The sequence below is a fragment of the Paenibacillus allorhizosphaerae genome (assembly GCF_042659105.1).
Lineage (GTDB): Bacteria > Bacillota > Bacilli > Paenibacillales > NBRC-103111 > Paenibacillus_G > Paenibacillus_G allorhizosphaerae.
This window is the reverse complement of sequence record NZ_JBHSRV010000023.1, coordinates 1-57,293: the sequence shown is the minus strand read 5'-3', so window position 1 is coordinate 57,293 and position 57,293 is coordinate 1. Positions and strand designations below refer to the sequence as shown.

The 57,293-nt window shown below is 51.2% G+C and carries 51 protein-coding genes, 12 tRNA genes, 1 rRNA gene, 1 pseudogene and 1 riboswitch; of the genes and pseudogenes, 9 read left to right on the top strand and 56 right to left on the bottom strand.

The window, feature by feature from the left end:
* Positions 1-256 precede the first annotated feature (256 nt).
* Together ACFQI7_RS34800 and ACFQI7_RS34795 are read left to right on the top strand one after the other, a co-directional pair.
* On the top strand, positions 257-1,438 hold the full coding sequence (locus ACFQI7_RS34800; protein ID WP_218102774.1) for a sensor histidine kinase: 1,182 nt from the start codon (positions 257-259) through the stop codon (positions 1,436-1,438).
* Positions 1,439-1,440: 2 nt separating this feature from the next.
* Positions 1,441-2,115: pseudogene (locus ACFQI7_RS34795) on the top strand (response regulator).
* Between the two features lie 131 nt (positions 2,116-2,246).
* On the opposite strand, the gene dgoD reads toward ACFQI7_RS34795, so the two are convergent.
* The 12 genes from dgoD to ACFQI7_RS34735 all read right to left on the bottom strand — a co-directional run bounded on the left by dgoD (position 2,247) and on the right by ACFQI7_RS34735 (position 15,900).
* Positions 2,247-3,395 (bottom strand): galactonate dehydratase, encoded by a 1,149-nt coding sequence (gene dgoD, locus ACFQI7_RS34790; protein WP_218102775.1) that lies wholly within the window; start codon positions 3,393-3,395, stop codon positions 2,247-2,249.
* On the bottom strand, positions 3,395-6,169 hold the full coding sequence (locus tag ACFQI7_RS34785) for a glycoside hydrolase family 2 protein (RefSeq protein WP_218102776.1): 2,775 nt from the start codon (positions 6,167-6,169) through the stop codon (positions 3,395-3,397). The genes dgoD and ACFQI7_RS34785 overlap by 1 nt, the downstream gene beginning before the upstream one ends.
* A gap of 18 nt (positions 6,170-6,187) precedes the next feature.
* Positions 6,188-7,021: a carbohydrate ABC transporter permease gene (locus tag ACFQI7_RS34780; protein WP_230415634.1), complete on the bottom strand. Its 834-nt coding sequence runs from the start codon at positions 7,019-7,021 to the stop codon at positions 6,188-6,190.
* 26 nt (positions 7,022-7,047) lie between these two features.
* Positions 7,048-7,926 carry a carbohydrate ABC transporter permease gene (locus ACFQI7_RS34775; RefSeq protein ID WP_230415636.1) on the bottom strand — a complete coding sequence of 293 codons (879 nt, stop codon included), beginning with the start codon at positions 7,924-7,926 and terminating at the stop codon, positions 7,048-7,050.
* Between the two features lie 66 nt (positions 7,927-7,992).
* The gene (locus ACFQI7_RS34770; RefSeq protein ID WP_218102778.1) at positions 7,993-9,276 is read right to left on the bottom strand and encodes an ABC transporter substrate-binding protein; all 1,284 of its coding nucleotides are present in this window, start codon (positions 9,274-9,276) and stop codon (positions 7,993-7,995) included.
* 133 nt (positions 9,277-9,409) lie between these two features.
* Entirely contained in the window at positions 9,410-10,333 is a 924-nt protein-coding gene (locus tag ACFQI7_RS34765; protein WP_218102779.1) for an ArsR/SmtB family transcription factor, read from the bottom strand.
* 257 nt (positions 10,334-10,590) lie between these two features.
* The gene (locus ACFQI7_RS34760) at positions 10,591-11,214 is read right to left on the bottom strand and encodes a TVP38/TMEM64 family protein (RefSeq protein WP_218102780.1); all 624 of its coding nucleotides are present in this window, start codon (positions 11,212-11,214) and stop codon (positions 10,591-10,593) included.
* Between the two features lie 19 nt (positions 11,215-11,233).
* Positions 11,234-12,088 carry a hypothetical protein gene (locus tag ACFQI7_RS34755; protein ID WP_230415638.1) on the bottom strand — a complete coding sequence of 285 codons (855 nt, stop codon included), beginning with the start codon at positions 12,086-12,088 and terminating at the stop codon, positions 11,234-11,236.
* Positions 12,089-12,146: 58 nt separating this feature from the next.
* On the bottom strand, positions 12,147-12,767 hold the full coding sequence (locus tag ACFQI7_RS34750) for an NAD(P)/FAD-dependent oxidoreductase (protein WP_218102781.1): 621 nt from the start codon (positions 12,765-12,767) through the stop codon (positions 12,147-12,149).
* 34 nt (positions 12,768-12,801) lie between these two features.
* Entirely contained in the window at positions 12,802-15,234 is a 2,433-nt protein-coding gene (locus ACFQI7_RS34745; protein WP_218102782.1) for a heavy metal translocating P-type ATPase, read from the bottom strand.
* A 111-nt stretch (positions 15,235-15,345) separates the two neighbouring features.
* On the bottom strand, positions 15,346-15,546 hold the full coding sequence (locus ACFQI7_RS34740; RefSeq protein ID WP_218102819.1) for a copper ion binding protein: 201 nt from the start codon (positions 15,544-15,546) through the stop codon (positions 15,346-15,348).
* A gap of 24 nt (positions 15,547-15,570) precedes the next feature.
* Positions 15,571-15,900 carry a metal-sensitive transcriptional regulator gene (locus tag ACFQI7_RS34735; protein ID WP_329958295.1) on the bottom strand — a complete coding sequence of 110 codons (330 nt, stop codon included), beginning with the start codon at positions 15,898-15,900 and terminating at the stop codon, positions 15,571-15,573.
* Between the two features lie 343 nt (positions 15,901-16,243).
* Between ACFQI7_RS34735 and ACFQI7_RS34730 the strand changes: the two genes are divergently transcribed.
* The 3 genes from ACFQI7_RS34730 to ACFQI7_RS34720 all read left to right on the top strand — a co-directional run bounded on the left by ACFQI7_RS34730 (position 16,244) and on the right by ACFQI7_RS34720 (position 18,861).
* Positions 16,244-16,924 carry a response regulator transcription factor gene (locus tag ACFQI7_RS34730; protein ID WP_218102783.1) on the top strand — a complete coding sequence of 227 codons (681 nt, stop codon included), beginning with the start codon at positions 16,244-16,246 and terminating at the stop codon, positions 16,922-16,924.
* On the top strand, positions 16,921-18,294 hold the full coding sequence (locus tag ACFQI7_RS34725; RefSeq protein ID WP_218102784.1) for a sensor histidine kinase: 1,374 nt from the start codon (positions 16,921-16,923) through the stop codon (positions 18,292-18,294). The genes ACFQI7_RS34730 and ACFQI7_RS34725 overlap by 4 nt, the downstream gene beginning before the upstream one ends.
* A 126-nt stretch (positions 18,295-18,420) precedes the next feature.
* Positions 18,421-18,861 (top strand): hypothetical protein, encoded by a 441-nt coding sequence (locus ACFQI7_RS34720; RefSeq protein WP_218102785.1) that lies wholly within the window; start codon positions 18,421-18,423, stop codon positions 18,859-18,861.
* Positions 18,862-19,018: 157 nt separating this feature from the next.
* On the opposite strand, the gene ACFQI7_RS34715 is transcribed toward ACFQI7_RS34720, so the two are convergent.
* The 9 genes from ACFQI7_RS34715 to ACFQI7_RS34675 all read right to left on the bottom strand — a co-directional run bounded on the left by ACFQI7_RS34715 (position 19,019) and on the right by ACFQI7_RS34675 (position 27,321).
* Positions 19,019-19,675, bottom strand: coding sequence for an ABC transporter permease (locus ACFQI7_RS34715; RefSeq protein WP_218102786.1), 657 nt, complete (start codon positions 19,673-19,675; stop codon positions 19,019-19,021).
* An 18-nt stretch (positions 19,676-19,693) separates the two neighbouring features.
* Positions 19,694-20,590: a glycine betaine ABC transporter substrate-binding protein gene (locus tag ACFQI7_RS34710; protein WP_218102787.1), complete on the bottom strand. Its 897-nt coding sequence runs from the start codon at positions 20,588-20,590 to the stop codon at positions 19,694-19,696.
* A gap of 77 nt (positions 20,591-20,667) precedes the next feature.
* Complete coding sequence (locus ACFQI7_RS34705; RefSeq protein WP_218102788.1) at positions 20,668-21,366, bottom strand: ABC transporter permease; 699 nt, start codon at positions 21,364-21,366, stop codon at positions 20,668-20,670.
* Positions 21,356-22,513, bottom strand: a complete 1,158-nt coding sequence (locus ACFQI7_RS34700; RefSeq protein WP_218102789.1) for a betaine/proline/choline family ABC transporter ATP-binding protein — start codon at positions 22,511-22,513, stop codon at positions 21,356-21,358. The genes ACFQI7_RS34705 and ACFQI7_RS34700 overlap by 11 nt, the downstream gene beginning before the upstream one ends.
* Positions 22,514-22,603: 90 nt before the next feature.
* Positions 22,604-23,467, bottom strand: coding sequence for a tyrosine-type recombinase/integrase (locus ACFQI7_RS34695; RefSeq protein WP_218102790.1), 864 nt, complete (start codon positions 23,465-23,467; stop codon positions 22,604-22,606).
* Between the two features lie 249 nt (positions 23,468-23,716).
* Positions 23,717-24,232 (bottom strand): DUF2179 domain-containing protein, encoded by a 516-nt coding sequence (locus ACFQI7_RS34690; RefSeq protein WP_218102791.1) that lies wholly within the window; start codon positions 24,230-24,232, stop codon positions 23,717-23,719.
* 156 nt (positions 24,233-24,388) lie between these two features.
* Complete coding sequence (locus tag ACFQI7_RS34685) at positions 24,389-25,282, bottom strand: glycine betaine ABC transporter substrate-binding protein (RefSeq protein WP_329958296.1); 894 nt, start codon at positions 25,280-25,282, stop codon at positions 24,389-24,391.
* A gap of 4 nt (positions 25,283-25,286) precedes the next feature.
* The gene (locus ACFQI7_RS34680; protein ID WP_218102792.1) at positions 25,287-26,126 is read right to left on the bottom strand and encodes an ABC transporter permease; all 840 of its coding nucleotides are present in this window, start codon (positions 26,124-26,126) and stop codon (positions 25,287-25,289) included.
* Positions 26,101-27,321 carry a quaternary amine ABC transporter ATP-binding protein gene (locus ACFQI7_RS34675; protein WP_218102793.1) on the bottom strand — a complete coding sequence of 407 codons (1,221 nt, stop codon included), beginning with the start codon at positions 27,319-27,321 and terminating at the stop codon, positions 26,101-26,103. Before ACFQI7_RS34675 ends, ACFQI7_RS34680 begins: the two co-directional genes overlap by 26 nt.
* A 273-nt stretch (positions 27,322-27,594) precedes the next feature.
* Here ACFQI7_RS34675 and ACFQI7_RS34670 point away from each other — a divergent pair, with 273 nt between their 5' ends.
* Positions 27,595-28,167, top strand: coding sequence for a GbsR/MarR family transcriptional regulator (locus tag ACFQI7_RS34670; RefSeq protein WP_377518392.1), 573 nt, complete (start codon positions 27,595-27,597; stop codon positions 28,165-28,167).
* A gap of 254 nt (positions 28,168-28,421) precedes the next feature.
* A complete protein-coding gene (locus ACFQI7_RS34665; protein WP_218102794.1) occupies positions 28,422-29,462 on the top strand; it encodes a YkvI family membrane protein in 1,041 nt (346 codons plus the stop codon).
* 93 nt (positions 29,463-29,555) lie between these two features.
* Here ACFQI7_RS34665 and ACFQI7_RS34660 read toward each other — a convergent pair whose 3' ends face one another.
* The 5 genes from ACFQI7_RS34660 to ACFQI7_RS34640 form a co-directional block, all read right to left on the bottom strand.
* Complete coding sequence (locus ACFQI7_RS34660; protein WP_218102795.1) at positions 29,556-30,416, bottom strand: DUF421 domain-containing protein; 861 nt, start codon at positions 30,414-30,416, stop codon at positions 29,556-29,558.
* Between the two features lie 94 nt (positions 30,417-30,510).
* Complete coding sequence (locus tag ACFQI7_RS34655) at positions 30,511-31,680, bottom strand: cation:proton antiporter (protein ID WP_218102796.1); 1,170 nt, start codon at positions 31,678-31,680, stop codon at positions 30,511-30,513.
* A 189-nt stretch (positions 31,681-31,869) separates the two neighbouring features.
* Entirely contained in the window at positions 31,870-33,399 is a 1,530-nt protein-coding gene (locus ACFQI7_RS34650) for a glycine betaine uptake BCCT transporter (RefSeq protein WP_218102797.1), read from the bottom strand.
* Positions 33,400-33,462: 63 nt separating this feature from the next.
* On the bottom strand, positions 33,463-33,789 hold the full coding sequence (locus tag ACFQI7_RS34645) for a hypothetical protein (RefSeq protein ID WP_218102798.1): 327 nt from the start codon (positions 33,787-33,789) through the stop codon (positions 33,463-33,465).
* 20 nt (positions 33,790-33,809) lie between these two features.
* On the bottom strand, positions 33,810-33,974 hold the full coding sequence (locus ACFQI7_RS34640) for a hypothetical protein (RefSeq protein ID WP_218102799.1): 165 nt from the start codon (positions 33,972-33,974) through the stop codon (positions 33,810-33,812).
* Positions 33,975-34,199: 225 nt separating this feature from the next.
* Positions 34,200-34,336, bottom strand: a riboswitch (cyclic di-AMP (ydaO/yuaA leader).
* Between the two features lie 189 nt (positions 34,337-34,525).
* Between ACFQI7_RS34640 and ACFQI7_RS34635 the strand changes: the two genes are divergently transcribed.
* Both ACFQI7_RS34635 and ACFQI7_RS34630 read left to right on the top strand, forming a co-directional pair.
* Entirely contained in the window at positions 34,526-34,987 is a 462-nt protein-coding gene (locus ACFQI7_RS34635) for a VOC family protein (RefSeq protein WP_218102800.1), read from the top strand.
* A 193-nt stretch (positions 34,988-35,180) separates the two neighbouring features.
* Complete coding sequence (locus tag ACFQI7_RS34630; RefSeq protein WP_218102801.1) at positions 35,181-35,765, top strand: TetR/AcrR family transcriptional regulator; 585 nt, start codon at positions 35,181-35,183, stop codon at positions 35,763-35,765.
* A gap of 150 nt (positions 35,766-35,915) precedes the next feature.
* Here ACFQI7_RS34630 and ACFQI7_RS34625 read toward each other — a convergent pair whose 3' ends face one another.
* From ACFQI7_RS34625 to rrf, 30 genes are all read right to left on the bottom strand, one after another.
* On the bottom strand, positions 35,916-36,161 hold the full coding sequence (locus ACFQI7_RS34625; protein WP_218102802.1) for a GyrI-like domain-containing protein: 246 nt from the start codon (positions 36,159-36,161) through the stop codon (positions 35,916-35,918).
* A 22-nt stretch (positions 36,162-36,183) separates the two neighbouring features.
* The gene (locus tag ACFQI7_RS34620) at positions 36,184-36,921 is read right to left on the bottom strand and encodes a class I SAM-dependent methyltransferase (RefSeq protein ID WP_218102803.1); all 738 of its coding nucleotides are present in this window, start codon (positions 36,919-36,921) and stop codon (positions 36,184-36,186) included.
* 15 nt (positions 36,922-36,936) lie between these two features.
* Positions 36,937-37,605, bottom strand: a complete 669-nt coding sequence (locus ACFQI7_RS34615) for an HAD family hydrolase (protein ID WP_218102804.1) — start codon at positions 37,603-37,605, stop codon at positions 36,937-36,939.
* Between the two features lie 202 nt (positions 37,606-37,807).
* The gene (locus ACFQI7_RS34610) at positions 37,808-38,980 is read right to left on the bottom strand and encodes an MFS transporter (protein WP_218102805.1); all 1,173 of its coding nucleotides are present in this window, start codon (positions 38,978-38,980) and stop codon (positions 37,808-37,810) included.
* Between the two features lie 150 nt (positions 38,981-39,130).
* On the bottom strand, positions 39,131-39,433 hold the full coding sequence (locus ACFQI7_RS34605) for an ArsR/SmtB family transcription factor (RefSeq protein ID WP_218102823.1): 303 nt from the start codon (positions 39,431-39,433) through the stop codon (positions 39,131-39,133).
* A 31-nt stretch (positions 39,434-39,464) separates the two neighbouring features.
* Entirely contained in the window at positions 39,465-40,262 is a 798-nt protein-coding gene (locus ACFQI7_RS34600) for a helix-turn-helix transcriptional regulator (RefSeq protein WP_230415640.1), read from the bottom strand.
* Positions 40,263-40,462: 200 nt separating this feature from the next.
* Positions 40,463-40,987, bottom strand: a complete 525-nt coding sequence (locus tag ACFQI7_RS34595) for an MmyB family transcriptional regulator (protein WP_218102807.1) — start codon at positions 40,985-40,987, stop codon at positions 40,463-40,465.
* Positions 40,987-41,979 (bottom strand): quinone oxidoreductase family protein, encoded by a 993-nt coding sequence (locus tag ACFQI7_RS34590; protein ID WP_218102808.1) that lies wholly within the window; start codon positions 41,977-41,979, stop codon positions 40,987-40,989. Before ACFQI7_RS34590 ends, ACFQI7_RS34595 begins: the two co-directional genes overlap by 1 nt.
* A gap of 234 nt (positions 41,980-42,213) precedes the next feature.
* Positions 42,214-42,636, bottom strand: coding sequence for a MarR family winged helix-turn-helix transcriptional regulator (locus ACFQI7_RS34585; RefSeq protein ID WP_377518386.1), 423 nt, complete (start codon positions 42,634-42,636; stop codon positions 42,214-42,216).
* Between the two features lie 157 nt (positions 42,637-42,793).
* Entirely contained in the window at positions 42,794-43,816 is a 1,023-nt protein-coding gene (locus ACFQI7_RS34580; protein WP_218102810.1) for a hypothetical protein, read from the bottom strand.
* A gap of 337 nt (positions 43,817-44,153) precedes the next feature.
* Entirely contained in the window at positions 44,154-45,983 is a 1,830-nt protein-coding gene (glmS, locus tag ACFQI7_RS34575) for a glutamine--fructose-6-phosphate transaminase (isomerizing) (protein ID WP_218102811.1), read from the bottom strand.
* A 485-nt stretch (positions 45,984-46,468) separates the two neighbouring features.
* A complete protein-coding gene (gene glmM / locus ACFQI7_RS34570) occupies positions 46,469-47,809 on the bottom strand; it encodes a phosphoglucosamine mutase (protein WP_218102812.1) in 1,341 nt (446 codons plus the stop codon).
* A 78-nt stretch (positions 47,810-47,887) separates the two neighbouring features.
* On the bottom strand, positions 47,888-49,336 hold the full coding sequence (locus ACFQI7_RS34565; RefSeq protein ID WP_218102813.1) for a CdaR family protein: 1,449 nt from the start codon (positions 49,334-49,336) through the stop codon (positions 47,888-47,890).
* A 3-nt stretch (positions 49,337-49,339) separates the two neighbouring features.
* Positions 49,340-50,146 (bottom strand): diadenylate cyclase CdaA, encoded by an 807-nt coding sequence (cdaA, locus tag ACFQI7_RS34560; RefSeq protein WP_218102814.1) that lies wholly within the window; start codon positions 50,144-50,146, stop codon positions 49,340-49,342.
* A gap of 137 nt (positions 50,147-50,283) precedes the next feature.
* Positions 50,284-50,895, bottom strand: a complete 612-nt coding sequence (locus tag ACFQI7_RS34555; RefSeq protein ID WP_218102815.1) for a zf-HC2 domain-containing protein — start codon at positions 50,893-50,895, stop codon at positions 50,284-50,286.
* Positions 50,896-50,975: 80 nt separating this feature from the next.
* Positions 50,976-51,542: an RNA polymerase sigma factor SigW gene (gene sigW, locus ACFQI7_RS34550; RefSeq protein WP_230415643.1), complete on the bottom strand. Its 567-nt coding sequence runs from the start codon at positions 51,540-51,542 to the stop codon at positions 50,976-50,978.
* Between the two features lie 477 nt (positions 51,543-52,019).
* Complete coding sequence (ppc, locus tag ACFQI7_RS34545; RefSeq protein ID WP_218102816.1) at positions 52,020-54,809, bottom strand: phosphoenolpyruvate carboxylase; 2,790 nt, start codon at positions 54,807-54,809, stop codon at positions 52,020-52,022.
* Between the two features lie 601 nt (positions 54,810-55,410).
* Positions 55,411-55,484 (bottom strand) — tRNA-Gly (locus tag ACFQI7_RS34540).
* A 9-nt stretch (positions 55,485-55,493) separates the two neighbouring features.
* Positions 55,494-55,570 (bottom strand) — tRNA-Pro (locus ACFQI7_RS34535).
* A 38-nt stretch (positions 55,571-55,608) separates the two neighbouring features.
* Positions 55,609-55,685: transfer RNA gene (locus ACFQI7_RS34530), tRNA-Arg, on the bottom strand.
* 6 nt (positions 55,686-55,691) lie between these two features.
* Positions 55,692-55,766, bottom strand: a tRNA-Gly gene (locus tag ACFQI7_RS34525).
* Positions 55,767-56,360: 594 nt separating this feature from the next.
* A tRNA-Leu gene (locus tag ACFQI7_RS34520) sits at positions 56,361-56,440 on the bottom strand.
* A 6-nt stretch (positions 56,441-56,446) separates the two neighbouring features.
* Positions 56,447-56,519, bottom strand: a tRNA-Lys gene (locus ACFQI7_RS34515).
* A gap of 7 nt (positions 56,520-56,526) precedes the next feature.
* Positions 56,527-56,601: transfer RNA gene (locus ACFQI7_RS34510), tRNA-Gln, on the bottom strand.
* A gap of 14 nt (positions 56,602-56,615) precedes the next feature.
* A tRNA-Thr gene (locus tag ACFQI7_RS34505) sits at positions 56,616-56,691 on the bottom strand.
* A 1-nt stretch (position 56,692) separates the two neighbouring features.
* Positions 56,693-56,768: transfer RNA gene (locus ACFQI7_RS34500), tRNA-Val, on the bottom strand.
* Between the two features lie 10 nt (positions 56,769-56,778).
* Positions 56,779-56,850: transfer RNA gene (locus tag ACFQI7_RS34495), tRNA-Glu, on the bottom strand.
* Between the two features lie 7 nt (positions 56,851-56,857).
* Positions 56,858-56,933: transfer RNA gene (locus tag ACFQI7_RS34490), tRNA-Thr, on the bottom strand.
* A 4-nt stretch (positions 56,934-56,937) separates the two neighbouring features.
* Positions 56,938-57,013: transfer RNA gene (locus ACFQI7_RS34485), tRNA-Asn, on the bottom strand.
* 5 nt (positions 57,014-57,018) lie between these two features.
* Positions 57,019-57,135, bottom strand: a 5S ribosomal RNA gene (rrf, locus tag ACFQI7_RS34480).
* Positions 57,136-57,293 lie beyond the last annotated feature (158 nt).

Below are 57,293 nucleotides of genomic sequence, written 5' to 3'. Positions count from 1 at the left end.
GTTTCAAGCTCCTGTATGATGGCGAGTTTCTCTACTGCACGATATTGATTTTTTTTAGCCATGAAAAAACCCCCTTAAGGTAGCAGGTTTTATTATTTAACCTGTCTACCTTAAGGGGAGCATATCACGATGCGAGGGCCTCTTTTTGATTTCGGCGAACGGCAAGGCTACAATGAATTCAACTGCGTTGGGACGAGATTATAAAAAAGCCGCGCCAGTACGAAGCGCGCAATGGCTTAGCGGAAGGGGGATCGAGGTGTCGTTTAGAGATTACCGGATATACGGGAAACCGCTCGCCAGAGCTGCGGCCATCTTTATTCTCATGAATATCAACCGTTTGTTTAGCGGTCCCGTGTACCAGGTCGGGCTGAACCTTGTGATTTGGGCTACTTTTTCCGTCATATTGTCTTTCCCGAGATCGTGGTGGACAAAAACACGGCTATTTGCGGCAGGCTGCATCATTATTATTGAAGCCGCGCTCGGTCTGTTCTGGTTCCATGAGATGAAGCCGCTTTATTTCATCGCCGTTTTCATTTTTGCCGCCTCGATTCACTTGTTCATGTCCACATCACCGATCCCGGCGATGGCGGTCATGTTTGTCACGGCACTGCTGTATATCAAATTCGGGCGTGAGGACCTATTCAACTTCATCTCATTCGGTCTGTTCGCGTTTGTTCTTTATTTTACGATACGAAGCCGCAAGCAAAGAAATGAAATGTACGAGTTGAACAAGCGCCATTTGGCGGAATTGCAGGAGGCATACGATCAGCTGCAAGAGGCGTCCGTTACTTCCATGCAGTATGCGGTTTTGGAGGAAAGGGCGCGTATCGCCAGAGATATTCACGATGCGGTTGGCCACAGTCTGACCTCGCTAATCGTTCAAATGCAAGCGATGCGCTATATGATCAAAAAAGATCCCGTCCAGGCGGAACAGTCTCTGGAGGAAATGCTGTCCGTAGCCCGCCAAGGACTTCAGGATATTCGCACCTCCGTCCATTCTCTGGCAGGCGATCGCTCGATTCCCGGCGTCATCCCCTTAAAGGCGCTGCTTTCCCGGATGGAAACTTTCGCCTCCGTACGCTATACGTTTCATGCCGATTTCAATGAGGAAGAGGTCGACGCCGGTGTGTACGGAATTTTGTTCAGGGTGCTGCAGGAAGCGATCACAAATATTATTCGACACTCCCGTGCCGCACATGTGGAAGTCATCCTGAGAAGAGAGTCGGGAAACTTGACCATGCGCATCCGGGATGACGGCATGTTGCAATCCGGTCAAATCATCAGCGAAGGATTCGGCCTGAAAGTGATGAAAGCCAGGCTTGAGGAAAGCGGCGGCCGCCTGCATTATTCGATTCAAGAACCGCACGGGTTGCAGCTTATTGCCGAAATTCCGGCGTTCGATCCGAACCTGCGGCATGCTAATGAAAAGGAGGACTAACCATGCCGACCGACCAGAAAATCAAAGTGCTGCTCGCCGACGATCAAACGATGATCCGGCAAGGGTTTGGATATGTCATCGGATTACAATCCGATATGATGCTCGCGGGCGAAGCTTCCGACGGGAAAGAAGCGGTAGAACTGGCCGTCCAACACACTCCCGACGTCATCCTAATGGATATTCAGATGCCGCGTTTGTCCGGAATCGAAGCAGCGCAGGAGATCCTGCTGCAGCTGCCGGATACAAAGATTGTCATATTGACCACCTTCGACGATCAGGAGTATATATATCAAGGCATTCGAGCGGGAGCGGTCGGGTATTTGCTGAAGGATGCAGAGGTGGAGGACATGCTGGAAGCGATTCGTTCGGCGTATCGCGGCGAAGCCGTATATAAAACGGGATAGGCGGCGAGCGCCATTTCAAGAGCGGTCGCCACAGGCTCCCTTATTCCCGGCCCGATTCGCGGCCAAACACCTCTGCTTGAGCCGTTGACGGAACGGGAGCAGGACATATTGCAGGAGATGGCTTACGGACTGCGCAACGATCAGATCGCTCAAAAGCTGTTCATTACCGAGGGAACCGTAAAATCGCATGTTCACCGTATCTTGCAAAAGTTCGGGTGCGAGGATCGGACGCAGGTTGTCGTAGCGGCACTCCGCAATGGAATGGTGAAATAACTTAATTGAGAGCAAACAGCGGACTCGTGCCTCAAAGCAAGATGAGCAACCGCGATTCAAAAAGGCCAGTATCGATAATTTATCGATACTGGCCGTATGACCACTAAATATTGCTTATATATATCATGATCCTACCACTCGGCTACCGTGCCGTCCGCGTTGCGCCATACCGGGTTTTTCCAATCATGGCCGACCCGCGCCATCTCGCGAACCTTTTCCTCGTTCACTTCAACGCCGAGCCCCGGTCCTTGCGGAATATCGACAAATCCGTCCTTGTAGCGGAACACCTTCGGATCGACCAAATAGTCGAGCAAGTCGCTGCCTTGGTTGTAATGGATGCCGAGGCTTTGCTCCTGGATGAAGGCGTTCGGCGAGCAGGCGTCGACCTGCAGGCATGCGGCCAAAGCAATCGGCCCAAGCGGACAATGCGGTGCGAGCGCCACGTCGTAGGCTTCCGCCATCGCTGCGATTTTACGCGTCTCCATCACACCGCCCGCATGAGATACGTCGGGCTGGATAATATCGACGATACCTTGCTGCAGCAGTTCCTTAAAGCCCCAGCGCGTATACATCCGCTCCCCTGTGGCGATCGGCGCCGAAGTGTACTTCGCGATCTCTTTGAGCGCTTCGTTGTTCTCCGGAAGCACCGGCTCTTCAATGAACATCGGGCGGAACGGCTCCAGTTCTTTGGCTAATATTTTGGCCATCGCCTTGTGCACCCGCCCGTGGAAATCGATCCCGATCCCGAACTGCTTGCCGCCCACTTCGCGGACAGCCGCAATCCGGTTGAGCACTTCTTCGATCTTATCGAACGAATCGATATAGTGAAGCTCTTCCGTGCCGTTCATCTTGACGGCCGTGAAGCCGGCTTCGATCTGCTTCTTCGCCGCTTCCTTTACATCGCTCGGACGATCCCCGCCGATCCAGTTGTACACGCGGATGCGGTCGCGGCACGCACCGCCCATCAGCTCATACACCGGCGCGTTGTAGAACTTGCCCTTAATGTCCCACAGCGCCTGCTCGATGCCGGACATGGCGCTCGTTAACACCGGACCGCCGCGGTAAAATCCGCCGCGGTACATCACTTGCCACAAATCCTCGATCCGAAGCGGATTTTGCCCAATCAAATACGAGCTCAGCTCTTCAACCGCCGCTCTTACCGTATCCGCACGGCCTTCGACGACAGGCTCGCCCCAGCCGACCAGACCGTCGTCGGTCGTCATTTTCAGAAACAACCAGCGCGGCGGCACTTTGAACAATTCGATCGATTTAATTTTCATTAGTCATTCTCCTTCATGGCAATATCGATTAACCGATGCAGCAAGAGCGACGCGATCGGATCAACCCCGTACAGGTCGAGCAGCTTCCAAGTTACGACGGTGACGGCTCCTTTGCCGAGCGGATGACGGACGATGGATCCACCGTTTTGCCCGAGCCACCCCTGGAAATATCCCGCGATGACTTCTCCGGCTTCGGCGATCCCGGGATTGCCGAACATGTTGACCGTCCGCTTCACGCCGACCTTCTTGTAATCGGCAAACGGCAGCACATAGTCCGGATACAGTCCGCCCGCTTCCCATCCCATTTCGCGGTGCAGCGGAATACCCCGGAAAAAGTCGGGATCGACGTAATTGAGCGAGGACGCGCGCGGCCAGCTTTCCCCCGGAGGCAACTCGCGGAACGTGAACGGTCCCGATGCGGACAGCTTGTCGCCCTTCTCCGCTAGAAACAGCACCCGTCCGCCTTGGCGGGCGAACGTCTCGATCTCCTTGTCCAGGCAATCGGTGACGGCAACCTTGTCCAAGCTTAAGCCGGAAGCGATCTGCCAGCCATGCCGCTGCAGCTTGTCGGCAAACGCCGGACTCATCCGGTGGACCGTGATCGAAGTCGTGTCCTCTGCCTGCAGCAGGCATTGCGCTTTCGGCGTGATCGTCAGTTCATATTCGTTGCGCGCAATGAGCTTTCCTTCAGAATGCCACTCCAGTTCCAGCCGTTCGAATGCCGCCGTCGCAGTCTCGGGAACGGCAAACGCAAGAGCTTGCGGCAGACGGTTCCACGATCCGCTGCATTCCGCCGCGATTTCGCCTGCCAGGCCGGATTCGGCCAAACGCCAGCGCACCACGCCGCTGTGAGGCTCAAGATCGTCGTTCGTCAGAACAAGATCCCAGGCTACCGTTTCGCCGGACCATACATTTGCCGCAGCAATTTCGGCAAAGACGCAAGCGGCTCCGTTGAAATCGGCCAAACGGTCGAAGCCTTCCTTCGGCTGACGCAAAAAGTCGAGCCATCCGTTCGTTTCCCACTCGATGTCGGTGAACTCCGTTACGACGTATCCGCCGATCGCCGGCCTTTTGCGCATTTCTTCGACGAGCGATTTAACCGCGCGGAACATGCGGCGCTGCGAGTGCACCGCGAGCCGCTCAAAACCGCCGAACGTCCGATCCAAACCGAATTTGTTCATATTCTCCATTGCTGTCGTCGGCTTTTTGTAATCGTCTTGGTGTGTTTCTTCGCCTTGATTGACGAACCACCATGGCTCGTTGCCGTCATAGAACGTCTTGAGCCGTTCTACATCGGGAAGTCCCCATACCCCGAATTCGGATACGATGATCGGTTCCCCTTGGGAACGATACGGCTTCACGAAGTTGGCGTCGGGATCGCCGATGACGAATTCGTCCAAATCTTTGCGCCACTCGTCCAGCTGGTCGGGACAAGCAAAGTAACGGTGATGATCGTTGATGTCGGTCTTGATATGGGTCCAACCGCTGTTGTCGCAAATAAGTCGGGTCGGGTCCCATGCCCGTACCGTGTCTACCAGCTCGGCTACATGGCGCTGCTTCTCGGGGTCGAACTCCAAATCCCATTCAAGACCCCATTCTTCATTATATATCGACCAAATAATAATGGAAGGATGATTATAATCCCGCTTCAGCATCGCCCGGAGCTCCGCCACAAATCGTTCCCGCGCCGACGCGGTCCATTTGACGTAGTTCGGCGGTTCCGCCCAAATCAGCATGCCGAGCCGATCGGCCCAATATAAGTATTCGGGCGTTTCCACTTTAATATGCTTCCGCAGTAAATTAAAACCCATCTGTTTGGCCAAGGCGATCTCGCGTCGAATATATGCCTCGTCCGCCGCCGTATATATCGTATCAGGGTAAAATGCTTGATCGAGCGCGCCGCGAATATAAACCGGCTGATCATTTACATAAATACGCCCGTCCTTTTGCTCCACTTTACGCATCCCGAATGTCGTAACATATTGATCCGTTTCCGTCAGATGATCGACGAGGATAAGTTCGATTTCATATAAATGCGGCTGCGCCGGAGACCATAGTTTCATATCCGTCGCACTCACCTGCAGGTCGACTTCCCGCCGTTCCCCCGGCTGAACCGTCGGCACTTCCAAGATTCCTTCATAAGAAGAAGCTTCGAACGTATCGGCGTCCCCGCAAGCATGAGGCCGAATCGTATATTGCAGCTTCAAGTCACCGGGAGCGTCACTTGTCAGCTCGACTCGAACGTCCAGCTTCATGGAATCCGTATCCGGCGTAATCATGGCGCTCCGGATATGAGCGGCGGATCGCTCCTCGATCCGCACCGACTGCCAAATCCCGCTGACCCGCGTATACCAGCTGCCCTGCTTTCCGATCGGAATTTCCGCATTGTCCTTCGGATCGAATACACTGACCGTTACTGTGTTGCAATCCCGGATCAGCCCGGGCGGGATGCGCAGCTCGAACGGGGTAAAGCCGCCCTCGTGCTCGCCGATCCATTCACCGTTCCACCATACGGTACAGCGATAATCGACGGCGCCGAAGCATACGTAATGCTGCCGCTGCCCCGACCAACCCGTTAACTCGACTTCTCTTCGATACCACGCAACGCCGTTATATCCAACCAGGTCGCCGCCCTCGCGCTGCCAGATGTGCGGAACCTTAACCTTCATGGCATCTTGATTCCATTGTTTCTCGTGCCAGGCTTCTCTCTCTCCAATCTGCAGCGGGTCTTTGACAAAAAGCCATTCCCCGTCCAGACTCCATATTTGTCTCATGCTGTCTCTCTCCCTCGGTTACTTGATTCCGGTCATCGTTATGCCTTTAATAATATGTTTCTGGAACAAAATAAACGCGAGAATGGCCGGCAAACTGGCCAGTACATTGGCCGCCATCGGGATGATCAACTCCGCGGTATAAGCGCTTTGAAACGTCGGAATCCCGACAGGCAGTGTCATCATCTTCTCCTCAGTCACGGCCAGGAACGGCCACAAGTAGTTGTTCCAGGAGGTGACGAAGGTGAATATGCCGAGCGCCGCCATGGACGACCGGGACAACGGCAGGAACAAGCTCCAATAAACGCGCAGCCAACCGGCTCCGTCGATTTTGGCGGCCTCCACCAAATCTTTCGGAATGCCGTCATAAAACTGCTTCAAAATAAATACGCCGAGCGGAGCGGCCAAGCTTGGCAAAATTAAAGCAGGATACGAATTGATCAGTTCCATATCGACCATAATTTGAAAAAGCGGAATGATTTTCGCTTCGATCGGCACCATCAGCCCCATAATGACAAGCCAGAAAATAACCGTCTTTCCGACGAATTGGAGCCGGGACAGCGCAAAAGCCGCCAGCGAGTTCAGAACGATCGTAACTACGGTCGTCACGACGGCGACGAACGTACTGTTCCATGTCCAATTCCAAATGGACGCGTTGCCGAGCACATATTTGTAATTGTCGAGCGTAAACGGAGGCTTGAACAGCTCCCCGATCACCGTAACCGCGCTGCCGCCGGGCTTAACTGCCGTGACAATCATCCAAACGAGCGGAATGAGCCAGACGACGGCCAGTCCAAAGCTGGCCAAATAAAGCAGTAGACGGCCCAAGGACATTTTTCGCAAGCTGTGTGTCATGTGGTTTCACCTTCCCGTACTAGCCGTCAGTCTTTATTCGACAGCAGCTTGAATTGGATGATCGCGAACGCGATCGTGACGACGAACAGCACATAAGACATCGCCGATGCGAATCCCATGTCGCGTTCGATAAACCCTTTTTCATAAATATATTGAACGAGCGTCCGAGTGGACGTCCCCGGTCCGCCCTTCGTCATCAAATACGTTTGTCCGAACAGCTTAAAGGACGAAATGGTCTGCAAAACCACCGTGAGCAGCATGACGCTCTTGATCGAAGGCAGTGTGATGGCCGTAAACTGGCGCCAAGCGTCTGCACCGTCAATTCTCGCCGCTTCGTAGATGTCCTCCGGAATTTCCTGAAGCCCGGCCAAGAACAGCACCATATTAAATCCGACGGTCCACCATACGGTAGCGATCAACACCGAAATCCAGGCCAATTGCGGCTGATCGAGCCAGAACAGCTCCTGCACGACGCCCAGCTTATGCAAAAACGTATTCAACAACCCCGTATACGGCTGCAAAATGAATACCCAAATGCTCGAAATGACCGAGATGGACAAAACAAACGGCAGGAAAAACACCGAGCGAAGCAGCGTCGTTCCTTTCAATTTCGCGTTGACGATGAGCGCCAATCCCAGACCTACGACAATTAAGGTAGGCGTTGAAATCAGCACGAAGTAAAACGTATTCCACAGCGCTTCCCAAAAATAACGGTCGCGGAACATCTCTGCGTAGTTGGCAAGCCCTACGAACGTGTAGTCCATCGAAATGGACACTTTGTTCAAGCTTGTCACGAAGCCCCGAATAATGGGGTAGAGCATAAACATCGAGTAAATGATCAGGAAAGGAAGCAAGAATAAGTAAGCCGCGATATTCTCGCTCTTTCGTCTCCACAGCTGTCTCACGGCGCAATCCTCCTTATCAGAAGCAGAGTGCCTGAGAACCGGCCCCAGACACTCTCGTTCCATCCATTATTTAGCCAGCAGTTCGTTAATCTCTTTCTCCGCCCGCTCCAGCGTTTGCTCCGGCGTTGCCTGACCGTTCATCATTACGTTGAGGTGCTTCTTGAATATATCCTGCACGGCCGTAATCTTCGGCGAATTCGGCATATAGCTGACGTAATCCGCGATTTCCACGTAGTCACTGCGGTATTTCAGCGCCTTGAATTCATTGGATTGCAGAACGGACGGCTTACTTGGCACATGGCCCGCTTTGGCCCAGGAAGCTGCGTTGGAAGCGATCCAGTCCGCGAACTTGAGCGCCGCCGTTTGCTTCGCTTCGTCGGTATTTTTTTGCACCGGCAGCACGAACGTGTGGGAATCGCCCCAAGTCGCTTTGCGCTCAAACAGCTGCGGAATCGGCGTAGCGATAAATTTCAAATTCTGGTTTTGCTCCAGCGAGCCGGTCATCCACGCACCGTTGAACATCAATGCGCCTTTCGCCGCCGTAAAGATTTCGCCGCCGTTCTTCGTATTTTTCGGCCACAAGTCTTCCGTTACCATTTGATTCATCAACGCAAGCGCCTGCTTGCCCTTGTCGTTGTTGAAAGCGGCTTTCTTGCCGTCATCGCTGAGCAGCTTGCCGTTCATTTGGGAGTACAAGGTCCACCAGATGCGCAGCGGTGAATCGCCATTGGAGGTGGCGGCCACCGGGAAGACGCCGGCCGGCGCTTTCGACTTGATCGTTTGCAGCGTCTTCATAAATCCGTCTTTGCCGGCTTCCAGCTTTACCTTGCCGTTCGCGTCAACGAGTCCGGCATCCTTCATGATACTTTCGTTCGCGAACAGGATAAGTGCATGCGTATCCAGCGGCACCGCGTAATTTTTCCCGTCGACAATCGTCGAATTCAGAATGTTCTTGCTGTACGTATTCCAATCGATACCGGCTTTCTGCGCCGTACCGCTGAGTTCCTGAATCATTTTCGCCGAGGTCAGCTCCGCCAGCTTGGATGCATGCGCGATCGCAATATCCGGAGCTTGGTTCGACGCGATGGAGGTTTGCAGCTTGGTGTAATATTCCTCGGCCTTCAGGTTCAATATTTCCACTTGAATGTCGGGATGACTGCTGTTGAACTTCGTAACAAGCTCTTTCATGAAATCACCATCCCCGCCGCTGAACGGAGCCCAATATTTCAATTGAACCGCAGCCGGTTTGGAACCGCCTTCATTCGAGCCCGCAGCAGGTTCTTTCCCGCAGCCTGTGATGACCCCCGTCAACAGGACAGTGCTCAGTACCAAAGCGCTTAACTTTTTCATCGTAATCCCCTCTCTGTTGTGTTGTCGACGCTTTTATTATTACATATTTAGTTGTTATATTTCAAGTATATTGATAATAAAAATTATGCCAAAGCCAGGAACCGTTTTTTACCTCAAACGGCCCCTTCTTTTCTCATCGGTGTCCCTTCGGCACATATTTGATTTTCATAAGCAGATCCTGCTCGTAGTTGCCGAATTTCTTGCCGAAAAGATTCATGCCTCCTACGTTTTGCGCATTCTGCTTAATCCCGAGGCGCAGCGAGATGAACGGCTTGTCCAGCAGACCCAGATCGCCGATCTTGATGCCGGAGATGCTTAACCCGTCAACGTAGCTTCCTTCGCTATTAATTTTCCAATTTTTCAGCAAACCATACTGCGTATTGTTCGTTCCCCACCAGGAAGGCGTCAGAAAGCCTCTTTCCCCGCCGAAATCTCCCGGCGACGTCCAGGTGCCGATCTCTTGGCCATTCACCCAACACGTAATATCCGACGGCCAGTCCGGCTTATGGTAAGGGGCCTCCGAGCATAATTCAAGCGAAAACTCCAGTTCCTCGACCTGCGTGCCGTAAGGGATCCGGTTCGGAAAGTGGTATTCCACGTACCCGGAACGGAACCAAAGCAGCTGCGCCTTTTTCCGGTCAGGCTCATAGAACGAACGCGGGTCGTCCTGCACGAGCAGAATGCCTTCCTCGCTGAGCAGCCCGCAGGTCGGCTGAACCTCGCAGTTCACGAACTCGCCGATCGGCAGTTCAATTTCCACCACATGCTCCTGCTCCTTCTCCCGTTCCGTCAAATTGATGATAATGCGGTCGTATTTCTTCGAATTGACCTTTTGCGTTCCGCGTCCCGGCACAATTTCCGTCGAGATGATGCCCGCATCCTCCAGCTTCTTGATGTTGACCGCCGCGGTAGAGAACGGCAGCTTCATTCGCTCTGCGATCTCATTGACATTCTGCGGGCCTTCCGTCAAAATGCGGACCATTTCCATCCGGTGCTCGTTGGCTAACGTCTTGCATATTTCAAGCGCTTCGTGCAGCGTCAATTCTAACGTTCTCATCGATTGTTCCCCTTTTATAATAATAAATGTTGTAATAAAAACACTTACTTGTACTGTACAAAATTACGATTTAAAAAGCAATTGCAAAACCAGACATAAGAAAAACTCCGTAACGGAGTCCTTAAAAGTAGCCAGACTGTTTTTAGCGGAAGTTTTTCTTGGTATAGAATTTCGCAGTTCACTTTCATGCTTTAGTGAACTTAAAAATTCTATAATGTTAAGAAAAGCCCTTCGGGACGTATCCGAAAGGGCGGCATTCACGAAGAAAGCGAGCGCTTCCTCCAAAGTAGATATGTAATGTAGACGATCAATAAAAATACGACATATACGCTTATCGCTATAATGGCGCTTCGCATATTGGAAAAAACATGCTCCCCAACAAATGCGAAAATAAGCATCACCGGCACTTTGCCGATAACCGTAGCCGTCATGAATGCCATCCACGACATGCGGGTGATCGCCGAATAAATGTTGACCGCAGGCGATGGGATGATCGGGATGAGCCGCGCAAACAGCACGCCGATGAACGGATTGCGCTCATATACGGCGGTGAACCGGTCAAGCTGCTTGAACCGGCTCAAAAAATCGCGTGCGGAGCGCTGTAATACAAAGCGCGCCAGCACAAACATGATCCCCGCGGCGGCGCTTGAGGCCAGCAGGTTGATGAAGCTTCCGGCTATAAGGCCGAACTTGGCTCCCATCAGACCGGCCACGATCCCGTACGGAATGACGGGCACGAGTGCCAGGAACAGCGCCATCAGCGTCATCGGCACAAGCTGGGAACGATCGCTGTTCCGAACCCAGTCCAATATTTCGTCTTTAAAATAGAAAGACGCGGCTACGGCAGCGGCATAAGCCGCTGCCCATATCCATCTACTCAAATGTTTGCTTCCACCCATATTACGGAACTTTCACGACAAAAGGAACGGTGAACACTTTGCCTTCATGCTGAAATTGTCCCCATATTTTGTAGATGCCGCTTGCCGGAAAGGTCGTCATAAATTTCGCATCCGGTCCCGCCGCCTTTTCGTCCGTCGGGTGAACATGGAGGTACTGAGACGCGTCTGCACTAAGAACGACAACGTGTCCGACCGCACCAAGATAAGGCTGCAAGTTAGTGATCGGCTTTTTCGAAGCGGCGTCTTTGATGTTAAACGTCATGTTGACCGCTTTGCCTGCCTGCAATTTATCGAAAGTGAGCGTCACTTCCTTGCCATCGACCGTCTTCGTGAGATTGGCTTCCGGCTCGAGCGCCACCGCCTTTGCTGCATCTCCTTGAACGGTAATCCATTGGCTCTTCGTCATCGAGCCCATCCCCGTCGGAACGAAGTCGGCGAACAGCTTATATTCACCGCCGGCCGGAAATTGCGTCGATATTTGGAACGCACCTTTGCCTTTGTCTTCCGGATGAATGTGATTGAAGTACGACAAATCTTTGCTGACGACGATCAAATGCAATTTTTTCTCGTGACTGACATCCAGACTTTCGATCGGTTTGTTATCTTTACCCGCGATCTGTATCGATACGCCCGTGTCTTGCTTCGCCCGCGGCTTCTCGCTGGATAGCTTGAATACCGCCTGTACGTCCTTCTCCTGATTGGCCCCGGCTCCAACCTGCTGCTCCCCCGCTTCATGGGCGCCATGGCCTCCATGCTCCGCACCACTATTGGTCTTTGTGTCCGACTTGCCGCAGGCGCTTAATAATGCGGCCGACAGCAGCAGCGGAATCGCAATTTTCATCATTTTCGAGTTCATTGTAATGATCCTCCCGAGCTATGGAATCGTTTTGGTAAGCAAAGTTCTGGTTTTGGGGCTACTCGACCACTGCAGCGCGCAGTGCATCTGCCGTAACCCGTTCGATAAACTTGGAAAATTTCTCTTTCTTCTTGCCGTGGTCCTGGAAATATTGGATCAGACCGCGCACGACCGGGATCAGTTGGTCTTCGGAAACGCGCTCCATAAAGAGAAACCCGGGCGCCGCTTTCAACGACTTCGCTTCGCCGCCGATATAAATGTCATAAGCGTCTCTCATCTTCACGACGCCGATATCTTTGAGCAGCGGCTCTCCCGTCGCCAGCGCACAACCGGAATACCCGATCTTGAGCGGGCTTGGCGCCGCTAGTCCGGCAACCGCTTCGTCCAGCGCCCTGGCTGTACTCAAACCGGCTTCCTCCGCTCCTTTGCAAAAGTTGCAGGTAATTAAGCTTTTCGTATAAAATCCGGCCGGATACACTTCAAGCCCGATTTGCTGCAGCTTGAATTTCGCTTCCTCTGCCCGCTCCTCTTGCATTTCTACGTACAACTGCTTAAAAGTTGTCATTTCAATGCGGGCATCTGCTCCCACAGCGGCTCCCAGCACAGCAAGCTGCTCCGGCTTAAACACCGTTCCCCCGACTTCAAACCCGGGCGTTACAGCGAATATTAACGTTGCCATCGTTCACGCTCTCCCCTCATCCCATAACGTCAACTTATACTTTCGCTCTTTGTAAACGCAGTGCGTTGAGCACGACCGATACGGAGCTTAATGCCATCGCCGCCCCGGCAACCCATGGGGCGAGCAGGCCGATCGCCGCGATCGGAATGCCGATCGTATTGTAAGCAAGCGCCCAGAACAAGTTTTGGCGAATGTTCGCCATCGTCTTCCGACTCATCTGAATCGCATCCGGAATGCTGCTTAAGTCGCCCCGCATCAGCGTAACATCGGCGGCTTCCATCGCCACGTCGGTTCCCGTGCCGATGGCCATGCCAATGTCGGCCATAGCCAGGGCTGGCGCGTCGTTGATGCCGTCGCCGACCATCGCCACTTTTTTCCCTTGGGCCTGCAGCTTCTTCACTTCTTCGGCTTTGCCTTCCGGCAGCACTTCCGCCAGCACGCGATCGATCCCTGCTTGCGCCGCAATCGCCCGAGCCGTGCGTTCATTATCGCCGGTAATCATGATGACTTCGATACCCATGTCTTTCAGCCGCGCCACTGCAGCCTGCGACGTTTCTTTGATCGTATCGGCGACCGCGACAATACCGGCAAACTTGCGGTCCACTGCGATCAACATCGCTGTTTTGCCCGACCGCTCCAACTCCGCCATCGTCTCAAAGGCGGCGCTCGCATCGACGTTGTACTCGGCCATCAGTTTTCTGGTACCGGCGAGCAATTCTTTTTCTTCCACGACAGCCCGAATGCCGAAGCCGGGAATCGCTTCGAACGATTCCGCCGCAGGCAGCGCGATGCCTTTGGCTGTAATGCCTGCCACGATCGCCTCCGCAAGGGGATGCTCCGAGCTTTTCTCGGCCGCCCCTACCCATCTCAAGAAAGATTGCTCATCCATACCAGCCGGAAGAACATCCGTAAGCTCCGGTTTTCCTTTCGTTACCGTTCCGGTTTTATCGAGAACAATCGTATCGATCCGGTGCGTTGCCTCCAGATGTTCGCCGCCTTTAAACAATACGCCCAGCTCCGCGGCGCGGCCCGACCCGGCCATAATGGACGTCGGCGTAGCGAGCCCCAGCGCGCACGGACAAGCGATAACAAGAATCGCGATTGCTTTTTCCAGCGCTTCGGCAAAGTCGCCCGGTGTTACGAAGAAGTACCATACTAGGAAAGCGGCAATGGCGATCCCTACGACGATCGGTACGAAAATGCCGGAGATGACGTCGGCTACGCGCTGGATCGGAGCTTTGGAGCCCTGCGCTTCCTCAACCACCTTAATGATTTGGGCAAGCGCCGTTTCTTTGCCGACTTTCGTCGCCTTAATCTTGAGCAGCCCATTCTTGTTGATCGTCGCGCCGATGACGCTGTCGCCTGCTTTTTTCCCGACGGGGATGCTTTCCCCCGTCAACATCGACTCGTCTACGGAAGACGTCCCTTCCACGACTTCGCCGTCTACCGGCACTTTCTCTCCCGGCTTGACGATGACGATATCATGCACGATCACTTCTTCGACGGGAATGCTAACTTCCTGACCGTCCCGAACGACAAGCGCCGTTTTGGCCTGAAGACCCATTAAGGTTTTGATCGCTTCCGAAGTGCGGCCTTTAGCCAGCCCCTCGAACAACTTGCCCAGCAGAACGAGCGTAATTAACACGGCGCTTGTTTCATAATACATTTCCGGTCCGTGATGCACATTCGCTCCTTGGCGGGCCCATTCAACGGTCAGGTATAAGCTGTAGAAATAAGCGGCCGACGTTCCCAAGGAGACGAGCACATCCATGTTCGCGCTTTTATTGCGGAGCGCCTTATACGCGCCGACGTAAAAGTGGCGGCCGATGTAAAACTGAACCGGTGTGGCCAGTGCGAGCTGGAACCATGGATTCATGAACAAATCCGGCATCCATATCCAGGACGTGAACGAGAAGTGCGTCACCATCGCCCACAAAAGCGGCAAGGATAAGATGGCCGAGGCGATAAATTTCCTTTTTTGTCGGGCAATTTCTTGTTCCCGGTGTCCGGCCGCATCCTCCATTTCTTCCTTGACGAGTGCTTTGTACCCGAGCTGCTCCACTTTCTTCTGCATATCGGTTATCGTTACTTGTGCCGAGTTATATTCGACATGTGCCGTCTCCAATGCAAAGTTGACGGAAGCTTTGGACACGCCCGGCAGTTTGTTCAAGCCTTTCTCGATTCTCGCTGCGCAAGCCGCGCAAGTCATGCCTGTCAATTGAAGTTCAACGGCTTCCTTAAGCGTGCCGTATCCCAGCTTCTCAATGCTTTGCTCCATCTGCGCGATATCAACTTGCAGCGGATCGTACGTGACGGAAGCTCGCTCGAGCGCAAAGTTTACGTTCGCCTCCGATACGCCGGATATTTTCTTCAATCCTTTTTCAATCCGGTTGGCGCAGGCGGCGCAGGTCATGCCGGTAATTTGCAAAGTTGCTTGCTCGCTTTCTCTGGACTGTGCTGTGCTCATTTGTATCACCCTTTATATATGATACCCCTGTAGGGTATAATTATTTGCGAAATAATGGAGCCACCTGAATGGCTCCGGTTCATCTTTTTATAATTACGTGAAATGAATGGATCAAACCACATCGTACCCTTGGTCTTCAATCGCTTCTTTGATCGCATCAAGCGTCACTTTCGATTCGTCGAACTGTACCGTTACCGACTTGCCGGCCAAATCGACTTTGGCGGATGCGCCGATCTGCTTCACGGCACCTTCAATGGAGTTCACGCAATGTCCGCAGGACATTCCTTCTACTTGCAGCTTCGCATTTTGCATCATGATAACCTCCTAGGAATGATATTATTTCATCAATTTATTTACAGTGATCAACAGCTCGTCAATGACCTCGCGGTCGCCGGATTGAATCCGGTCGATGACGCAGCTCTTCATATGGCCTTCGAGAAGCAGCTTCCCGACGCCGTTCAATGCGGATTGGATCGCCGCGATTTGATTCAGAACGTCGTCGCAATACGTATCTTTCTCAATCATTCCCTTAACTCCCCTGATCTGTCCTTCGATCCGGTTCAGCCGGGAAATCAAGTTGGACTTCATCTTATCCGAGTGGTGGCTCTTGCGCTCCTCCTCTTCGGTATGGCAGCATTCCTTCTCCACATTATCTGTAATGTCCATCGCATGATCACCTCTTGTTTATAATATACAATACCCCCGGTGGGTATGTCAACAACAAAAATAAATCATTTTGATACGATTATTATTATCGCGTTGTCCTAGCATTTATTCTTGCATACCCATCGTTATTTGACGAACGCAACCGCAGGCCATACTATAAGAAAAGCTTCTAATCGATGATCATTCGAGAAGACACGTTCGTGGTTAGCGGATGCTTTTCTTGCGAGCAGAAAGTTTACAATTCAGGCCGACCCTCTCCATTCGGCTAAATTTTCGTTGTTCTAAAAGAAAAGCTTCTGATCGATGCCCCTAACATATCCCTACGGAAGAAGGTGCCTACCCCTTGCGAATACACGTATTGGTAGCGGATGACGATCCCCATATTCGAGAACTGCTCCGATTCGTTCTCAAGAAGGAGGGCTATGTCGTCCTGGAAGCGGTAGACGGCGCGGAAGCTTGGGATGTCATCGAGCGCAAGCAGGTTCATTTGGCTGTCGTCGATGTGATGATGCCGGCAAAAGACGGGCTGGAGCTCTGCGAAGAAATCCGCAAGTATTACGATATTCCCGTTATTCTGCTAACGGCCAAAGGCGAGCTGGAGGATAAAGAGAAAGGCTTCTTGTCGGGTACGGACGACTACATCGTCAAGCCGTTCGAGCCGAAGGAACTGCTGTTTCGAATGAAAGCGCTGCTGCGGCGGTATCAAATGGTCTCCTCGGAAATCATTAAACTGAACGATACGGTGATCGACCGGAAAAGCTATGAAATAGCCGTTCGCGGCGAAGTACATACGATCCCGTTAAAAGAATTCGAGCTGTTATCACAGCTCGCGAGCCATCCTGGACGCATTTTCACCCGCGAGCAGCTGCTGCACCTCGTTTGGGGAGCCGACTACGAAGGCGGCAGCCGGACGATTGACGTACATATCAAACGATTGCGCGAGCGGTTTCAGGACCAAAAGGGCGATTTTACAATCACCACCATCCGCGGCTTGGGCTACAAACTCGAGGTGCAGAGCCGATGAAAACATTATATTTCCGCATTGTCCTTACATTCATATTGATTGCCATGATCAGCGGCCTTCTCGCTCTAGCGCTTTCCAATCTGTACTTAGGCAAAATAACGGGAAATAACGAACAAAAAGTATTGCGTATCGGCAACGAAATCCGCGCTTTGTACGAACGAACGCCGAATCTAGCACTGGGCGATTACTTGACGCACATCGCAGGCATGGGATTTCAAATTTACGCCGTCAACGGCCGAATGGAAGGGGCATCGTACGGCGCGCCTTTCAAGCATTGGCAAATGGACGAGCAGCAAATTCGCCGCGTGCTTCAAGGCGAGACTTATTACGGCATGGAAAAGAAGCGCTTTTCGCTGACGGGTGCCGGATTTTTCGAGAACAGCATCCGTAACAGCATCGGCATTCCCATGAAGGTGGAGGGAAACGACTACGCTTTGTTCGTACGCCCGAATCTGGAACAGCAAATCGGGGACGTGCACATCCTGCTGGCGTTGCTGCTGGGGCTTACCTTTTGCATCAGCATAGTCTTGATCGCCGTCATGTCTCGGTATATTGTAAAGCCGGTGAAAAAGCTGACGGAAGCAACCGACAAAATTATCCGGGGCGACTACGAGATCGCCATGGACGTATCGCGGCAGGATGAACTCGGCAATTTGGCGCGGCATTTTACACAGATGGCGCATTCGCTCCAACAGTTGGACGAGATGAGACAAGAGTTTGTAGCGAATGTTTCCCACGAAATTCAGTCGCCGTTAACTTCGATTCAAGGCTTTGCTCAAGCGATTCTTGAGCGGGAAGCGTCGCCTGAAGAAGCGCAGCGCTACCTGCGGATTATTGAGGAGGAAAGCAGGCGGCTGTCGTCATTGAGCAAGCAATTGCTTACTTTGGCCGCGCTAGACAAAGAAACGGCGGTCATAAAGACGGCCTCGTTTCGATTGGACGAGCAGATTCGTCAGGTCTTGATCGTGACTGAATACCAGTGGGCGGAGAAGCAGCTCACAGTGCTACCGGATTTGCCCGATGTCGTCATTACGGCGGATCCGCAACTGCTGCACCATGTATGGCTCAATTTGATTACGAACAGCATCAAGTTTTCACAACGGGGAGGTACGATTCGAATCCGTATTGTCACGGGGCGGGACGTCGCCGTCGAAATTAGAGATACCGGCAAAGGCATTCCCGAGTCGGAGCTGCCTCATATTTTCGACCGATTTTACAAAGCGGACAAGGCCAGAAACCGCACCCGATCTGGAACCGGACTTGGGCTGTCGATCGTCAAAAAAATCGTTGAGCTGCACCGGGGAAGCATCGACGTACAGAGCGAATTAGGCCAAGGAACGACCGTTACTGTCCGTTTTCCCAGCTTGTAACCTTCCATTCATCGTCCATTCATATTCGTACCCTACAATTGAAGCAGATCGCGATGCCGCAGCATTGACGCACGCTTGTGTAATCGCAAATCAGGATCAAAAAAGAAAAGTTGGAGGGATACGCCTATGTTTGGCTTTATGTTGTTTTTACACCTTACGGGGTTATTTGTGTGGCTCGGCTCCCTGCTCGCCACCATCGTTGTATTGGCCGTGATGAAACAGCAAATCGGCTCGCAGCCGTCGAATGCGCTCGCCGCGCGGATCATCAAAGTATTCAGCCGCTTTGCCCATCCCGGCGCCTTTATTGTCCTCGTCAGCGGCGTCGTCATGATCGTTCAAATGGGGATGGGGCCCGGGAAGCCGCTTTGGCTTGAGGTGATGGAAAAAGGCGGCGGCACGATCATCCTGCTTGCGCTGATCGTCACCGGCATTTGGGGAAGCAAAGTCAAGAAGCAATTGAATGCCGGACAAGAACAAGCGGTGAAATTCACCGGCTATCTCGCTACCATGTCGAGCTTCATGGTCGCTATTGTGCTTGTCGTCCTCGCCGTGAGCATGAAGATTTAGCATCATGTCGACCGTCGCTTTAGGCCAATCCAGAGGAGCATCACACGCCCTTTTTGCGGCTCCCGTACCCGGCCCGCATACAAAAGAGCCCTTCACCGAAATGAAGGGCTCTTCTCACGGGCAGCGGCGGCGAACCATTCCCCACCCATGTGTGCGCCTACGTGCCGGAAACAGTATTCCGTTTCTTCTGCAGTCGGCCGAGCGCAATATCCGCTATGATGGCAAGCATCGCGGCAGGAACGGCTCCGGCGTAAATCCGCACCGGATTGCGCAAGTTAATGCCGGCATAGATTTCCCGGCCGAGGCCGTCGCCGCCGATGAGCGGCGCCATGGTAGCGACGCCGATCGCGATGACGGCCGCTACCCGCAAGCCGGCCAGCAGAAAAGGAATTGACAGCGGCATCTGCACGCGCCACAGCAGCTGCGCGCCGCTCATCCCCATCCCGATGCCGGCATCGGTAACGCTGCGATCGACTTGCGTCAGGCCGACATACGTATTGCGGATGATCGGCAGCAGTGAGTATAAGAACAACCCGATAACGACCGTATAAAAGCCTAGTCCGAATACAATCATCAGTATGGCTAGAAGCGCCAGGCTCGGGAACACCTGTATGACATTGGCGGCCGATAAAATGAAGGAACTCCACTTTTTATGCTTTGCGCTAATCATTCCGAGAGGGATGCCGACGACCAGCGCCAGACCGAGTCCGCAAAGCACCATCGCGATGTGCTGCAGCGTGAGCTCAAGCAGTTCTCCCGCATGTCCGGTCACGTAATTGTAAAGCTGTACACCGATGTTAGGGGTCGAATCCATCCTGCATCACCTCGGATCTTATTTTAGTAAGCCCTCTTTTTTCAGAAACTCGACAGCAACTTCTTTTTCGCTGCGCTTTTTGACGTCAACCTCGTAGTTCAACTCTACCATCGTTTCTACATTGATCTTGCCCACCAATTGCTTGAGCGCCTCGCCCACTTCAGGGTGTTTCTGCAGTATTTCTTTTCTGGCTACAGCCGAAGCATCGTACGGCGGGAAGAACTGCTTGTCGTCTTCAAGCGTTTTCAGTTCAAACTGCTTGATTCGAGCGTCTGTGGAATAAGCGAGCACGATATCCACTTTTTTGTTCGCTACCGCTTCATATACTAATCCGATTTCCATCGGAAGGGTTTGCCCAAAGGATAGACCATAATGCTTGGAAAAAGCTTTATAGCCGTCGTTTTCCCGCTCCAGCCAAGTCGTATCGACTCCAATTTTCATATCCTTGGCTTTGTCTTTCAGGTCGGAAATTTTCTCGAGTTTGTACTGATCCGCCAAATCTTTGCGCACGGTAAATGCGTACGTATTTTCGAATCCGAACGGATCGAACCATTCGAAATCGAATGTTTTATTGAATCCCTCTTTGGCTTGCTGCAACACTTTGGCCCGGTCTTTCGTTTGCTCGATATCGAAATATCCGTTGAATATTTCGCCCGTGTATAGCGTGGCCAAGTCGATTTCTTTGTTCTTCATTGCTTTGATGACAACGGGACTTGCCGCGAGATCGGCCTTCACATCCACTTTCAGTTTGGAACGGTCCTCGATCAACGCTTTGTACATTTGCGCTAAAATTTTGGGCTCTGTATACGTTTGCGCCCCGATAGTAATTTTATCGCCGCTTCCGCAGCCCGATAACAACACAACGACCGACAATAACAACAAAACTGCTGACGTACCCCATTTTCTTTTTCTCATGTACTCCTCCTGATCAAACCGATTATTGTAAAACATTTATTTGAAACTTTCAGCAGAGACTTCGACCGGAGCTGCGTTTAGGCCGCAGCCGAAGGCGAGGTCGAGGTTGGAGCTGCCGCCAGCGGTTTCTTGCGCGTGCTCCATTTCTCCACTTGGCCAAGCACAAAATCGGCCAGGAGCGCAAGCACAATCGCCGCGAATGCACCTAAGAAAATCAGCTCATCCTTGTTGACGCCCAGTCCGGAGAAGATCAGTACGCCCAGGCCTCCACCCCCGATGAGGGATGCGAGCGTCGTCCAACTGATAATGTAGACCGTCGTGACGCGAATGCCCGATATGATATAAGGAAGCGCGATCGGCAGTTGAATGAACATGATTCTTTGCAGCGGCCCGTATCCCATGCCCTTCGCCGCTTCCAGAATGCTGCGGTCGGCCGACTCCATGCCGGCATACGTATTTCTCAATAAAGGCAGCAGCGCGTAAAGGAATAGTGCGAAGATCGCCGGCTTCATGCCGATGCCCATCAGCGGGATGAGCAGGGCCAGCAAAGCCAGACTCGGGATCGTCTGAAACAAATTCGCTACCCCGAACGTAATTGATTTCAAATACCGGTTGCTGCTGTTTGCCAGCAAAATGCCCACCGGAATGGCGACCAGACAGCCCAGGAAGACGGCTAACGCCGAGATCCACAAATGCTCCACCGTAGCGGCCCATAAATCCGGCAGTCTTGCCGCCGCAAACTCGGTGAAGCCGCTCCACCATGATTTATCCGACATCTGCGGCACCCCCCGTGCTTACGGAAGTATACAAATCCGCCATATGACGCACGACGCTGCCTCTCGTAATCAATCCTTTAAACTTTTGACCTTCGCCCAGTACCGGAATGTTGGACAATTGATGCTTATCCATCAGCTGCAGCGCCAATATTAGCGGCGTTCCCGTAGGGACGGTATGCTCCACCGGCTTCATGACATCCGCAACCGTTTTCTCTTCCCAGCCATATTGGTCGAGGACCTGGTAAATCGAGACGGCGCCCTTCAAGATACCTTGCGAATCCACGATATATAGTGAATCGACGCGGCGTTTCTCCATCATCTGAATCGCTTCAGCGAGTCCTCTGGTCGGGAAAGCCGTGCCCGGACTTTCCACCATCACATTGTCGACCCGCGGCATATCTTCGGCAACGACGCTGGATTGCAGTCTTTTTTGTCCGATGAAGCTCTTAACGAAATCGTTTGCGGGATGCCGCAATATTTGCTCCGGCTTGCCCTTTTGCACGACACTGCCGTCTTTCATGATGACGATCGTGTCGGCGATGCGAATCGCTTCGTCCATATCATGCGTGACGAAAACGATCGTTTTCTTCAATTCCTGCTGGAGACGGATCAGCTCATCCTGCAGCTGTTCCCGGCTGATCGGGTCGAGCGCGCTGAACGGCTCATCCATGAGGATCACGTCGGGGTCGGCCGCCATCGCCCGGATAACGCCGATACGCTGCTGCTGGCCGCCGCTCAGTTCTGAGGGATACCGATTTCGAAAGACATCGGGCGACATCCCGACCAGATTCAGCAGTTCGTCGATTCTGGCTTCGATACGGGACTTTTCCCATTTTAACAACGAGGGAACGACAGCTACGTTTTTCGCTATCGTCATGTGGGGGAATAAACCGATGTTCTGAATGACATAACCGATTTTCCTGCGGAGATCGACCGGATTCCATTCCTGCGTACTCCGGCCTTCAATACGGATCGTTCCATCCGTCGGCTCGATCAGACGGTTGATCAGCTTCATCGTCGTCGACTTGCCGCAGCCGCTCGGTCCGATCAATACCGTAATTTCGCCTTTCTTAAATTCCAGGTTCACGTCGCTCAAAGCCTTGAAACCATCGTCATAGACTTTGTTAACCCCCGTCATCTGAATCATGAGGAACACTCACCTTTCTTCCTGAATGGGATTTTGAAATCGTGCATACGAGTGGTTGTTCTTATCACATCCCTTGGTGGAATTTACTTGTTACTTTAGCCCTGAATAATACTGGTACGAGGTTAGAAAAGACTTATGCCCTGCCCACCGCTTGAGCAGTAAGATCGGGGTGCCTTGTTCGGCCAGCCTGCGGCAAAACGTATTCCGCAAATCGTGGCAGCTGATCTCGAATCCGAGCTTCTCCGCATATCCTTCGATGACAAACTGGACCGCACGCGGCTGCATGTAACCCGAACGTTCGGTGACGAACAGGTGCATGCTCGTTTTATAGCATTCTTTGCTTGCCAGCGCCCGCTGCTCGATCCATTCGGACAGACATGCGTACGTTTTCGAATCCATCGGCACGCGCCGAAGCTCGGTCCCCCTGTCATAGACGATCAGCTCATCCGGAAGCACGGATGAAACTTGGAGCTCCGATACTTCCTCCAACCGCAGTCCCATATTCAAAAGAACGTACAGCAGCGCCAGGTTGCGGCTTCGTTTAAACGGGTTCTTCTCCTGTTCGGCCAATGCAAGCAGACTTGCTTCTTCTTCCGCAGTGAGCCAGCGCGGGAGCTCGTTTTTTTTCGGCGTGTAGTATCTGGCGCTGGCCGCCGGATTGCCCTTGGCCATGCCCCGCTCCTCCGCCCATTTAAAGAAAGAGGCGAGGATCGATACGTATTTGTTGATCGTAGAAAGTCGTTTCCCTTGTATATATAACTCATCGCGGCTGGCGAAGATATCCTCCTGCACGACCGAGGCCATCGATTTGTCCGAACGTTTCAGCCAATCGAGGAAATGACCGATTTCAGCGGCATACAGCTTGACGGTGCTTTCTTCTTTGCCTTTTTCCCTGAGATAATCCGTAAATGGTTCAATCCATTGCTCCGAGTATTGATTTTTAACGCCTTCCATCGTTGTTTTTCTCTCCGTTGTTCAGTGTAGGCTTTTGTTGTATGATGCAACGAATAATTTTATGATGAATTTTATTTTATGATCAATTTAATTCTATGATGAATATCATAACACACAATTGCCGCTGTTATAAAACATGACAACCTGCCGTATTTTACCGTAATTTGGGATCCTTGTGTCTATACGGACTTATACACCGTATTTCAATACATTTACTCCCGTATGGATACATATGCTTCCTTTTACGGTTTACTTGCGATTCGTACGCGTCCAAAATCCCCCGTGCAGCTGCTTCGGCTCCAGCGTCACCACGAATGCTCTGGGATCGATAGCCAAAATCGACTTGTACAAGGAGTGCTCGTTTTTCCGTTTGGCCAAAACCTCCAATACAAGGCGCTCGCCGTCTCGCCCGTAGCCAATCCACGACGTCACGCCGTAGCCCTGCTGCCGCAGGTCGCTGGCCATATTGCTGCCCACTTCGTTCGTAATGACTTTCAGCGTCACGTAGCCGAGCGCCAGCTTCTCCTCGATCCAGGTGCCTGCCAGTACGCCGAGGCCGTACCCAAGTGCATAGACAAGCAAACTTAGCGGTTGCTTCAGATATTGCAGCACCATATTGAGCCCGAGCACATAGATCGTAATTTCGATAATGCTGATGGCGGCGGCGAAATACTTTTTCCCTTTCAGCGTCAGAATCATCCGCAGCGTAAAACAGGAGACGTAAACGATTTGGATCACAAAGATGCTCAGCAAAATATTCAGCACGTTGGTCCTCCTTGTAAGTCATGATGATGAAGACGGTACGTTGTCATCATACGAAAAGAAAGCCGTATTCGCAAATTGCCCTGGCCGCGTTTTTTCCGAATTTCACTAAAAAAGAAGAACACCCCCATCCGAAAAAGGGAGTGTTCATTGCATGTGCTATTTCGTTTTCAAGTCCTCAATCGAATCGATATTCATATATGCCGGTACGACAAGTCCGATTTTGGTACCGTTCAGGTTCGGACCGAGATCTTCAAATTTGCCCTTGAATTTGTCGTAGTAATCCTTGTGCGTCGTCGGCAGCCAAGCCGCTACGATCGCATCGGCGTCCCCGCTCGAAATGCCGGCCCACATCGGCCCTGCTTCCACTTGCAACAGATCGACGGTATACCCCAGTTTATCGATCAGCACCTGCTTGACTACGTTCGTGCTGGCAATCTCCGAGTCCCAGGCCACGTAGGCCAGCTTCAGCTTCTTGCCATCCGCTTTCGCAATATCTTTCACCCAAGCGTCTACTTTCGCTGCGTTGCCTTTAATCCATTCAGAAGCGGCTTCCTCCGGCTTCTTCCCTTCCTGAATGGCAACCATCACTTTCGCCATATCTTCAGGCGTCCATTCGAACCGGTCCAAAAAGCTGTACGCGGAAGGGTGGTCCGCTTTCAAGCCGTTTCTAACGACGGTATGAATTTGCTCATCCCCGCCGTAAACGCCTTTTGGGTCTTTCAAATATTTCAGGTCATACTTGGCGAACATCCAGTGCGGCGTCCAACCGGTAATAATAATCGGCTTTTTGTTTTTGTACGCTTTGTCCAGCGCGGCGGCCATCGCTGCCCCGGAGCCTTCGACCAGCTTCCAGTCTTTCAGCTCGTAATCCTTCAAAGCTTTTTCCGTTGATTTCATAATGCCGGCGCCCGGATCAATCCCGATAATCTCGTGCTTTACTTGGTCGCCTACGGACGCCGCGGCGGATGGCGGCGTGTTTTTGGCGCATCCTGTTAACGCCACTATGCTGGAAATACCGATAATCATAAGTCCTTTTACCATTTTGTTCATCCGTTTATTCTCCCCTTCTTTTTTTCCCTTTTATGAAATGCTGTGTCAGCCGGTCAAGCAATATAGCCAATATGACAATCGACAATCCGGCTTCGAAGCCTTGACCCGTCTTGATTTGCGTAACGGCGCGGTATACGTCGGCGCCTATGCCCTGCGCTCCGATCATCGAAGCGATGACGACCATCGATAAAGCGAGCATGATCGTCTGGTTGATTCCGGCCATGATGGACGGCACCGCTTGCGGCAGCTGTACCTTAAGCAGCTTCTGTGCCGGCGTAGACCCGAATGCATCCGCCGCTTCGACCAAATCCGCAGGCACTTGACGAATGCCAAGATTCGTCAGCCGAATCGTGGGAGGAACAGCGAAGATGACAGAAGCGATCACCCCGGGTACGACGCCTAATCCGAAAAAGGTAACCGCAGGAATCAAGTAAACGAAGGCCGGCATGGTCTGCATGAAGTCGAGCAACGGCACGAGCAGACTCTGCGCCCGGTTGTCTCTTGCGCAAATAATGCCGAGCGGCACGCCGATCACAATCGAAATGATCGCAGAGGTCATCACGAGCGCCAGCGTATCCATCGTATGTTCCCAATACCCCAAATTGTCGATAAGTAAAAGTCCGATGAACGTGAACAAAGCAAGGGGCCACCGCACAAACCATAACGCAACCGCCGATAAAATGACGATCATGAGAACGGAAGGCGGCAAATGAAACACGGCAGAGAACAGGTTTACGATACCTTCGATCACCGCGGAGACGATATCGAAAAAAAACGACAGCTGACTTTCCAGACCGTCGACGAAATGCTCCACCCAATCAGCTAATGGAAGCTTCGGGATCATCCGGTTCCACCTCCTTCGTCAAAGGGTGTCCGGCCAGTGCGCCAAGAACAGCACCCCGTACAATAACCCCAAGCAAGCGGCCCTTCTCGTTCACGACGGCGACGGGATATCTGGACGTCCCGCAAATTTCAAACAAATCATGGAGAAGGACATCGGGAGCAACCGTCGGCGTTTCTTTGATCACGATACTTTCCAGCGTTCTCCCTTCTTTGACGGCCGTGGAAGCGTCGTCTGCAGTAATGACGCCGATCAGGCGTTTACTGCGATCGACGACGAACAAATTCGATATCCCGCCGTCTCTCATGAGCTGCAGCGCGACGCGGGGGCCGCGGTCCGGCGTAATCGTCTCCGGCCTGCGCATCACATGGGAGGCGTTCAGCACCTTGGACAAGTCGACATCCTCGACAAAACGTTCCACGTACTCGTTGGCAGGGTTGATCATGATTTCTTCCGGTGTACCGATTTGTACAACCACGCCGTCTTTCATGAGAGCGATTCGGTCGCCTATGCGCAGCGCCTCGTCGAGATCATGCGTAATGAAGACGATTGTTTTTTTCATCTTCTCCTGCAGATCGAGCAGCTCATCCTGCATGTCCTTGCGAATAAGCGGATCCAGTGCGCTGAAGGCTTCGTCCATGAGCAGAATGTCCGGGTCATTCGCGAGCGCTCTCGCAAGACCGACGCGCTGCTGCATGCCGCCGCTAAGCTGCTCCGGATAGCTGCTTCCCCAGGCTTCAAGCCCTACAAGCTGCAAAGCGGCCAAAGCTTTGTCCTGACGGTCCTTCTTCCCTACGCCCTGCACTTCCAAGCCGTACTCCGCATTCTCAAGCACCGTCCGATGCGGGAACAACGCGAACTTTTGAAATACCATGCTCATCGTTTCCCGGCGAACTTTGCGAAGCTGCTCCTGGTTCATCTGCGTGATGTCTTTGCCATGAATCAGAACACTGCCTTGCGTCGGTTCGATCAACCGGTTCAGAAGCCGCACCAGGGTCGACTTCCCGCTTCCCGAGAGCCCCATAATGACAAAGATTTCTCCGGGCTCGATCGAAAAATCGACGCGATTGACCCCGACCGTATAGCGGAGCTCTTTATATATTTTTTCTTTGCTCCAGCCTTGATCCAGCAGCGGCAGCACCCTTTCCGGCTCATTGCCGAATACTTTGGTAAGTTGCTTCACTTCGATAATCGCCAAATTGACACCCCATTCCAGTTCATTTCCAACTCCTTACACAAGTCTAACGGAATAACAAAAATAGTGTCAACCGTTTTTAACGTTTGTTTCGTATGTACAGAAAAAACTTTACGTTGTTTCTTTCGCTTTTATACCCGTTTCCTCGGTTTTCCTGCATGATCTGTTCCTTTACATTGTCCGTATTGTTTTTTACAATGAGCCTAAACACGATTATGATTTCATAGCTGGCTGCAACTTTAGACAATGTACGACACCGACAGAGGAGCGGGAATAATGATAAACGAATTAAACGGAATCACGCCGGAAGAAGAGCAATCGATTCATAAGGCGCGAAAACGAATCATTGAAGCCATTGGCAAAAATATGGATTTATACGGGATTACGCTGTCCACCGGATTGTTGTACGGACTCATGTTTTTTCAAAATAAACCGATGACGCTCGATGAAATGGGAGAAGCCATGGAAATGAGCAAAACCAGCATGAGTACGGGCATTCGCACGCTTATGGATCTCAATATGGTCAATAAAGTGTGGGAGAAAGGATCTCGGAAGGACCAATACGAAGTGGAACGAGACTGGCACCAGACGTTTACCGATTTTTTTGCGATCAAATGGCGGAAGGCCGTTGAAATGAATTTGCAAGCATTGAAAAAGTCGCAAGTCGAGCTGCGGGCGCTAGCGGATGAACATCCGAATGAGGAAACTCTCCAGTCGTACATCAGTCTCGATATGGAAAAAATCAATCAGGCGATCGACTATTACTTGTGGCTTGACCGTTTGATCGACACGCTGGAATCCGGGGAAATCTTTAATCTTGTCCCGAAGAAGCCGGACAAAGGTGGCTAAACAATGGCGATGTACCGTTGCACCAAAAGAAGGGATAGACTTCCAGCAGGAAGCCCATCCCTTTTTTTCTGCATTGAATGAGCGTCCGATTTCGGTGCGCCCAGCGATGGAGATCCGGTAAAGTCACTTCATTCCGTTCACGCATTACAATTATTGGGTAATTCGCATTTTACTGGTGACTCCATAGAATAAACGGACATGTCTCACATACAATTGTGAAGTAGGATAATCCTTATTCGCCCGGAGGCTATAAGATGAAACAGAAGATACTAATCCTTCAAATTGCAGCGACCTATGTAGGAACCGTCGTAGGCGCCGGATTTGCGTCAGGACAGTCGATTTTGCAGTTTTTCACGGTCTACGGTGCATGGGGAGAAACGGCGATTCTCATCAGTACGTTTTTATTCATATGGATCGGGACGAAAATGATGATGTTGGCCCGCCGCATCAAAGCGTTTTCCTTTCAGGAATTAAACCATTATTTGTTTGGCAAAACGTTCGGCAAAGTCGCGAATATATTGATGTTTATTCTTTTGCTTGGCGTGACCTCGGTGATGCTATCCGGAACCGGCTCCATATTCGAAGAACAGCTCGGCTTGCCTTATCAATTGGGCATTATCACCAGCATCGTATTGAGCTACCTTGTGATGACGAAGCAAATCAAAGGCATATTGGCGGTCAATTCGCTGGTCGTTCCGATGATGCTATTCTTCATGGCGCTCATCGCTGCGAACGCGATCGATCTCGATGAGTTGCCCCAGTTCATGAAGCTGCACAATGAGGAGCGGCCTGATTACAAATGGCTGATAACTCCGTTCTCCTACGTTGCGTTGAACATCGCCTTTGTACAAGCGGTCATGGTTCCTCTGGCGAATGAAGTGAGCAATGACCGTGCGCTGCAATGGGGGGGCTTCTGGGGCGGAATCGGTCTCGGAGCGATGCTGCTTGTCAGTCACTATGCGATGCACGCCAAGATGCCGGATATTCAACGGTTTGACATTCCGATGGCGGAAATCATTCGGGATTACGGCCCTTTTATGCACATCTTGTTTTTGCTCGTTATTTATGGGGAAATTTTCACAACGTTAATCGGCAACGTATTCGGCATTGCCCGGCAAATGCAAAGCCGCTACGAGCTTCCTACCTCTTGGTTAGTGCTGATCATTCTGCTGGCCAGTTTCCTGGTCAGTCAGATCGGATTCGCTTCGCTGCTGACGTATCTTTACCCGTTATTCGGGTACATGGGGATCATTCTGTTGATTTTCTTGGCAGCCAAGAGAGTACCCGCTCATTAAAAACCATCCATGCGAATCAGGCGCTCCCTTAACCGCGAATACCGGCTGCTTCCTCGCCTTTGCCGTATGCCGCTCCTTTGGCCGGATGGATCGTTATCGCTGGAGCAGCGGAGTGACGGACTCCACGATTTGCGTCATTTTCTTCGAGATCTCGCCGTACATGCGCTTCACGGAAACATTGTCCGTAGACAAGCCGTACAATGCGAGGTCGGCTTCGCACTTCTTCAGCGTCGCAAGCAGCATTTCGTTCTGGGATGCCTGCGGAAGCTGCAGCATGTCGTCATACACATCCACATAAAGCTGGCCATACGTGTCGACTTGGCCGAGAAATACATTTTCCAGCGTAACGCCGATTTTCTCCAGTTCGGTCTGCAGCCATTCCCGGCTCAGCCCGCGGGTAGCGAGCGGTTCATCCATAATACTGCCGTCCATAATGACGGTTTGCGTCTCCTGCTCGGGACCGATTTTGATGCCCAAATGTTTTGGCGTCAGCGGCTGATTTTCTTTTTTGAGCAGCACGCTCAGCTCACCGGTCGTTTCCAGTACAGCAAACTCGACATCGGCTACATTAAATACGTTCTTCTTGCGAAGCTGCTCCAACAATTCATCGGTCGAGTAGCGCTCTTTTTTCATATTATCTTCGAGCACTTTGCCTTCTTTGATAAACACAGTCCCGTTCCCCTCAAACAGTCCGCGCAGTCGTTTGCTCTTGAGCGTAATGAATTCGAAGACGTACGGAATCAAAAACCATACCAGGATGGCAGTCACGCCGTACATAAAGTGAGCTTCCAACTCCGTAGAAATAAAGCCGGCCAACGAACCGAGCGTAATCCCGGCGATATATTCGAAGAAGTTCAGCTCGGATATTTGTTTTTTCCCCAAAATACGGGTCAATAAAAAAATGATAGCGACCGCAGCAAGCGATCGTAAGGCGATGTGAATCCACTCGGGCAACGCACTCACTCCTTTTCGTCTGGACCGGTTTGCTTTCATGCGGTCGCACTATCATTATTTATCAAAAGCGATTTTGTTATTTATAGGTGATTATTTACATTTGCTGGTACGTACTCGCTGCATCTTCCCCCGCAGGCTGCGATTTCTGGAAAAAAAGCTTCATCATCGGCGGCGTCACCAGCGTAGTAATCAGAACGACAACGACGATGACGGCGAACATTTCCGAGCTTAACAGACCGGACTCGAGCCCCATGGCGGCGATAATCAGCGCGACCTCCCCGCGGGACACCATCGCGGCGCCGATCCCGAGCGAGCTTCTCCACTGGAATCCGGCGAGTTTGGCTCCAAGCGCCGACCCGACCAGCTTGGTCAGTATCGCCAAAATACTCAGCCCGATGATCAGTCCGATATGGCTGCCGATGCCGATAAACTCCGCCGTGACCCCGATCGACGTGAAGAACACGGGAACGAAGATGGAGTAGCCGATCGTCTCCACTTTCTCGAATACTTCGTGCTTATATTTCGTTAAGCTGATGGCAACCCCGGCGATATACGCGCCGATAATTGCGGCCACGCCGGCGACTTCCGCCAAGTACGCGTATACGAAACAAATGATCAGACCCGCCGAGATGACGGCTTCGGTCACCCGAAGCGGCGCGAACCGGTTTAGCACCCAAGGTACGACCTTCCAAGCCAGTACAATGGCAACCGCAAAAAATAGTACTTTTTTCATGACGACCATCCCGAGGTTCACATCGCCGCCTGCGAAACTCATCACAAAGGCCAGCGCGATAATGACGAGAATATCGTCGATCACGGCGGCACCCAATATCGTTGTACCTTCTCTGGACTTCATTTTCCCCATTTCTTTCAGCGCCTGAACGGAAATGCTAACGCTTGTAGCCGAAAGCAGCAGGCCGAGAAAGATCGATTGTATTGGCGGGAGATCGATAGCCATCCCGGCGCCGTACCCGAGCGTAAACGGAACAAGAATGCCGAGCACGCCGACATAGGCCGATGCCTTGCCCGTACTTTTGAATTGCTCCGTGTCCGTCTCGAGGCCCGCGATAAACATCAATAGAATAACGCCGATCTGGCTGATCTCCTGAAGAATTTCGGTATTGGTGACGACGCCAAGCACGGTAGGGCCCAGAACAATCCCGATAATGAGCTTGCCGAGTACGGACGGCTGACCCAGCTTAACGCTAGTGTCTCCGGCCACTTTTGAAGCGAATAAAATAATGGCCAATTGAAAAACAAGCATATGACTCCACCTTTCTGCGATACGGTTATGATGTGTAATTTAAGGCCAAACAACGCAAAAAAGGACCCTGTACCACAGCCGCTGGACATAGCGGTGCCCTGGTGACAGACTCCTCCAAAGTAAGGCCTATTCCGTTGTTCGATAAACCTAATACGCGCGAATACCGATCTGGTTTCAAACATTCGTTTTTTATTGCTGCTCTTTATGAATAAGGTCTTCCAGGGCTCTGCGGAACTGCTGCTCTTTTTTGCGCCGGCTTCGCGCCTCTTCCCTTAATGATCGCAGCAAGGAGACGCACATAAACGCCATAATGACGGCGAAGGGCAGTGCGGTGACGATGGATGCCGTCTGCAGCGCCTGCAGCCCTTGACTGAGCAGCAACACGATGGCAATAGCCGACTGGACCAGCCCCCAGGTTAGCTTTACCTTTCCCGAAGGCGTTAAATTTCCGCCTGTCGAAAACATGCCGAGTACGAACGTCGCCGAATCGGCAGACGTTATGAAAAAACAGACGATTAGCGCTGTAGCGATAACCGCCAGCAGCTTACCGAAATGAATGTGCTCAAGCGAAACAAACAGCGCTGAGGTCACGTCTTTGCTTACCGCCGCCGCTATATTGATTCCTTCCAGCATTTGCTGATGCAGACCGGTGCCGCCGAATACGGAAAACCAGATCAGGCTGAACAAGCTCGGTATAAACAAGACGCCCAGCACAAACTCCTTGATCGTGCGTCCCCTGGAGACCCGAGCGATGAACATGCCCACAAACGGTGCCCACGAGATCCACCAAGCCCAGTAAAATAGTGTCCAATTGCTGATCCAGGTACCCTGCGTAAACGGAGTAAGCCGTAAGCTCATTTGAATTAAATTTTGGAGATATCCGCCTACGGATAATGTGAACGTATCCAGCACAAACGTAGTCGGACCGAGCACAAACGTGCATAGCATTAGACCAAGGGCGAATATGAGATTGGCGTTGCTCAATATTTTGATGCCGCGGTCGAGGCCCGATAACGCGGAAATCATGTAGAGAATCGTAAGCAAAGCGAGGATGGTGAGCTGGGTCCCGGTATGATTTGGAAGTCCCCACAAAAACTGGAGTCCTCCGCTTATTTGCAGCGTTCCGAGTCCTAATGAAGTAGCTACGCCGAAGGCAGTGGCAATAATGGCGAGAATATCGATCGTTTTGCCAAGCGGACCGTTCACTTTGTCGCCCAGCAGCGGATAAAACGTTTGACTAATGAGCGCCGTCTGTTTTTTTCGGTATTGAAAATAAGCAAGCGTTACGCCGACCACGGAATAAACAGCCCACGGGTGAAGCCCCCAATGAAAAAAAGCATACCGCATCGCGAGCTGAGCCGCTTCGGCGGATTCGCTTGCCGCCCCTTGAGGCGGCGTTACATAATGGGACAGCGGCTCGGCTACGCCCCAGAAGACAAGGCCGATCCCCATGCCCGCACTGAACAGCATCGCGAACCAGGTGATATCGGAAAACTCGGGTTCATCGTCATCGTCACCGAGCCGTATGCCCCCGTATTTGCTGAACGCCAAATAAACGACAAAAATTAAAAAGCCGAAAGCCGCAAACAAATAAAACCATCCGAATCGGCCTGTGGTAAACGCGAGAAATTGGGTGGCCTGCTGGGAGAGACCTTCCGGGCTGATCGCCCCCCACAAGACAAATAAAATAATGACCGCAACCGAAATGCCGAATACCATGCAAACCTCCAAGAAAACGTTTCCTCTAAGGTTCCCGGGTTCCAGGCAAGTTATTCTTGATGCTTATAAAATCGATATCATGACATCCCATAATGCATCGCACAGCTCCGATGCTTTCGCTTCAAATCCCGACAGCCTCACAACCCACTCTTCGCAAACGCTGTCAACGGTAAGCGTATGCCCTTGCTGCGCCACATACGCCATCATTAGTCCGATGGACAGCAAAGGCAGCGATCTGCGCTTTTCCACCCCGCTCAAGTAATAAATCATCTCTTCTTGGCCGCTGAAGAAAATATATTCTCCTTCTTGCGGAACCCACCAGGAACGCAGCTTCTGTTTTTGCTGCTCCGACAGCCGCTCCAAGTGGCCGGCAGTAATCCTCTGAAGCATAAGCATCCCCCCGCAACGGCTTATTTCGATTGCTGCGATTTTTTTCGTTTTTCAATCACCTCTTCTTTGGTCGGCACGATAAGCTCCGTTTCCGGCCGCGTCCAGCCGTCGTCGCAGTGACAAAACCCGTTTTCGTCTTTGTACACAATTTCAACCACTTTCCCATCTTTTGTTTTCATGATCATACCCGGTACATTCCCCTTTCGTCCGGCTTGATGAGAGAAGCTTGCGCATGAAGCTTCTTGGATGGATTGAACGCCATTTTGAACGCAATGCAAAAAGCCCGCAAGCAGCATGCATGAACGCGTGGAAGCAACGATCAACAGCTATATGACGGGCCTGGAAAAAAGGACAAAAAAAGACCCGGCTCACGGGTCAACATATGCAATACATATGCATAAAGTCATGAAAATTGACCCATCCACTGCTGACGAGGTTAGCTGCCGGGCTCGGGAAAGATGGTTCCCTACAGTGCTGATTCGCCCCAAAATCGTTGGTTCCCCCGCTTCCCGACCGTAACAAGCCGGAAATTAAGCGTACACTTATCATACAATAATAGTTCAACTTTCGTCAAACAAACAACCCCTGTCATAACGACTTGTCGTATAGTGTCGCCTGGCACACATTCCCCGCTTCGATCCAAGGCGTCGTCGCCACTTCCTTTCTAGTTTACATACATACAGTATGTATGTTAATATGAATACATCTTACAGACAAATAAAGGAGATGCTCACCGATGATGGTATCCAGCTTTTACCCTGTTGTTTTGACGGAACGCGTTGCGGAAAGCTCCGCATTTTACACCCGCTATTTTGGATTTGAAGAAGTGTTCGCCGCCGACTGGTACGTGAGCTTGAGGTTATCGCAAGGCCGCGTCCCATTTGAACTCGCACTCCTGAACGCTTCCCACCCTACTATACCTCAACCTTACCGCAAAACCGTGCAGGGCTTGATTCTTAACTTTGAAGTCGATGATGTCGACGCGGAGTACGAAAGGCTGATTGTTAAAGAGAAGCTGCCCTTGCAGCTTGATATCCGAAGCGAGGACTTTGGACAACGCCACTTCATTACGAGCGATCCGAACGGCGTACTGATCGATGTTATTACAATGATTCCTCCCACCGACGAACACAGCAGCCAGTATGTGGAGAACGTATGGGCTGATACGGATGCTGCAAAGAACGGTGGAACCTCATGATCCGGATTTTCTGCACTTGCTTTTGTCAAAGCCGTTATTGACAATGGGCTGGCTTCGTGATCATATGGAGCAAGAAGGGAATCCCCTCGCTTGGATTGTCCGGCATTCCTTATCGGGCGATGAAGAAGCTTTAGCGCTCCTGGATCGACTTAAACGATAGGGAGCGGCGCAAAAGAAGAGGAGTATATGTGGGATGAAACGAAACAAAGAGGAAACGACCGAAACGGTACGCAAACTGATCGAGGTGGCCCGCGTTTATTTCACGCAGCACGGCTATGCGAATTCCGCTTTGGAGGATATTGCTCATGAGGCCGAATTGACGCGCGGGGCGCTTTATCATCATTTTGGAAATAAAAAGGGACTTTTCCGGGTTGTGCTTGAATCGGTGCAAAAAGAAATCGCGGAACGCGTCATGACGGAAGCAGCCAACAGCGACGATGTATGGGAACAGCTGCAACTTGGCTGCCGGGCGTTCGTATCCGCCGCCGTCGAGCCCCGGAACAAGCGGGTTTTGCTTATTGACGGTCCCGCCGTGCTGGGCTGGGACGCGTGGCGCAGGATGGACGAGCAAAATTCCATGCGCCTGCTGCGCGAACAGCTTCAAATGATGCAAGAGCAAGGATATTTCCGGCCGGTATCCATTGATGCCATGACACACTTCCTCTCAGGCGCCCTGAATGAATCGGCACTGTGGATTGCACAGCAGCAGGATGATACGCCGGCGTTAGAAGAGACGATGACGGTCATTACTCATTTGCTGAACGGGTTCAGGCAGTGAGGGGCGCAGATGACGACAGTTGTTTCGGCGGTAGACTACGACCCGATTCCACTATCGATCAAGTCGTGAGTATCATTAGTCGCCGCCTCCGCCCCCTCCTGCGTAAAACGCAGCATTTTTGCAGGCCGAATAATGGTCGAGGCTGTGCTCCTATTGTTGTCTTACCGGGAAGCGAAGAATCGTTTTCAGCGAAGAAGGCTCCACTTTGCACGGGTCGGACAAATAAATTTCATGGTGCAGACCGTGCTGTATGAGCCGATGCGCTTTCATAAATTCGTGAATTTTTGCAATCGTGACCGGCTCGGTGCTGTACGGCCCGATGTGCATTATTTGTACGCACTCGCCTTCCCGGATCGTTTCGAACGCCCGACCCAAGGCCGCGGATGATCGCTGCATTATTTTTATACCGAAGCTCCGCTTACGGAAGCTTGGTCGCTGCGATAATAAGAAACATGGGGCGACGCAATTCGTCCTGCATGCCAGGAACCGTGTCCAGCATATATTGCGGCGGTTGCGGTTCGGACAGTCTCGTTATCCCGAAGCCGGAATCGAGCAGCACATTGATATGGGTGGCGACGGTCCGATGGTATTTGACGACATCATTGTCCAGAAATCTGGCCTGCCGCGGGCCTTCGCTTTGGTAATCGTCGACAGGCCAGTGCAATCGCTCGCCTTGCGAGCCGTAAATCCAGTCCTGCGCTGCCAGCGCGGTGAAGATCGGATGTTCGACCGAGAATACGAAGGCACCGCCCGGTACGAGATAATGATGAATTTTCTGACAGACGGCATCGAAGCGTTCAATATAATGAAGCGTAAGCGAACTGATCACCACGTCGAATTGTTCGCCCGCGAAGTCGATGTCTTCAATCGCCATTTGGCGGTACTCTATCGCGGAATCGTCGGTGCTCGCCCTAGCGCGGGCGAGCATGTTCTCGGACAGGTCTACGCCGATTACCGAACGAGCCTGCCTTTCGCGCGCATATCGGCAGTGCCAGCCAAAGCCGCAGCCGAGATCGAGCACACGTTGATCACGCAGCTCGGGCAGCATCGCCCGGAAGGCGGGCCATTCTCCGGCCGCCTCCAATCCGCCGACCGACCTGGCCATCTGGCTGTAATTTGTGAAAAATACCGGATCGTCATATTTGTTTTGTTTCATCAAGTTCATGCCTCCTCACGTCAACCTCGCTAACCGTTGTTCCATTTCTGCAATGAACGGAGCGGTACCCTTAAAATGCACGCCATGCATGCCGATCGCTTGGGCAGCCCGTACATTCTCCTCCGTGTCATCAACAAACACGACCTCGTCAGGAGCGGCGGCAAGCCGGCGAAGCGTAATATCGTAAATGCGCGAATCCGGCTTCCGGAACCCTTCCTCTGCTGACGTTACTATACAATCATACAGTTTGGCAAGTCCGCGATGCTCTATTAGCATTCGGCCGAAGGACCATGTATTGGTTAAAGCGGATACGCGAAACTTTGTTCGGAGCCGGCCGACATATTCGACCAGTTTGGCGTCAACATCGTCGCAATAAAATGCACGGCAGATGATTTCGCGTATGAGCGCTTCGTCAACCTGCATTCGCTCGGCACAGCGGCTGTAATATTGTTCTGCCGTAATCACCCCGATGTTGGCCGCCTCAATGTCCGGCCCGTGCCACAAAAGACGGTGAAAAATCTCCGGAGCAATCCCGAGCCGAGTCGCCCACTCCTCGAAATAATATCGTTCCGGCCACATAAAAAACACGCCGCCCAGATCAAAAACAATGTCTCGGATTATCGAGTCAGGCAATGGTTGTTGCAGATTGTTCCGCTGCAGACGTTCAATACGATCTTCATGCAATCAATTTCCCCTCCTGTCATTACCCATGAGTCTTAACAAAAAGATCGTATGTTTATGCGTATTTTACCACTATTGATCTGATTCAGGTCTTCAAACTAACCACAGCAACCGACCCGACTTACTCATATAGCCGTCACACGGTGTCCTGAGCGTCGCACCCAAAAGCACTCCCATTACGGGAGTGCTTTTGGGCGAAGAAATGTTATAGCTGATGAGCTTTTACCGCACGTTCATACCTTAGACGGTACAACACCAGTCCTGCAACAATGGCTAAGCCGACGCCCGCTGCTCCAAACCAAGTAATGGAGGAGAGAGCGATTCGTTCTACGGCCACCCCTCCGATAGCCGCGCCGGCAGCCATAGACAATTGCATCATGGATTGGTTGAGGCCAAGTATAACGCCCGAAGCTTCCGGCTCGATTGTCGTTAAATGATATTGCTGGGTCGGTCCGGACGACCATGCCGAGAACGACCACAACACGAGAACGGCCATCACGCCGACAAAACTACTCGTCACAAAAGACAAAATAAGGAGCATCAAAATATGCAGCGCCATCCCACCGAATAACGTTCGGTGAATCCCCCATCGATCCGTGCTGTAGCCGCCAAACCTCGACCCGATCATACTGGCAATGCCGAACACGAGCAAAGTGCCGCTTAAATAGTTGTCACTGATACCCGAAACCGCCAGCAGATACGGAGACAAATAAGTATAAGCGATCGAGTACCCTCCAAGCCAAAAAAACGTAATCGACAAACCTAAAGCCACTTTAGGTTTCTTTAGCAAAGCAAGCTGCTGCTGCAGAGGAATAGGTTCATCCCCTTGGATCCGGGGAATTGTGAGGTTGATTACCATCATCGCGATCAAACCGACCAGGGCGATGCCGAGAAAGACCACTTGCCAGCCGAAGGCGTCCGCCGTCATTCTTCCAAGCGGAACGCCGATGATTAAAGAAGCCGTAAATCCCATAATCACCGTCGCGATCGAACTTGCTTGCTTGCCTTCCGGAGCGATTTTTGCCGCGATATTGAGTGCCGTGACAACTACGATTCCTGCGCCAAACGCCATAAAGATACGAGCGATTACGAACAACCCGTACCCGGGTAACACATAAGCCAAAATATTAGAGATGACAAACAAACCAAGCGCGGCGAGCATTAATTTGCGTCTCTCCCAACCTGCCGTTAAAGCCATAAGGATCGGCGTGAAAATGGCATACACAAACGAAAATATCGTAATCAATTGACCTGCCTTAGCAATGGAAACGCCAAACGAAGTAGAAATTTGATCCAAGATGCCGGACACAATATACTCGGACGTTCCCACCAGGAAGCTTATAATGGCCAAAATGTAAACTCTCCAGTTGACAGACATGAATCTCTTCAGCTCCTATCTCTTGTCTTATATTAATATAAATCGCGAAATGTCGATATGTTATGCATAAAAAATAAACATATCACGAATTATCGAATTGTTTGCACAAAATTGAAACCGACTTCTCGGAACAAGAAATCAGCTTAATTTTCACATTTCGCTCTTCATGAACTCCGCCAATTGACCAATCGCTTCCTCGTCTCTTTGGTAATACGTGAATTTGCCGATCCGCTTTGTTGTAATAAGTCCTGCCCGCTGTAGCATGGAAAGATACTGCGAAGCAGTCGACTGAGTCATGTTTAGTTTACCGGTGATTTGGCTTACGCATACCCCGACTTCGTTCATATCAATCCCTTCATGGGGCGTAAAATGGAGGTAAGGCTCTTTTAACCACTGCAAAATTTGAATCCTCGACTCATTGGACAACGCTTTAAATACATCGATTGGTTTCATACATTTCATTATATCGACCTTTTCCGATATGTCAATTCTTTATGAAATAATCCTTTATTTTTTGCTCTGTATCCGTCTCCGCTATAGGCGTATACACGCAGCAGTGAATTTCTTCATTGCCATTAATGTGAGCAAACGAATTTAAGGAAAAAGATAAAAGCCCTGCTTGCGGATGATCCAGAATGAATGGTTTCGTTTTCTTTAGCTGAACCTCATGTCTTTGCCAATACGCCGCAAATTGTTGGCTTTCCTGACAAAGCCTCCCTGCGAATTCCTCATACCAAGGATCTTCAGTACGCTGATCATAATAGGCCCGGAATACCGCTGCCGAATATTCGGCAAATTCCTCCCAATTGACCAGTTGCTTACGCAGAAACGGATCCATAAATATGGACCACGTCATCGTCTGTCCTTGCTCGGATAGATGATCAAAATCCATAATACATTGCGTCGCCAGCTTGTTCCAAGCTAATACTTCCGTACGGCTATTCGCGATAATCGCCGGATACATCAACTGTTCAATAATGCTTTTAAGCCCCGGGGTAATCTCATCGGCATACTTTAACGAGGGGGCAAGCTCGCCGTAACCGGCCAGACGGAGCAAATGAATTCGTTCGTCGGAGGATAATTGCAATGCTCGGCCGATACTCTCAATAACTTCCTTGGAGGCCGTTACTTCTCTTCCCTGCTCCAGCCAAGTGTACCACGTCGTGCTGACGCCCGCCAATTCTGCTACTTCTTCCCGCCGCAGCCCTGATGTTCTTCTCCTTCCATAGCTACCTGTAATTCCTGCTTTTATGGGCTCAAGTTGTGTTCTGCGCGCCTTCAAAAATTCGCCTAGCGGGTTTGCTTTTTGGGGCATTGTCCGCATAAGAACCTCTCTTTATGTGATTGACATTGTGTTTCATATGATAACAGAAAAACCCGCCGAATTGCGGATTTTCTCTATACACTATTTTACCGGATCCGGGAAATATTTCAAATGTTCGGTTGGATTCAAGTGAAGATACGTCCTCCCCCCGTCATCCATTATGTTAGAATCGCATCTGTTTTTGGCGAAGGAAGGAACACCCAGCAGCACAATTGATTATCACCGTTTATTCGAGTAAAAGGCATTATTTGAAACGATGACCTTCCCAGACAAGGATGATCTATAAAAAATGGCTGCAATCCTTTTACACGAACATCCGACCGATTCCATAATTTCAGAAATAAAGAACTCTCTCTGCACATCCGCTGCATAAAGGCCGTATACCAGAAATCAGCGTCGTGTTGACAAGCGAATGCGCGAAACTGCTGTACAACGTATGCGGCAAATTCATTTCTGTTGATCACGCGCTCACGGATAACGGAATCTTTCAAAACCAGACCCATCATGATCCGATCTGGAAGCATTGCAAAATCAACGATGATCGCCGCCGCTGCACCGTTCCATGCGATCACTTCCGTCCGATGATTCATAATGATCGCAGGATGCCGAAAGAGGTCGACCATCTGTTGAATCGCTGGAATTCTGATCTGCTTCGTATCTGAAAATATCAATAAATTCCTCATCAGATCCTGCAATCAAGAACTAATTTGCCGACCGTTTTTCTTCCTTCTAATTGCACATGCGTTTCCGCTGCTTTTTCCAGAGGATAAATACCGAATACTTCGGTGCAAATCTCTCTGCTTGCCAACAACCGAAGCGCTTCTTTCGCCGCTTGTCGTACTTCTTTCGGGTGGGATAAGGCATACCCGCCGATCGAGAAACCGACTACCGCTTTATTGCTTACCCATAGTTCATTAGACGAATGCAGCACATCCTCCCCGCTGGTTTCCCCCAATGCGACAATTTGCCCCAGCGGACGAAGTAGATCCATGCTTTGTTTTCTAGTATGCCCTCCCACCGTATCAAACACGATATGAACTCCTTTTTGTTCCGTTGCCTGTCGTGTTCTTTCCATAAACTCCGAGCGAACGAACAGCTCATCATAACCAAGCGATTCCGCTAGTGCTGTTTTCTCCACCGTTCCTACCGTTCCCAGCACTTTACTTGCTCCAAACCTTTTCGCTATTTGACCGATAAAGCTGCCTAATCCTCCTGCTGCGCCATGAACGAGTATGTGATCCCCCTCCTTCATATTGCTGATTTGTCTCACTGCCATATAAGCCGTGGTCAGATTCACTATAGCCGCGGCGGCGGTAGCCAAATCCAATTCGGCTCCAAGTTCATCTAATGGAACGGTCAAATCGGCTTTGATATTTGCCATCGTGCTATAACCTCCAAGGTCCAACAAGGTTAAGGCCGCTACAGGTTGACCAATATAAAATCCTTCCACGCCGTCTCCAATCGCTCGGACATATCCCGCCACTTCGAGGCCTGGCGTTGCCGGGAAAGGAAAAATACCGCCGAATGACCCTTTACGCAGCAGCACATCCACATAGCCTACACCAGCATGAGCCACGTCAATGGTCAATTGTCCACGACCGGGTATTAAATCCGGAAGTTCCTTTAATAGCAATTGCTCCGTTCCGCCTGCTTGTTCAATCACGATTGCTTTCATTTATTTTGCCTCCTTGATATATCGTTTATCTGCTTGCTACTAGTTCATTGTATCGAGCGAATATGGAGGCAAACAGTTTTCGATTATCCTAGTATAAAAACTAACCCTTATAATTAAGCGAAGCCGTTCGGAAATAAGTTTTAGACTATACGATTCTAACAAGCAAAAACCCAGCCAAACACAAAAATAAAGTGTTAGACTGGGTTTCGTTTATTAAGCTATTGTACCCGTTTCTCATTTCTCATCATTTTCATCCACAAAGAAACTCCGGATATATAATTCCTGTTGTTTGAGCATATAATCCGAAGCTTTTCTCATCATCTCGGCAAAGAGCAGGCTTTCTTCCTCCCCTAGATGTTTAACGAGACCAACGAACATATGGAGGCGGGCCTCATTAATGCGTTGTATATACTTTTTACCTTTATCCGAAAGCCGGATTCTCACAACGCGCCGGTCTGCAGGATCGGCATGACGCTCGACAAATTCCTGTGCTTCCAGACTGTTGATATGCTGCGTTACCGTTGGCGATGTGACATTCAGTTTTCCGCTTATTTCCGAAACCATCAATCCCGGACTGTCATCCTTGACATTTATACTGATGAAATAGAGAACCATGATCTCGCCTGGCTTTTGATTGTATACCGCGCGATTCTGCATCATATTTCCGCCAACCTGCGATTGGAAGTACGATTCCATTAACTGCTTTGCGATAATTTTCTGTTCATCCGACAATCCAGCTCACTCCCCCGAATACGAATACATTGGAATCTACATAACTTTGTAGATCGGTTCCTGATGCAATGGCGCTATTGTCCTAAGATTCCATTACGGCTGCATATCGCGCTGCGATGGTGTAAAATACCTCCTTGGGTTCCCAAGGCATGTCGGGGTAAGCCGCGCCATGGCTTTCTTGCAGCACCCGCACGATCCCGTAAGACGCTCGATCAAAATCGTGATCGAGGTCTTTGTCGTACGGCAAGTTATGGCAAGCAAAGGTGCACCAGAATGCTGTATCGACTCCAGCTTCTTCGAAAACGTCGACGCTATCGTTGAAGTATTGGCTCTGTTCGGACTCATCGCGCTCGTAGCTGCCTGTCAGTCGAACGGCGCGCGCACCGTCCCACTCGACGATGAACATTCCGCGAGCGCCCAGATCGAATGCCCCCTTGAAGGTCGTGCATCCGAACTCGGAGATCACCAGAGGCTTATTTGAATTGGCCAGCTTCTTGATTGAATCAGCGTAGAGATGAGCAACCTCAGCAGAGTTGTAGGCGTCGACGGCGATGTAGTCGAAAGGTTCCCAGTTCACAGGTTCGGTAGGCAGGGCCGCGTACGTGACACGCCCCCCGAAACGGGCTCGCACGACGTCTACAGCACGTGCCAGGAAACTGTTGAGCAGAGTCGGTAGTTTCGCGAATGCAGCACGGCTAACCGTCGGTTCGGACAATGTCGCGAGGCGCTCCTGGAGAGTCTCGCCGGGCAAGAAGCCACGGGTGAAGAGCATGTGTTCGGCACCCGTTACCATGACCACCTCCACCCCAGTAACCCGTATGCGTTCGGCGCGATCGGCACAGTCCGCGAGGAAGGCAAGCAACTCTTCTTGGCCAAGATCGTTTGTGAACGGTGAAAACCATACCTCGAGGCCCGCTGCTGCCGCTGCTTGTGCAGCGATCTCCAGGCGATCGGGCTCCCCGCCTGTCACTCGTACGGCAGTGCAATGCAGGTCGCGCCGTATAATTTCCATCTCCCTGTACACTCTTGCTGCATCGAAGTTGGGGTGTGTGCTGGTTCCTTCACTTAGAAATCCCGTGTCATAGGTCACTCCACGCATGCGCATAATGAACTAACTCCTTTCGCATTCAAAATACATAGGTTATCTAATTATTTGGTTACCAATTAAATAGGTAGTCTAAGTATATGTAAATAAAGGTAGAGAGTCAACTAAATTGTTGCTCGAAAGTCTGACACTTTATTTTCTTCGAGTAGGTATTTCGCAGCTTTCGTGCAAATAAAAACAGCTTCTGAATCGGAGCCTTTTCGATGAAGATCTTGCACTTTAATAGGAAGCTTTTTTGATTCCAGAAGTAGTTCTTCTCAGCGGTTTCGCACTTAATGCTTCAAACAAAAAAAGCCCCGACGACCTTTTTCAAGGACATCGGGACTACCAAACACCTTTATTCCACCGTCACGCTCTTCGCCAAGTTCCGCGGCTTGTCGACATCGTTGCCGCGCGCAAGCGAAGCGTAATAGCTCAGCAGTTGCAGCGGCACGACAGACAGCGCCGGCATCAGCAGCGGAAGCGTAGCCGGGATCGTCAACACCTCGTCGACAACCTTCACCAGCTCCGTTTCGCCTTCCGCGTTCAAACCAAACACATGTGCGCCACGTGCTTTTACTTCCTTAATGTTGCTGACCGTCTTCTCGAACAGATCCTCCTGCGTCGCAAGCGCGATCACCGGGATGCCTTCTTCAATAAGCGCCAGCGTGCCGTGCTTCAATTCCCCAGCAGCATAAGCTTCCGAATGAATATAGGAAATTTCCTTCAGCTTCAAGGAGCCTTCCAATGCAACCGCATAGTCCAGCCCGCGGCCGATAAAGAACAAGTTGTTATGTGTCGAGATTTGTTCCGCCGCATTCTTGATCGTGTCGGCTTGAGCCAAGATCGCTTCGACTTTATTCGGCAGCTCCTGCAAAGCAGCAACTACTTCCGAGATATAGGACGAATCCTGCGTACCAAGCGATTGCGCCAAGTACAAACCGAACAAATAAAAGGCGATCAGCTGCGACGTGTAAGCTTTCGTGGACGCAACCGCAATTTCCGGGCCGGCCCAAGTAACGATGACGTCGTCCGCTTCGCGCGCAACGGAGCTGCCCACGACATTCGTAATCGCTACGACGCGCGCGCCGTTTCGCTTCGCTTCCCGCAGCGCCGCGAGCGTATCCGCCGTCTCACCCGACTGGCTTACTACGACAACGAGCGTTTCCGGGGTGATGATCGGAGAACGGTAACGATACTCGGAAGCGACATCGGTTTCAACCGGGATGCGCGTCAGTTTCTCAATCACGGTCTTTCCGACGAGCCCTGCATGGTAGGCCGTGCCGCATGCTACGATGTGCACCTGCCGGATGCTGCGAATTTGCTCCGGCGTCATTCCGATCTCGTTCAATACGACCTTCTTGCCTGCCGCATCGATTCTTGCACCCATTGTATCGCGATAAGCTTTCGGCTGCTCATGAATTTCTTTCAACATAAAGTGATCAAATCCGGCTTTTTCCGCCGTAACAATATCCCAATCGACATGAAATAATTCCCGGGAAATAAAATTCCCTTCCAACGTCATCAATTCGACGCCGTCTTTCGTCAAAGCAGCCATTTCCCCGTCGTTTAAAATATACACATTTCGAGTATATTCGAGGATTGCCGGAATGTCGGAACCGATAAAGTTCTCGCCATCGCCGACACCGATAATGAGCGGGCTTTGGAGACGCACAGCGACAAGCTTATCCGGCTCGTACTCCGTCAATACGCCAAGCGCGAATGCGCCTTTCATTTGCGACACCGCTTTTTGCACGGCTTTGACGATATCGCCTTCGTACAAGCTTGCGATCAGGTGCGAGATGACCTCCGTATCCGTTTCAGAGACAAATACATGTCCTTTAGCGATCAGCTCTTCCTTAAGCGTCATGTAGTTTTCAATGATGCCGTTATGCACGACGGAAAACTTGTGTGAATTATCCGTATGCGGGTGCGAGTTCACATCCGATGGCTTGCCGTGCGTTGCCCAGCGGGTATGACCGATGCCGATCGTTCCTCTCAACGGCGCGTCGCCCAGCTTCGATTCCAATACGGCCAAGCGGCCTTTGGATTTCTTAATTTGCAGCCCATCCTGCGTGTACACAGCGACGCCGGCCGAATCGTAACCGCGGTACTCCAGCTTTTTCAAACCTTCAAGCAATATATCCTGGGAATTGCGCTTCCCTACATAGCCAACAATACCACACATATGTTCAGAACCTCCTGATTGTCAAAAGAACGAATAATAATGACTGCTTGTTTGATCCCATCGAACGTTTGTCGGCCCGGTCGCCCGGACGTTTTGCGTTTCGACTTGACGGTTTTAGATCGCTACCGGAAGGCCCCCGCCGAAAACTTCGAACACCTTCACCTCGTCAACTTGATCCGCGCTGGATGCTCTGCACACTTTGCGTTGTCTGATGGAATGCAACAAGTTTGCTTATGTAGAACAAACTTAAGACCGATTCGCAACAGCTGCAAAAAACACCGGACGCTTACTCAAGTTCTGGCGCTTAAACGGATTCCAACCTCTATCCACCTTTCTATATTAGAGTAAAAGACATATACCCATCTTATTCATTTTGCAATGAAAGTGCAACTGCTATTTTCATGGGTTTTCCATCCAATTGTTACTGCAAAAAAAGCCTCTGACGCCTTAAGCAATCAGTGGCTTTTCTTTAGAAGAATAAGAGATTAAGATAGCTCGGTTTGAATGAGATCGGCAATTCGTGCAACGTAGGCGTCCACTTGACCTTTGTCCGGCCCTTCGGCCATGACGCGAATAAGCGATTCCGTCCCAGAAGGTCGAACGAGCACGCGGCCATTGTCGCCGAGCTCTTCTTCCACTTGGCGGATTGCCGTTTCAATCGCTGTGTTGCCCTTCAGCTTGCTTTTATCGGCAACGCGCACATTTACCAGCTGCTGCGGATATTTGCGCATAATGCCCTTCAGCTCGCTTAGGCTTTTGCCCGACTGCACCAACGTATCCATCAGCTGGAGCGCCGTAAGAATGCCATCACCCGTCGTGTTGTAGTCGAGGTAAATAACATGGCCGGATTGCTCCCCGCCCAAGTTGTAGCCGCCTTTGCGCATCTCTTCCATTACATAGCGGTCGCCGACTGCCGTCTTGGCCGCTTTCATGCCTGCCGCTTCGATCCCTTTGAAAAAGCCGATGTTGCTCATGACCGTAGTCACAATCGTATTACCGCGAAGCTTGCCGGCCTTGTTCATCGCATTCCCGCATATGCTGAGAATGTAATCACCGTCTACTTCCGCGCCGGTTTCATCAACGGCGATTAACCGGTCTGCGTCCCCGTCGAACGCAAGCCCGATATGCGCTTTCCGCTCGACGACGAGTTTCTGCAGAATCTCCGGATGCGTCGAACCGCAATGATCGTTAATGTTGCGGCCATTCGGCTCAGCACCGATCGTAATGACTTCCGCGCCAAGCGCCTCGAATACTTTCGGCGCAAGCTCGTACGCTGCGCCATTCGCACAATCGAGTACAATCCGGTATCCTTTGAAGGAAGATGATACGGTTTGTCGAATGTAGTCCAAATACTTGAACTTCGCTTGTTCGTCATCGATCACCGTACCGATATCGCCGCCGGTCGGCCGTGGGAGCTCGTCAACTTCCGCATCCATCAAACGCTCGATCTCTAGTTCCGTTTCATCGGACAGCTTGAAACCGTCCGCTCCGAAAAATTTGATCCCGTTGTCTTCTACCGGATTGTGGCTGGCCGAGATCATAACGCCGGCATCAGCCTTAAGCGCACGCGTCAAATAAGCTACGCCCGGCGTGCTAATCACACCGAGGCGAATCACATTGGCGCCGATCGACAGCAAGCCTGCAACTAACGCCGCTTCCAGCATCGGACCGGAAATACGCGTATCGCGCCCGATGACAACGTTTGGCTTCTCTACTTTACCTGCCAGTACATAGCCGCCGCAGCGACCGATTTTATATGCCATCTCCGGCGTAAGCCCTTGATTTGCAACCCCGCGGACACCGTCGGTTCCAAAATATTTCCCCATGCCTGCATTCTCCTCTGTGAGCGTTTGATTCCCATTATGTGCGAAATTCGTCGCATTGGTCAATAGATTCTTGTCAAATTATGGCGATTTCGGTTTTTCTTCGCCAGTGCCGGTCGAAGCCGGAGGTGTGTTGCTCGTTCCTGTACCGGCTGATGCTGGAGGCGTTTCGCTTGCTCCCGTACCGGCAGAAGCCGGAGGCGTTTCGTTTGTTCCCGTACCGGCCGAGCCGGAGGGGGCCGGCGTCGCTTCGCCCGTTCCCGCTCCTGCGCCCGCTTCCGGCTTCACCGATTGCCCCGCGACTTGCTTCGCGCTTATCTCCACCGTAGCCTTATAGTCCTGCAGCTGTCCCCGCTTGACGAATGTCGGCAGGTTCCATGTGACCGGAACCTCATGCTTGCCCGGCGGCAAATTGCTGACATCGAGAATGGCCTGCACATCTTGCGGCTTTAATTTGTCGACCAGCGCAGATGCGCCTTCGACCACGAGACTCAACTGGCTCGTTTCCGGCTGAACCACCTTCGTATTGAACCCGTCGTTTTGCCCGATAATCGATATCGGGATATTGTCGAGCGTCTTGGTAACGGAAGGCACGACGGAGACATTGACGACGACCTTGTCCGGATCGAGCTGCTTCACGTCTTTTTTCAACGGAATCGGGAGTGTGAACTCCTTGTCTTCCCTCAAGTCATTCAAGTTTACCTGCGGCCCCTCATAAAATTCGAGACGATCCAGTATATTCTGTGGGCCATACACCGTAACTTTGTCTATGCTTTGCCTGATCGACGCTATCGCAAACCCGCGCGGCGGCTCCCCGACCAGCTTCACTTGCAGCGGCACCATCGTGAACGGGCTCGTAATCGGCACCTCGACGTCGACCACCGCAGGACTGATCGTCGCCATCTCCATCGGCTTGCCGTTCTTGTCGAACGCTACGAGCTTGACTTTGCTCGACACCGGCGATTGCGCCTTCTCCACATTGACGTCCGCCCGCACTGTTTCCACTGCGTCGTAGCTGCCGCTAGGGACGGCTACCGTTACCTGCTTCGGCTTCACTACGGGTTGCCCTGCCTTCAAGCCGACCGCAGGAATCCCGGTCACATTGACCGTTACCGGCATCGATTTGTTCTTCTTCTCGTCCACGACGACTTTGACCGTCGCAGGGCTGACCTTCACCGTCACATTGCTTGGAAATCCAACCGGCGTCAGCGACAGCTGATGCTCTCCCTTGCCCACTTTCGTCAAGTCCAGCTCAATGGAATAGCTCGCCGTATTCATTACTTTTTTCAATACGGAGTCACGGCCCGACAGGCTGACCGTCACTTGAGCAGGCTCAATCAGCTGAACGTAAAATTGATCCGCATCATACTTCGGTGTTACCGACACGTTCCAGATTTTCTCCTCTTTGATCCCCGTGCTCGTCGTGCCCGAGATCGTACCCCCGTCCATGCGAACGACAGCCCAGAGCAATATGCCAATGATCAAGGCGACCACCTTAACCACATTCGTGTTGCGCAGCCACTGATCCATAATCTATTTCCGCCTCCATTTCCAAATGGAGTTCTTTTCTTTCGTCTTCGCTTTCGGCTTTAATTCTTCGAACAGCTTAGCCAGCAGCGCGTCCTCTTTAATATCCCGCAAAATGTGACCGTTCATCGCAAGCGATATTTGTCCCGTTTCTTCCGAAACGGTGACGCATACGGCGTCCGACACTTCGCTCATGCCGATCGCGGCGCGATGGCGTGTCCCAAGCTCCTTGCTGATGAACGGATTTTCCGACAGCGGCAAATAACAGCCCGCAGCCATCAGCTGGTGCTTGCGCATAATAACGGCGCCGTCGTGCAGCGGCGTATTGGGCACGAAGATGTTAATGAGCAGCTCCGAGCTGATATGCGACTCGATTTGAATGCCCGACTCCACGTAATCGTTGAGGCCGGTTTCCCGCTCGAATACCATGAGCGCACCGATTTTTCGCCTTGCCATATAATTGACGGCTTTCAGCACCTCGTTGATGCGCCGGTTCACTTCCGAATCATCTTCCACCGTGGTCCGGCTGAACAGCTTGCCTCGACCGATTTGCTCGAGCGCGCGCCGCAGTTCCGGCTGAAATATAATAATGACACCCACGAGACCGAACGTAAACATTTGATTCATCATCCACTGCAGCGTGTTCAGCTTAAACCAGGAGCTGAGCGCCCACGCGACGACCACGACAAGAATCCCTTTCAGGAGCTGAATTGCACGTGTTCCCCGTACCACCAATATCAGCTTGTAAATGACGTAACTGACGATCAATATATCGATTATATCTTTAATGCTGATCTCCGTAATCCAGTCCATGGCCCTTGCCCCCAAACGTGCCGCGGTGATTTCTTTCTGTATCCGATTACCCTCTTAGATCATAACATATTTACAGCAAAAAACCCTCCCTTTCTACCACGGAATAGGGAGGATTTACGAAAATCGGGACTAGCGGCCTATTTTCTATCCGACAGCTGTACGATCCACGCATTCATTTTGTACCAGAGCCATGAGAAGGCTTCGTCTATTGTTTTGACTTGACCGGATATATGCGCCGTCGAGGCGAGGTTGACTGAACCGTCGATCACGATCAAGCTTCCCTTAATATCTCCATCCACCTGCGTAATTCCGTTCTCTACTGTCAAATCTCCGCTCACTGTCGCTCCCGCAGGCACATATACGGTGTTGCCCTTAATGACAACGGACTCCAAATCGGACCCTTTCACGAGCAGCTCCTGATCGTCATTCCAGACCGATACAAAACTCGAGAACATGACCAGAAAAAAGACGGCAGCGACGGACACCGCCGGATGCTTACGTACCCACCGGTAAAAAGGATTATGTCGCTTTACCGGAGGAAGCGCCTGCATAATCCGTTCCGTTAACCCTTCCGGCACCTCAGACGGAGTTTTCGCGCTGATCAGCGCCTCCATCTTCTCGAACTGCTGAAGCCGTTTGCGGCATTCGGCACAACCGAGCAAATGTTGTTTGAGCGCTGCGGAATCCCGTCCCTGCAGACTCCCGTCCAAATATTCGTGCAGTAAAGGGAGGGCTTCGTTACAATCCAAGATGAGCCACTCCTTTCATCTATCCATAGTAAGCTTGTGTATTACACTACGCGCGATGCGGATTTATGTTTCAGAAATCGCTACAATATTTTCTCCAATTTTTTCCTCAAAAAATCCCGTCCCCGATGCAGCCTTGTTTTGATTGTCGTCACGGGCATGGAGAGCACATCGCTAATTTCCTGCAGCGATAAATCCTGCAAATACCGAAGTATGACTACGGCCTTGTATTTTTCCGGCAGCGTCTCGATCGAGTCTCGAATTTGCTGCTGCGTTTCGGACAGCACGACCTGATTATCCGGCGTTTCTTCCGGGCTTGCCAGCGTTGCATACCAGTCGCCGCCCTCGCCTTCATTCAGCTCGGCGTCCAGCGAGAACGTCGCTTTCCGTTTACGGAGCCGGTCGATGCACAGATTCGTCCCGATCCGGTAAATCCACGTAGAAAACTTTTGATTCTCGTCGTAGCGGTCCAAATTCGTATAGACCCGTAAAAATGTTTCCTGTGCAATCTCCTCCGCTTCATGACGATTATGCAGCATTCGATATGCAAGATGAAATATTTTATCCTTGTACAGCTCCACCAATTCGGCAAAAGCCGCGCGGTCCCCACCACGGGCTAGCTTGGCGAGCCGGGTGTCCATTTGAATCACCGACCTACCTCCAACCTTCCGTAACCGTCCGAAGCGAGCAGCTTCCGTACAGCACGGTTCATCAGGAGCCGGATGCCTCACTTTCGGCTATCACAATTCCTGCCATTAAGAAGAGAATACCAAACCATTGCCACCCATGTACAGTCTCGTGCAAAAGAAAATGTATGCCGATCACCTCGACTTTCAGCTCTATCGGAGCAGCAGAGCGCCAGCGGGGTTCACGAGCTCCAAGGAAGCTTATACGGCGTTCGTCATTTCCGCCTGTTGCGGAATGCATCCCCTATAAGTGATTCCATCATCAGGTGTAGCAGCACGCCAACCCTGCCTCGGACAATGATATATTTTATTCAATAGGTTGCTCAAGCCCGCTCCAAACATACTTGTCCTTGCATGGACTCCGCTAGCTGTCGCTATCGGGACTCATAAAGAAAAGCCGGAGTGCCTCCGACTTTTCGAGAATGTATATGTGGCGGAATATCAGCCTGTATTGCGCAGACCCGCGGCAATTCCGTTAATCGTAAGCAGCACTTCGCGCAGCAGCAGCGCGTCGTCGCTCCCTTGTTCACGGAGTGCGCGCAGCTCTTGCAGCAGCTGTACTTGCAAGTAGCTGAGCGGATCGACGTAAGGGTTACGCAGATGAATCGATTCTTGAATGACCGGCACATTATCAAGTATTTCCGACTGGCCTGTAATTAAAAGAATCAAATTCGACGTTTTCTGATATTCATCCTCGATCAGATTGAAAATCCGCTCCGCGATTTGTGGATTATGAATCATTTTGCTGTATTCTTTCGCAATTAACAAGTCCGCCTTGGCAAGCGCCATCTGCAGGTTATCGATGAGCGACTTGAAGAACGACCATTGCTTGTACATATCCTGCATCATGCGCAGGTGTTCGGGATTATCCTGATAGTAGCTGTATAAGCCCGATCCCGCCGCATACCATGCAGGCAGCAAGTAACGGCTTTGCGTCCAAGAGAACACCCACGGAATGGCGCGAAGATCCTCGAAACGGTCGCTGTTTTTCCGTTTGGACGGTCTCGAACCGATGTTCAGTTCCCCAATCTCCGGAAGCGGCGTCGATTCTTTGAAGAACGTTAAGAAATCGGTGTCGCGGAAGATCAGATCCTGATATTTTTGCTGCGCTTGCTCGGAAATATTGCGCATTATATCCATATACATCGGCTCTGCGGCATCGGTTTGCGGATTGCGTGCGTTTAAGGCGCCTGTAATGAGCGCTGAAGTGGCCTGCTCCAAAGAGCGATAGGCGATCCCCTTCATGGAATAACGCTGCGAGAGCACCTCGCCCTGCTCCGTAATCTTGATCCCTCCGCCGATCGTATCGGCCGGCTGTGCCATGATGCTGTCCTTCAACGGCATCCCCCCGCGACCTAACGCGCCGCCGCGGCCGTGGAAAAATTTCAGTTTAACATTATGCGACTTCGCTGCCGCCGTAATGCTCCTTAGTGCCATGCGCAGCTCCCAGTTGGCGGTAATAACGCCGCCGTCCTTGTTGCTGTCCGAATAGCCGAGCATAATTTCCTGAAGCTGATTCGCGCTTTCCAGGCTGTTGCGGTACGCCGGGATTTTGAACAATGTGGACATGATCTCAGGCGCCGCGTGCAAATCGTCGACCGTTTCAAACAGCGGCACCGACTGCAGCGTACATGTAACGGAGCCGTCCGGGTTATGAAGATACAATCCTGCTTCCTTCCCGAATACAAGCACCTCAAGCAGATCGCTTGAACCTTGCGTCATGCTGATCAGGTAGCTCGAAATACATTGGCGTCCGAATTCCTGCTGCGCTTTTTGAATCACCCTGTAAACGTCCAAGCATTCCTTGGTCGATTCCGAATAGTTCAGGTACGGCGAAGTAATCGGTCTCGGTTCGTTCAAAATATTTGTGAGCAGCTCGATCTTTTGCTCTTCCGAGAGTTCGGCATAGTTCGGGCAAATGCTCATTTTTTGCAAGATCTCGGTCATAGCCGATTCATGCTCTTTGCTGTGCTGCCGCACATCCAGACTGGCGAGATGGAAACCGAACAGCTCCACTTGCCGGATCAGTTTGGCAATATAGGAATCGGCAATGAAATCGGCAAAATGGTTCCGCAAACTCCGCTCGATAATTTTCAAATCTTCCATCAGCTCGGCCGGATTATTGTATTTCTTGTTTTGCGGAACGTTCGGCTTGGCCGTATTGTTGATCTTCTCAATCATATATTTCACTTTAATCCGGTACGGCTCTTTCTCATTGCGCCATACTTCATCGGATCGAAGATCGATGTTTTCCCGGTCTTTTTTGATGGAGTCGAGCAATTCCTGCGTGACTTCCACAATGTTTTTGCTGAAGCTCATATGCCCCATCAGTTCGCGAAGCAGCTCTTCGTATTTATCCAGCGCGAGCTGCCGATGCATCTTGAGCGTTTCCCATGTAATCTTCGACGTGACGGAAGGGTTGCCGTCGCGGTCGCCGCCGATCCAGGAGCCAAACTTCAAGAACGTCGGTACATGCCACGATTGCTCCGGATAATATTTGCTCAAGCACCGCTCCAGCTCTTGATACACTTGCGGCAGTACATCGAACAGCGTCTCGTCGAAGTAATACAAGCCGTTGCGCACTTCGTCGATAACCGTCGGCTTGCGATCGCGAAGCTCGTCGGTTTGCCACAGCATAATGACTTCGCCCAGCAGTTTCACCCGCAGCTGCTCGCGTTCACGGAACGTGAGGCTCGGGTTATCGAGTTCCATCACGTCGTTTGCGATACGCTGATGAATATCCAGCACCGCACGGCGTGTCGCTTCCGTCGGATGCGCCGTCATGACAAGCTCAAGGGAAATGCCCTGAATAATGTCTTGCACCTCTGCCGTATTAATATTTTGCGCTTTCAGCTCACGCACGACATCTTCGATCGACCCAGGCTGCACATTCTCCCCAGCCGTCCGTTCGTAATCACGTTTGCGGCGGATACGCTGGTTTTGCTCCGCGATGTTGATGAGTTGGAAATAAATCGCGAACGCACGAATGACTTGATACCGAATTTCCGGCGCCAAGCCGTTCACCGTTTCCTTAAACTCCTCGTACATTTCCGGGGTATATTGGTTGCGCAGCGATTTACTCATCTCTCTAATTTTCTCTACGACGGTAAACAGCGCATTGCCGCCCTGATGAACCAACACCTCGCCCAGAATGTGCCCAAGAAACCGAACATCTCTTCGCAGCAAATTGTTGGACGTGTTCTTGTTAATGATACTGACTGAATCCGACATGGTTCTCCTCCATCCTTACTGCAAGTCAATAAACAATATTTTAACACAACCTTGGGCATCAATGTAGTCCATTTATGCGGTAAAGCGAAAAAAAGCTGATCTCCGCTAAAACTGACATCGGCCATCGTTTTAAGCATTATGACCTTAGCCCGTATTCGTCCCTGACAATCCATGATCCGGCGCGTACTGGACATGGGTATGCCCTGAACGTATGTACATCATTAAACATTGTTGTTAGCGATGAATCGTAATCGGCTTACGTCGAAACTATTTTTAATAACAGCGCCTTCGTAACCGTTTGATCCGGACGCTGGTCCGTTTCATTCCAGTATTGAATATCGTCACGCTTGCGATATTATACTTTGTCACTTCCGTTCTTGTGGTCATCCCGATTTGCCCGAGCTTATGACCATTGTAGATCATAGCACAGTATTGCTGCCATGGAATTTAATGGGCTACCTCAGGCGGTTTTCATCAAGCGCCGATATGCATTTTTCGACTTCTTCCGTTCGTCCCGTTCCAACTATCTATGGGAGTAAATATTTCTGTACCATGAAAATAAAAAAAACCTTCGATATCCAAAGGTTTGTTCTGTAAAATATGGAGCGGGTGATGGGAATCGAACCCACGCTACCAGCTTGGAAGGCTGGAGTTCTACCATTGAACTACACCCGCATTATTTGATGGTCGGGACGACACGATTTGAACATGCGACCCCCTGGTCCCAAACCAGGTGCTCTACCAAGCTGAGCTACGTCCCGTTGCTACATTATGCATTTCCTAATCTAAGAAGAATAAATGGCGTGCCCTGAGAGATTCGAACTCCCGACCTTTTGATTCGTAGTCAAACGCTCTATCCGGCTGAGCTAAGGGCACATATGGTGGAGCGGAAGACGGGATTCGAACCCGCGACCCTCGCCTTGGCAAGGCGATGCTCTACCCCTGAGCCACTTCCGCGTAATCATCATTGCTTTAATAGCGACATTTGTTAATATATCAGGTTTTGAGATGAAATGCAAATGTTTTTTATAGTTTTTCGTAATTATTTTTTCTACGCATTCTCCATCTGTAAGTTACTATACTTACTTTACTAATTCTCACCATTTTTCTCCCTATATACACCATACTATCCAGCTTAATTCTTGCTTATTTCGCGGTCGCGCTCTCTTTTTTGGAGTTGAATTCATAACTGCATATCACTGCTTTTCTCCCAATAGAGTTGTAATGATGATTCCTACATTAAAATAAACTGGGTCATAGGTCTGGCGTTATTCCATTAGCCTCCATCCTCACTTAAGTATTAACAGCCTAACGCAACGCAGCACATCACCCGCTACTCATAACCCGCGCCAAAAATGCAATACTGCCCTATTCGACGCACTAAAAGGGGCTCATCGAGTACTCAAACATAGCCCAAGCTTCAAGGCTCATTCCAGCGCATACGAATGTCCTGCTATTCTATTCCTCACCCAGTAATTTGGATGTCAAAATAAAGGTAAACAAAAAGGTCTAAAACAATTATTGTTTTAGACCTTTTTGTTTGAATTTGTATGCGCGTAGAGGGACTTGAACCCCCACGGTCTCCCGCTAGATCCTAAGTCTAGTGCGTCTGCCAATTCCGCCATACGCGCGCAACGTGAGCCATGTAGGACTCGAACCTACGACACCCTGATTAAAAGTCAGGTGCTCTACCAACTGAGCTAATGGCTCAAGCAAATGGCTGGGGATCTAGGATTCGAACCTAGGCATGACGGAGTCAAAGTCCGTTGCCTTACCGCTTGGCTAATCCCCAATATGTAATTGTTCTGGTGCCGCCGAGAGGACTTGAACCCCCAACCTACTGATTACAAGTCAGTTGCTCTACCAATTGAGCTACAGCGGCGTGGTGGAGGCTGACGGGATCGAACCGCCGACCCTCTGCTTGTAAGGCAGATGCTCTCCCAGCTGAGCTAAGCCTCCAGCTAGAGAATGACCCGTAGGGGATTCGAACCCCTGTTACCTCCGTGAAAGGGAGGTGTCTTAACCCCTTGACCAACGGGCCTTTTTGGTGGAGCTTCCAACCGGGATCGAACCGGTGACCTCATCCTTACCATGGATGCACTCTACCTACTGAGCTATGGAAGCATAATGGCTCCCCGAACAGGACTCGAACCTGTGACAACTCGATTAACAGTCGAGTGCTCTACCAACTGAGCTATCAGGGAATAATGCTTGGCGGCGTTCTACTCTCCCAAGACCCTGCGGTCCAAGTACCATCGACGCTGGAAGGCTTAACGTTCGTGTTCGGGATGGGTACGCGTGGTTCCCTTCCGCCATCATCACCAAACGGTTCGCTTTGCGTAAACAAAACGAAGTGGATTCAAGGTCGCTTGTACCCTGAAAACTGGATCGAAACGAGGCTCCGTTTTATCTTTTATCGTTCCGTTGTGCTTCGCACAAAGGTCACTTCAAAAAGATAAATCTTCGCTGCAACAAAATGCCAAA

Excerpts from the sequence above, each read along its gene's own strand:
- dgoD (WP_218102775.1), bottom strand. The coding sequence starts at position 3,395 with ATGAAAATTAAATCGATCGAATTGTTCAAAGTGCCGCCGCGCTGGTTG.
- ACFQI7_RS34650 (WP_218102797.1), bottom strand. The coding sequence starts at position 33,399 with ATGGTATTCGGCATTTCGGTTGCGGTCATTATTTTATTTGTCTTGTGG.
- ACFQI7_RS34640 (WP_218102799.1), bottom strand. The coding sequence starts at position 33,974 with ATGATCATGAAAACAAAAGATGGGAAAGTGGTTGAAATTGTGTACAAA.
- ACFQI7_RS34745 (WP_218102782.1), bottom strand. The coding sequence starts at position 15,234 with ATGAGCACAGCACAGTCCAGAGAAAGCGAGCAAGCAACTTTGCAAATT.
- ACFQI7_RS34725 (WP_218102784.1), top strand. The coding sequence starts at position 16,921 with ATGAAAACATTATATTTCCGCATTGTCCTTACATTCATATTGATTGCC.
- ACFQI7_RS34670 (WP_377518392.1), top strand. The coding sequence starts at position 27,595 with ATGATAAACGAATTAAACGGAATCACGCCGGAAGAAGAGCAATCGATT.
- ACFQI7_RS34655 (WP_218102796.1), bottom strand. The coding sequence starts at position 31,680 with ATGCTTGTTTTTCAATTGGCCATTATTTTATTCGCTTCAAAAGTGGCC.
- ACFQI7_RS34710 (WP_218102787.1), bottom strand. The coding sequence starts at position 20,590 with ATGAGAAAAAGAAAATGGGGTACGTCAGCAGTTTTGTTGTTATTGTCG.
- ACFQI7_RS34590 (WP_218102808.1), bottom strand. The coding sequence starts at position 41,979 with ATGAAAGCAATCGTGATTGAACAAGCAGGCGGAACGGAGCAATTGCTA.
- ACFQI7_RS34770 (WP_218102778.1), bottom strand. The coding sequence starts at position 9,276 with ATGAAAAAGTTAAGCGCTTTGGTACTGAGCACTGTCCTGTTGACGGGG.
- ACFQI7_RS34780 (WP_230415634.1), bottom strand. The coding sequence starts at position 7,021 with ATGACACACAGCTTGCGAAAAATGTCCTTGGGCCGTCTACTGCTTTAT.
- ACFQI7_RS34665 (WP_218102794.1), top strand. The coding sequence starts at position 28,422 with ATGAAACAGAAGATACTAATCCTTCAAATTGCAGCGACCTATGTAGGA.
- ACFQI7_RS34685 (WP_329958296.1), bottom strand. The coding sequence starts at position 25,282 with ATGAACAAAATGGTAAAAGGACTTATGATTATCGGTATTTCCAGCATA.
- ACFQI7_RS34610 (WP_218102805.1), bottom strand. The coding sequence starts at position 38,980 with ATGTCTGTCAACTGGAGAGTTTACATTTTGGCCATTATAAGCTTCCTG.
- ACFQI7_RS34625 (WP_218102802.1), bottom strand. The coding sequence starts at position 36,161 with ATGCAGCGATCATCCGCGGCCTTGGGTCGGGCGTTCGAAACGATCCGG.
- ACFQI7_RS34645 (WP_218102798.1), bottom strand. The coding sequence starts at position 33,789 with ATGCTTCAGAGGATTACTGCCGGCCACTTGGAGCGGCTGTCGGAGCAG.
- ACFQI7_RS34755 (WP_230415638.1), bottom strand. The coding sequence starts at position 12,088 with ATGAACTCGAAAATGATGAAAATTGCGATTCCGCTGCTGCTGTCGGCC.
- ACFQI7_RS34785 (WP_218102776.1), bottom strand. The coding sequence starts at position 6,169 with ATGAGACAAATATGGAGTCTGGACGGGGAATGGCTTTTTGTCAAAGAC.
- ACFQI7_RS34765 (WP_218102779.1), bottom strand. The coding sequence starts at position 10,333 with ATGAGAACGTTAGAATTGACGCTGCACGAAGCGCTTGAAATATGCAAG.
- ACFQI7_RS34715 (WP_218102786.1), bottom strand. The coding sequence starts at position 19,675 with ATGGATTCGACCCCTAACATCGGTGTACAGCTTTACAATTACGTGACC.
- ACFQI7_RS34585 (WP_377518386.1), bottom strand. The coding sequence starts at position 42,636 with ATGCAGAATCGCGCGGTATACAATCAAAAGCCAGGCGAGATCATGGTT.
- ACFQI7_RS34595 (WP_218102807.1), bottom strand. The coding sequence starts at position 40,987 with ATGAGGAATTTATTGATATTTTCAGATACGAAGCAGATCAGAATTCCA.
- glmS (WP_218102811.1), bottom strand. The coding sequence starts at position 45,983 with ATGTGTGGTATTGTTGGCTATGTAGGGAAGCGCAATTCCCAGGATATA.
- ACFQI7_RS34695 (WP_218102790.1), bottom strand. The coding sequence starts at position 23,467 with ATGGAAGGCGTTAAAAATCAATACTCGGAGCAATGGATTGAACCATTT.
- ACFQI7_RS34605 (WP_218102823.1), bottom strand. The coding sequence starts at position 39,433 with ATGAAACCAATCGATGTATTTAAAGCGTTGTCCAATGAGTCGAGGATT.
- ACFQI7_RS34735 (WP_329958295.1), bottom strand. The coding sequence starts at position 15,900 with ATGGACATTACAGATAATGTGGAGAAGGAATGCTGCCATACCGAAGAG.
- ACFQI7_RS34705 (WP_218102788.1), bottom strand. The coding sequence starts at position 21,366 with ATGTCGGATAAATCATGGTGGAGCGGCTTCACCGAGTTTGCGGCGGCA.
- ACFQI7_RS34620 (WP_218102803.1), bottom strand. The coding sequence starts at position 36,921 with ATGAAACAAAACAAATATGACGATCCGGTATTTTTCACAAATTACAGC.
- ACFQI7_RS34700 (WP_218102789.1), bottom strand. The coding sequence starts at position 22,513 with ATGATTCAGATGACGGGGGTTAACAAAGTCTATGACGATGGTTTCAAG.
- ACFQI7_RS34740 (WP_218102819.1), bottom strand. The coding sequence starts at position 15,546 with ATGCAAAATGCGAAGCTGCAAGTAGAAGGAATGTCCTGCGGACATTGC.
- ppc (WP_218102816.1), bottom strand. The coding sequence starts at position 54,809 with ATGTCGGATTCAGTCAGTATCATTAACAAGAACACGTCCAACAATTTG.
- ACFQI7_RS34750 (WP_218102781.1), bottom strand. The coding sequence starts at position 12,767 with ATGGCAACGTTAATATTCGCTGTAACGCCCGGGTTTGAAGTCGGGGGA.
- ACFQI7_RS34565 (WP_218102813.1), bottom strand. The coding sequence starts at position 49,336 with ATGGATCAGTGGCTGCGCAACACGAATGTGGTTAAGGTGGTCGCCTTG.
- ACFQI7_RS34680 (WP_218102792.1), bottom strand. The coding sequence starts at position 26,126 with ATGATCCCGAAGCTTCCATTAGCTGATTGGGTGGAGCATTTCGTCGAC.
- ACFQI7_RS34720 (WP_218102785.1), top strand. The coding sequence starts at position 18,421 with ATGTTTGGCTTTATGTTGTTTTTACACCTTACGGGGTTATTTGTGTGG.
- ACFQI7_RS34630 (WP_218102801.1), top strand. The coding sequence starts at position 35,181 with ATGAAACGAAACAAAGAGGAAACGACCGAAACGGTACGCAAACTGATC.
- glmM (WP_218102812.1), bottom strand. The coding sequence starts at position 47,809 with ATGGGGAAATATTTTGGAACCGACGGTGTCCGCGGGGTTGCAAATCAA.
- ACFQI7_RS34635 (WP_218102800.1), top strand. The coding sequence starts at position 34,526 with ATGATGGTATCCAGCTTTTACCCTGTTGTTTTGACGGAACGCGTTGCG.
- ACFQI7_RS34580 (WP_218102810.1), bottom strand. The coding sequence starts at position 43,816 with ATGCGCATGCGTGGAGTGACCTATGACACGGGATTTCTAAGTGAAGGA.
- cdaA (WP_218102814.1), bottom strand. The coding sequence starts at position 50,146 with ATGGACTGGATTACGGAGATCAGCATTAAAGATATAATCGATATATTG.